The sequence below is a fragment of the Exiguobacterium sp. s152 genome, from assembly GCF_018618335.1.
In the GTDB taxonomy this organism is placed as follows: Bacteria; Bacillota; Bacilli; order Exiguobacteriales; family Exiguobacteriaceae; genus Exiguobacterium; species Exiguobacterium chiriqhucha.
The window spans coordinates 113,714-170,960 of sequence record NZ_JACSLX010000002.1; the positions used below are offsets into that span (position 1 = coordinate 113,714).

Sequence of the window (57,247 nt, forward strand, 5' to 3'; positions counted from 1 at the left end):
AGTGCGGACAGGTAAGCCCTTCCCCACAGTCACGACACATGACGAACGTCGTGAAACCACGACGGTTGAGCAAAATAACGCACTGTTCTTTTTTCGCGATGCGGTCGTTGATAGCGACAAATAAATCTTCTGAAAACATCGTCGTGTTGCCTTTGGCGAGCTCACGCCGCATGTCAATAATATGGACCGGCGGCATGTCGCCGCCATACCGTTCGCTGAGTTGTAAATAGCGATAGACCCCTTTTTGGGCGCGGGCGTAAGACTCGAGTGACGGGGTCGCACTACCAAGGACGACCGGGCACTCGTGGTACTCGGCCCGCCAAATCGCGACGTCACGCGCGTGATAGCGCGGATTCTCTTCTTGCTTGTACGTCGTCTCATGCTCTTCGTCCAAGATGATGAGACCGATGTTTTCGAGCGGTGCGAAAATCGCCGAGCGTGCCCCGACGACGACATCAACTTCACGTCGTTTGATTTTGCGCCACTCGTCATATTTCTCTCCTTGTGACAAGGCGCTATGGAGCACGGCGACCCGGTCTCCGAAGCGACGTTTGAATCGTTTGACCATCATCGGCGTGAGCGAGATTTCCGGAACGAGCAAAATCGCCTGCTTGCCGTCATCGACGACTTGACCGATCGCTTCTAAATAGACCTCGGTCTTCCCACTGCCGGTGACACCGTGCAAGAGTAACGTCTCCCCGGCTTCCGCATCGCGGATGGCATGGACGGCCGTGGCTTGACTTTCATTCAGTTCGACCGTCTCGATGACCTGTTCAATCGTGGCGTACGGGTCGCGGTTCAGTTCGACCTCGGTCACTTTGACGGCACGGAGCGACTCCATCTTTTGCAGTTGTGCGCGCGATAACCCGATTTGACGTAACGAGGACCAGTACATCCGCGGGACTTCCTTTAGCAACTGAATCGCTTCTTGTTGTTTCTTCGCCCGGGCCGGGATGAGCGTCGCATCGATGAGCTCGATGACGAGGTCCGTCTTCACCGTCCGTTTCTCTTTTAACACCGGCGCGAGCAAGATGTCCCCTTTTTTGGCGAGCGCCAAGATGATGGACTGCGTCTCTTTCGGATACTCCGAAAGATGGGTACCGGCTCGAACGCCGTCCGGGAGCGTCTCGCCTTTAATCTCTTTGTCGTAACTCACTTTCAGCGCTGCCGGCAACATGGCGAGGAGTGCCGACGACCGGAAACAGAGCGTCGTCTCTTTCACATGGGTCGATAAGTCGAGCAACTCGTCCGTCAGTGATGATTCTTCATCTAATAGGGCTTCGAGCGGTTTCAACCCTTCGCGCGTCCCTTCTGAGACACCGGTGACGATTCCAAGCAGGCGTCGTGAGCCGAACGGGACCGAGACACGCATGCCCGGTTCGATTAACGTCTCGAACTGGGGCGGCACTTCATAATCGAACGGACGGTCGATTGTGATGACGGGCGCATCGACATGGACGTGGGCGATCATCGCAAATCTTCCTTAAAATGTGTGAGCAATTCGACAGCGAGTTCACGTTTGCTCTGTCGCGGTAAGCGGACGTGAGCCCCGTCCGCCCGAAACAACGTGACTTCGTTGTCATCGGCGCGGAAGCCGATATCTGGCTGGGACACATCGTTGGCGACAAGATAATCAACCCGTTTACGGGCGATTTTATCGCGGGCGTGTTGCTCGAGATTCTCCGTCTCTGCCGCAAAACCGACGAGGAGCTGATGCGTCTTCTTCTCCCCGAGCGTCTTCAAGATATCGGTCGTCTCTTCGAGTTCGATCGTCAACGGGCCGTGCACTTTTTTATGTTTCTCGCTATGGACCGTCTTCGGGCGATAGTCGGCGACGGCGGCCGATTTGATGACGAGGTCTTGGTCATCGAAACGCGCGAGCACCGTCTCGAGCATATCCGTGCCTGATTCGACGGCGATGGCGGTCACGCCGTCCGGTACGGGTACTTGCAGCGGTCCGTGGACGAGCGTGACGTGTGCGCCCATATCGCGGGCAGCCGCGGCGAGCGCGACGCCCATCTTGCCTGATGAGTCATTCGATAAAAAGCGGACCGGGTCGATGCGTTCGACCGTCGGACCGGCCGTGATTAGCACGCGTTTCCCGAGCAGATGTTTCGGGATGAACTGGCTCTCGACGATACGGACGAGGTCTTCCGGTTCCGGAAGGCGTCCGCCACCGATCCACCCGCACGCGAGATTGCCGACGCCCGGTTCGATGATTTGATAGCCGAACGTTTTGAGCGTCTCGATATTGCGGCGCGTGGCCGGATGTTCGAGCATATTGACGTTCATCGCCGGTGAGACGATGACGGGGCATTTGGCCGCTAAAATCGAGGTCGTGATGAAGTCATCGGCAATACCGGCTGCGAGTTTCGCAATCATGTTCGCCGTGGCGGGTGCAACGACAATCAAATCACTCGTATCGACGACGTCGATGTGGGCGATTTTGGTCGGATCGTGTTCCTCGAACACGTCGGTGTATACCGGATTTCGGCTGAGCGCCTGAAACGTCGCTTTGCCGACGAATTCTTCGGCTGACGCGGTCATCGCCACTCGAACGTTCGCACCGGCCTGGACGAGTTTCGACGTGAGCGCGCACGCCTTATACGCCGCGATACCGCCGCTCACACAAAGCAAGATATTCCGATCGTTCAACATTCACAATTCTCCCCCTTATAGACAATGAGACCCAAGTCGCATCCGACTTGGGTCACAATTCATCCGTTGTTTTTTTCGTTCGCGATGATTGTCGTGTCACCCGAATACAATTCTTCTAGCGCTTGACCGACCGGCTTATACGATTTTGGCGCGGCGATTTTTGTTGCTTTTCCGTCCTGAATTTGGCGGGCCCGCTTCGCGGCCACCGTGACGATTGTGTATTTCGACGGGATGATACGTTGTAAGGCATCAATCGAAGGGTATAACATTAAATGACCTCCATCATGGCTTTTTTATAGAGAGACGCGACACGTTCACGTTTACAATGTTCGGCCGTCACGATCGCTTTGATACGATCGATCGCTTTATCCACTTCATCATTCGTAACGACGTAATCGTATGCATCCATCAATTCAATTTCTTCCCGGGCGACGAGCAAGCGTTGCTTGATCACGTCTTCCGATTCCGTGCCTCGACCGACTAAGCGGTTACGTAGTTCTTGCAGGCTTGGCGGAGCCAAGAATAAAAAGACCGCTTCCGGGAAACGCTCTTTCACTTGGAAAGCGCCCTGGACTTCAATCTCGAGGATGACGTCCTTCCCGCTTTCGAGTGTCTCACGAACCCATTCAACCGGTGTCCCATAATAGTTGCCGACAAATTCAGCGTGCTCGAGCAATTGTTTATGCTCGATCATGTGTTCAAATTGTTCTCTCGTCTTAAAGAAGTAGTGTACGCCTTCCACTTCTCCTTCGCGCGGTTTGCGGGTCGTCGCCGAGACCGAATATTGAAGGTTGTTGTCCTTCTCTTCACGGAGTACTCGACAAACGGTACCTTTCCCGACGCCGCTCGGGCCAGACAAGACGATTAATAATCCTCGTTCTTTAAAATTCACTGCAAGACCTCCATCTTCTAACATCACATTTAATTATAATAGCAGTCAATCAATTGTTCCGGCAAGAAGAAGTTCGGATTTCCTACTTCATCGTACCATATTTTCCGTGAATCTGATAACGTAGAGACAGAAAAAGAACAAAGGTGATGAGACTAGTGGCATATGATGGATTAATGACATATCGTGTTGTAACAGAATTACAAGCGCTCGTCGGTGGGCGCATCAATCGCGTGCACCAACCGTATTCGCTCGATTTGATGATTCAAGTCCGCTCGAACCGCCAAAGCGTCCAATTGCTCGTTTCGGCGAATGCGATGTACGCGCGGCTCCAACTGACTGATAACCCGACCAAGAACCCGCAAGAACCGCCAATGTTTTGTATGATGCTCCGAAAACACATCGAAGGTGGCTTCATCACGGCAATCGAACAAGTCGGACGTGACCGTGTCATCGTCCTGTCAATCCGTTCACGAAACGAGCTCGGCGACGAAGAGAATAAGAAAGTGTATATCGAACTGATGGGACGCCACTCGAACGTCGTCTTGACGAACGAGGATGGCAAGATTTTAGACGCCATCAAACATCTCCCGCCGTCACAGAACACGTACCGGACGATCATGCCGGGCAGCGAGTACTTATTGCCACCGGCCCAAGACAAGTGTGATCCGTTGACGGAGCGTGAAGCCGGCTTGAAACGAATCGACTGGAATGCCGGCTCGCTCGACAAGCAGCTCGTGGCCAGTTTCGCTGGGCTCAGCCCGCAAATCGCCCAAGAAATCGTCCACCGAGCCAAACTCCCGAACCGGGCCAGCATCGAGGAGTCGTTCGTCAGCGTGATGAGCGACCTCGAAGGCCCTTACGTCTTCCAACAGCTCGCGTCGGGCAAAGAGCGCTTTAGTCCGATCGTGCTTACGTCCGGTGAGATTGCCTCTGAAGAGCGCTATGAGACGAGCAAAGACGTGCTCGACCGTTTCTTCTATGAGAAAGCGAACCGCGACCGCGTCAAACAACAAGCCCACGACGTCGAGCGTCTGCTCAAGTCCGAGCTTGAGAAAAACCTGTTGAAGCGCAAGCGACTGCTTGACGATTTGAAGGCGACGGAACGGTCCGACGAGCTTCAAAAATACGGGGAGCTGTTGACGACGTACTTGTTCCAGCTCGAGAAAGGCATGACCGTCGCCCACGTCGTCGATTATTATGACGAGGAAGGCGGCATGATCGACATCCCGCTCAACAAGCTGAAAACACCGAACGAGAACGCACAAGCGTACTACAAGAAATACAACAAGTTGAAAGTCGCCAAAGTCGAAGTGCAGAAACAAATCGAATTGAACGACGCCGAGATTGAGTATTTAGAGACGCTCGTCGCCCAGCTCGACGTCGCCTCACCGGCCGATATCGTCGAGATTCGAGAAGAGTTGGCCGAAGGCGGCTACATGAAACAACGGAATCAAAAGAAGAAACAGACGAAGAAAATTTCGCTCGAAGCGTATACGTCGTCGACGGGGACAGAGTTCTTCGTCGGGAAGAACAATACGCAAAACGATCATTTGACGTTCAAGTTCGCCCGTCGCGACGAGATTTGGCTCCATGTGAAAGACATACCCGGATCCCACGTCATCATCCGTTCGAGCGAACCCGATGAGACGACGTTGCTCGAGGCGGCGACGGTCGCCGCTTATTTCTCGAAGGCCCGTGCCTCGAGCGGTGTGCCGGTCGATTACACGAAAGCACGTTACGTGAAAAAGCCGAGCGGTGCCAAGCCTGGATTCGTCATCTATACGGATCAACAGACGGTGTACGTCACGCCGGATGAGCGGCTCGTCAAATCACTCCAGCAATGAGTTCTGGCCACGTCACATGACGTGGCTTTTTCTTGTTAGCCCATGGTCACTCGTCCTCTCGGCGCCTACGCTTTCCGCAGGCAACCCCGGAGCCGCATCGCGACTCAATGTCGTTGCTAGGTCTCCGTTGGGTTGCTTTCCTGCAGGAGTCGGGACGCCGGCGGACGAACGAAAGGATTGGTACACGTCTGATCGATAGGCGAGCAGACACATGCCAAGGCCGGCACCCGAACTCCTTGGGGATAGCGATGCAAGGATGACCCCGTAAAGTGCGGCACGCACTGCGGAGATATCCGCATCGCCCCAGAAACGGAGGGTGTCGCCAAAGGCATGTGTAAATATGACATCTCCACTTACATTGACAACAAATAAAGGCCCCGTCGCTAAAACGAGGCCTTCGTTTATTTCGGATTATGTTTGAACGCTTCGAGCTGTTCATGATAGTCGAGCAAATGCCCGTGTAAGATTTCAGAAACGGATAAATCCTCATGCGGCAACGTGAACAGCGCATGCGGCTTGTCACACGTATAAAGGATATCGTGGTGATGCGCGAGCAGGTATAAAAACTCGGATTCGAACGCCCGGCGCTCTTCCTCGTCCATAATCAACAGCGCCTCCCGGTGTTCAGCGAGACTCTCGAGCAACAAGACGAGCTTATCCTCGAGATGAATCAACAACCGGTATTGCTTCATCGTCAAATGCTTCAATTTCACGTTCGTCACTTTCATATCCTCTTGTAGCATCATGTGCAGCTCCTGATGGCCGAGGATGCGGGCCCGCGTCTCGAGCAACTCGGACGGCGAGCCGATGAGCTCGCGCCAGTGCTGGAACATGTACGCCGACGTCTTCCGAATCTCACTGAGCAACCGCTCCTCGTAACGAGGCGGCATGAACGCATAGTTGACACCGAGCGAGACGAAGACCCCGACGGCCGTCAATAATGAACGGGTCCACGCATAGTGGAAGAAGTCGGTCGTCGGATTCTCGAGCATGAGCACGATTGCGAACGCGGCATACGTCGACATGTGTGTCTTATCGAACGTCGTGTTGAGCGTGAGCGCGACGATGACGGCGAGTCCGATTGAAATCGGGTTGACCCCGAACGCATAGACGATCAAGAGACCGCACATGAGCCCGACCATCGTTCCGAAGATGCGGCTGAAGACGATTTTCGATGACCGCTTCACGGTCGGTTGCATCGCGACGACGGCCGCGATGGCCCCCATGCCAGAATAGATGCCGAATACGTACCAGGACAAAGCGATGGTGATGGCGACGGCGATGCCGGTCTTCAAAGTTCGAAGTCCGACTTTTGGGATGTAACGTTTGTTCATCATTTAAGCTCGACCTTTCCTGTCTCGGAAATGAGTTCGATGTTTGGTCGGTTCGAGTTCGACAGATGGTATACGCCGCCCCCGATTTCATTGAACCGTTCCGACGCCGTCACGTTGCCTGTGGTCGTGACGTTCACTTGTCCGGTCGCATTACGCGGCGCGTACGCGAGCGTCCCCGCCTCCGTCTGAATCGTCATGCTTTGATTGACGACGATGTCGCTCACGGTCGCGTTCCGATACGAACGGATATCTCCCGTGACGACACGGACGGTTTCGAGTGTCATATCACTCCGTGTTTCGACACGAAGCCGATCACTTTCGAGTTTTTTTACATTAACGGCGTTCGCCTCCAAGACGATTGTCTTGGCAATCAATCCTTGGCCGGTCACTTGCTCGGCCTCGACTTCGATCGATGTCATCGAGCTCGGCAAGGCGACTCGGATTTTATAACGAGACGGTTCATCGCTCGCTCGACTGCCAAATTGACTGAATTGTCCGTATCGTTCGACGACCGAAATCGTATCGCCAACCGATTTGACTTTGATGCGACGCTCTTTCGAGTTCGTCTGTAACACATCAATGTGGACCTTCTCATTCGTACTTCGAACGAACTCGACATTTCCGTGCGCCGTCTCGAGCCGAAGTTTCTTCATTTGATAGCGGTCCTCGTACGTGTCCCCAAGTGCCAACACGTGACTGAATATGAATAAATTCAAGAAGAAAATGAGGGGCAAAACGGTGAGGACGAGTCCGAACGCAAGTTTACGATGTTTCGGGATCTCTTGAAAACGGACTTTCAAGGATTTTCCCTTCATTCTAGAATACGCCATACACATCTCCTTTGTTGACTGCTTTCCCTATTCTAACATGTTCAGTATGCCATGTACCGAATAGAAAAAGAATCCGCCCGGAGGTGGATTCTCGTTACAGATTATGAAGATAAGACACGTTCGCTCCAACCTGTCGGATCGTTTCGCCAGTCACGTAAGGAAGCATATTCTTCTTTACTGATGATTCGCTTCTTGACGGCAACGTCGAGCAAATCCGAAAGTGTAATCAGTGCATGCGCCGTGAAGCCGGAGTCTAACAGATTGATGGCGAGGCGGCTCAGACTGTAGGAGAAAATCGCTTGAATCTTGACGACTTCCCCGCCGGCTTCCTGAATCGCTTTGGCGGCCTCGATGCTCGACGAGCCGGTCGACAACAAGTCTTCAATCACGACGACACGAGCCCCCGGTTCAAACCGGCCCTCGATTTGATTCCCTTTCCCATGTCCTTTCGCACTCGAACGGACGTAGACGAGCGGCAACCCGAGCCGGTCGGCGACAAGCGTCGCATGGGGAATTCCCGCTGTCGCTGTCCCGGCGATGACGTCGACATCGAGCGGACGGATCACCTCAACGAGCGCGTCGATGATGAGGTTGCGGACGTCAGGATAGCTGAGCGTCAAGCGATTGTCACAATAAATCGGACTCTTCATCCCGCTCGACCACGTATACGGATTTTCTGGTGATAGGGTCACGGCCTCGATTTGTAATAAAGCTTCAGCGATTTGTCTCATAAGTTCGACTCCATTCTTGTAAGTAGTATGCATAGGCAGCGTTCGGGTCTTCAGCCCGGGTGATGGGTCGGCCGACGACGATGGCCGACACACCGGCGTCACGAGCCGCTTTCGGCGTGGCGATCCGGACTTGGTCGTCCGCTGTCTCGTTCATGCGGATACCGGGCGTCACGGTCAAAAATGACGAGCCGAGCGCTTGGCGAATCGAGTGGGCCTCATGCACGGACGCGACGACTCCGTCGAGCCCGGCCCGGCCGGCCATGGAAGCCTGGCGAAGGACGGCCTGTTCCAATCCTCCTTCGATGTGTAGCTCTTCGGCGAGCATTTGTTCATCGGTCGACGTCAACTGGGTGACCCCAATCAATTTCGTCGTATCAGTCACCTCACGTAAGCCGTCCAAGGCGTAACGCATCATCGTCTCGCCGCCGAACGTATGGACGTTCGTCAACTCGACGCCGAGGCGGCCGATTTGACGGAGCGTCCGCCGTGCCGTCTCCGGGATGTCATGAACTTTGACGTCTAAGAAGACCGGGTACCCGCTGTCGACGAGTTGCTCGACAAAGCGGCCCCCTTCCCGATAGAACAGTTCCATCCCGACTTTGACGGCCGGTTTTTGTTCGATTCGTTCCAATAATCGGAACGCGTCGGCGCCCGTTTCGACATCAAGCGCGAGATACAGTCTGTTCATAAGCTTTCCCCCTGATGTCTAAAATATGATCAATCCCAAGTTCGTCGAGTCGTCCTGGTAACGCTTCGATGATTTCCTGACAGACGTAAGGATTTTCAAAATTGGCCGTTCCGACCGCGACTGCCGAAGCACCCGCATAAATGAACTCCAAGACGTCGTCGACCGTCCGCACGCCGCCCATCCCGATAATCGGGATATCGACGGCCTGGGCGACCTCATAGACCATCCGAATGGCGACCGGTTTGATGGCCGGTCCAGACAAACCACCGATGCGATTGGCGAGAATCGGCTGCCCGGTCGTGACGTCGATGCGCATCCCGACGAGCGTGTTAATCATCGTGATGCCATCGGCCCCGGCCGCTTCGACCGCTTTCGCCATCGCTGTGATTGACGTGACGTTCGGTGACAGTTTGACGTATACCGGTTTTGTTGACGCCGCTTTGACGAGTCGGGTCAATTCCGCCGCCATGTCGGGATCGGTCCCAAATTGCATCCCGCCGCACTTCACGTTCGGGCACGAGATGTTCAGTTCGAGCGCCTTGATGGTCGGGTCGGCACTGAGCTCTCGCGCGACACGAATGTACTCTTCGGGCGTCGAGCCGGCCACATTGGCGATAATCTCGGTATCGAACGCGGACAAGAACGGTAGTTTGTGTTCGATGATGGCGTCGACACCCGGGTTTTGAAGGCCGATGGCGTTCAACATGCCTTGTGCCGTCTCGGCGACCCGCGGCGTCCCGTTGCCGAATCGCGACTCGCCTGTCGCCGCCTTAATCATGATTCCGCCTAACATCGATAAGTCATAGAGTTTGGCGAACTCTTCCCCGAATCCGAAACAGCCTGATGCTGGCATAATCGGATTCTTTAACTGTAAGCCTGGCAAATCGACGTGAAGTCTCATAGCGTCACCTCTTCTGCCCGAAATACCGGTCCGTCACTGCACACTTTGACGTAACCGCTTGGCGCTTCGCACACGCAAGCGAAACAAGCGCCGATGCCACACCCCATCCGATTCTCAATCGAGATATAGCGCTCTTCGATGTGTGACGCGGCGACCGCTTTCAGCATCGGTTCCGGCCCGCAGCTGAATAAGACATCGGCGTCGACCCGCGCAAGCGGACCTGTCACAAATCCCATTTCTCCATACGTTCCATCGACCGTCGTGATGATCGTCTCCCCAAGTTCACGGAACGCGTCTTCATAAAAAATGCTCGTTTTCGTATCAAACCCGAGAATTGCTACCGTCTCGATGCCACGGGCGGCGAGCAGGCGCCGCGTGTAGTAGAGCGGCGGCACCCCGATGCCCCCACCGACGAGCACGACCCGTTTACCCGTCTGTTCGAGCGGGAAACCGTTGCCGAGCGGTCCGAGGACGTCTAAGACGTCTCCCGTCCGACGCGCGGCCAAATCTGCCGTCCCACTGCCGATCACTTTATACAGGAACGTGACGACGTTGTCTTCGACGTTCGCGACCGAGAGCGGCCGGCGCAACAGCTCTGACGTCTTCATATGGAAGAACGTGCCCGGCGCAACGGCCTGCGGTGCGATCTCGATTTTCATCTCCATCGTCGCCGTCGCAATCAATCGGTTCGATAAAATGGTCGCGAGTTGTCTCATACGGTCACCCCGAATGTCGTGAAGGCCGGTAAACTCGTCGTTTGGAACGACAGGCTCTCGATGACTTGGAGCAGCGCCTCGACCGTGTCGAGCGACGTCAGGCAGAGCACCCCTTGCTCGGCCGCGGCCCGACGGATGATGAACCCGTCTTTCGTCGCAAGGGCGTCACGCGTCGTCGTGTTCAAGACGATATCGACTTCCCCTCGTTCGATGACGCTCAGCATCGTCTCTCCGGCCTCATTGATTTTCCCGACCGGGTGGACCGGCAAGCCATTTGTCGAGAGCGCATGCGCCGTGCCAGACGTGGCCATCAGGCGGAATCCGAGTCGGTTGAAACGGCGGGCGATGTCGAGCGCCTCTTCCTTGTCTTGGTCGGCGACCGTCAACAGGACGTTCCCTTTCAAGGCGATCGTCATGCCGGCGGCGACGAGTCCTTTATATAACGCCTTTTCGAGCGTGCGGTCTGTCGCCATGACTTCACCGGTCGATTTCATCTCCGGCCCAAGTGATGGGTCGACTTCTTTCAGTTTCGCGAAACTGAATACAGGGACTTTGACCGAAATCGCGTCCGCTTCCGGATGCAAGCCGGTCCCTAACCCGAGGTCTTTCAAACTCGTTCCGAGAATCGTCTGCGTGGCGATGCGTGCAACCGGAAGGCCCGTCACTTTCGAGATGAACGGGACGGTCCGGCTCGCCCGCGGGTTGACCTCGATGACGTATAAGTCGTCCGCGTAGACGAACTGGATATTGAGCAATCCTTTGATCCGGAACGCTTTGGCGAGTTTAATCGTGTAATCGACGACTTTCTGTTTTAACGCTTCGCTCAACCGCTGCGGCGGGTACACGGCAATCGAGTCGCCCGAGTGGACCCCGGCCCGTTCGATATGTTCCATGATGCCCGGGATGTAGACGTCCGTCCCGTCACAAATGGCGTCGACTTCAATCTCGATGCCCGTCAAGTAGCGGTCGATCAGGACGGGACGGTCTTTCGAGGCGACGACGGCGTGGCGCATATACCGCTCGAGCTCCGAGCGCTCATAAACGATTTCCATCGCCCGGCCGCCGAGGACGTATGATGGGCGGACGAGTACCGGATAGCCAAGCATGTCGGCACACGCGACGGCCTCTTCTACCGTGACCGCCGTCTTGCCTGGAGGCTGGGCGAGCTTTTCGGCCGAGAGCGTCGCTTCGAACGCTTTCCGGTCTTCGGCGCGGTCGATGTCTTCAAGCGATGTCCCTAAAATCTGGACCCCTTCTGCTTCGAGCGAGGCTGCCAAGTTGATGGCCGTCTGGCCACCGAACTGGACGATGACGCCGAGTGGCTGTTCGTTGCGGATGACCTCGAGTACGTCCTCGGTCGTAAGCGGTTCGAAGTAGAGTCGGTCCGAGATTGAGAAGTCGGTCGACACCGTCTCCGGGTTGTTGTTAATGATGATCGCTTCATAACCTGCGTCACGAATCGTCTGAATCGAGTGGACGGTCGCGTAGTCGAACTCGACACCTTGACCGATGCGGATCGGGCCCGAACCGAGGACGAGAATCGACGGCTTGTCCGTCTTCACGGCCTCGTTCTCAACTTCGTACGTCCCGTAAAAGTATGGTGTCTCCGAGGCGAACTCAGCCGCACACGTGTCGACCATCTTGTACACCGGACGGATGCCCCAGTCGTTCCGAAGCGTCGTCACCGTCTCCACATTCTCGTTTACGATGCGGGCGATCATCTTATCGCTGAACCCGAGACGCTTCGTTTCGACGAGCCGTTCTTTCGTGAGCGGCTCAAGCCGGAGCGTCTCTTCATGTTGCCAAATCCGTGCGAGTTTCGATAAGAAGAAACGGTCGATTTTGGTCAGCTCATGCAACTGTTCCGTCGAATAACCGCGACGGAGTGCCTCATAAAGCATCCAGAGTCGCTCATCCGTCGGCGTCGTCAACTCGCGATTGAGCTCATCCGTCGTCAATTGTGCGAGCCGCGGTACGGCCAAGTCTTCTGTCCCGAGTTCAAGCGAACGGACAGCCTTAAGGAGCGCTTCCTCCAAGTTGCGGCCGATCGCCATCACTTCCCCGGTCGCTTTCATCTGGGTGCCGAGCCGGCGGTCAGCCGTCTCGAACTTATCGAAGGCGAAGCGCGGAATCTTAGCGACGACATAGTCGAGCGCCGGTTCGAACGAGGCGTAACTCGTCTCCGTCACCGGGTTCTTCAATTCTGACAACTTGTATCCGACCGCTACTTTCGCAGCCAACTTGGCGATCGGGTATCCCGTCGCTTTCGAGGCGAGCGCCGAACTGCGGGAGACACGTGGGTTGACCTCGATGACGTAGTACGTGAAGCTGTCCGGGTCAAGGGCGAACTGGATGTTGCATCCCCCTTCGATGCCGAGAGCGCGGATGATATCGAGTGAGACGCTGCGGAGCATCTGATAGTCGCGGTCCGACAGTGTCTGCGTCGGAGCGAAGACGATCGAGTCGCCCGTATGGACCCCGACCGGATCAAAGTTTTCCATCGCACAGACGATGATGGCCTGGTCGCTCGAATCGCGCATCACTTCATACTCGACTTCTTTCATGCCGGCAATCGATTTCTCGAGCAACACTTGTGTCACTGGACTCGCTTTCAGTCCTGATTCGACGAACTGTTCGAATTCATTCCGGTCATGGGCAATCCCGCCACCGGTTCCTCCGAGCGTGTACGCCGGACGGATGATAATCGGATAGCCGATCCGGTCGGCAAAGCCCCAAGCCGACTCGAGCGACTGCACGATTTCGCTTTCCGGGACCCCGTGGCCGAGCTTATACATGAGGTCGCGGAACTGTTCCCGGTCCTCAGCTTGTTCGATGGCCGATAATTTTGTCCCGAGCAATTCGACGCCGCAATCTTCAAGCACACCGCGACGATCGAGTTCCATCGCCAAGTTGAGGCCGGTCTGGCCGCCGAGTGTGGCCAGGAGCGCGTCCGGTCGCTCTTGACGGATAATCCGTTCGACGAACTCCGGTTCGAGCGGTTCGATATAGACACGGTCCGCCGTCGTCGGGTCCGTCATGATTGTCGCCGGGTTCGAGTTGACGAGGATGACTTCATATCCTTCTTCTTTCAAGGCAAGACACGCCTGGGTACCAGCATAGTCAAATTCTGCCGCCTGTCCGATGACGATTGGGCCGGATCCGATTACAAGGATTTTCTGAATATCTGGTCGTTTTGGCATGTCACATTCCTACTTTCTGTTTGTTTTCTTGAACGAGTTGCATGAAACGGTCAAATAAATCGTTGGCGTCGTATGGACCCGGTGCCGCCTCGGGATGATATTGGACCGAAAACGTCGGATGATGCAGATGCTTCACACCTTCGACCGTGCCATCGTTGACGGCGCGATGCGTGACGACGAGTCCTGTCGTCGCGAGTGACGCTTCATCGACTGCGTAGCCGTGGTTTTGGGACGTGATTGTCACCGCTCCGGTCTCTAGTTCGACCACGGGATGGTTGGCACCGCGATGACCGAACGGGAGTTTGAACGTATTGGCACCGCTCGCGAGTGCGATCAACTGATGGCCGAGACAGATTCCGAAAATCGGGAGTGTCGGCATGAGGCGCTCGATGAGCGGTAACGCCGTCGGGACGTCTTTCGGGTCCCCCGGTCCGTTCGACAGCATGACGCCGTCCGGCTCATAGCGCATCACTTCTTCTGCCGTCACGTCGTGCGGCAAGACGACGACTTCACAGTCACGTTTCACGAGTTCACGCATGATGCCGAGCTTCGCGCCGAAATCGATGAGGGCAATCCGTGGGCCGCTGCCGGTGCTGACATACGCCCGCTTCGTCGAGACACGCTCGACTTGATTGGTCGGCAGGAGAACATCGAAGCGGTGTTTGACCGTCTCCCACGTCGAGTCGCCGTCGACCATGACACCGCGCATGACGCCGAGTGAGCGCAAGTGACGCGTCAACATGCGTGTGTCGACTCCTGCTAGACCCGGGATGTTGAAGCGTTTGAGCGTATCATGAAGCGTCGCGGTCGAGCGGAAGTTCGACGGTGTGTCGCACACTTCTTTGACGATGAGCCCTTTCGCCATCGGAACGGTCGTCTCAAAATCTTCGCGGTTGACGCCATAGTTCCCGATCAACGGATTCGTCAACACAATGAGCTGGTCGCAGTACGATGGGTCAGACAACATCTCTTGATACCCGGTCATTCCGGTCTGGAAGACGACTTCCCCGATCGTCTCCACACTTGCACCAAACGCTGTTCCTACAAATGAAGTACCGTCCTCAAGCCATAATGTTCGTTTCATCGAATCTCCCCTTATATACGATTTTTCCAGCCACGATGGTCATGACCGGCCAGCCAACTAGTTTCTTCCCAGCGAACGGTGTGTTCTTCCCTTTCGAGCGGAACGTCGTCGGATTGACGACCCGCTCCGTCTCAGGGTCGATGAGGGCGAGGTCCGCCGCTCGGCCGACTTCAATCACACCGTACGGCAACCCGAACACGTCGCTCGGTCGTTTCGTCATCCACTCGATGAGCGCCGCCTCTTCCATCTGTCCCGTTTTAACGAACGTCGTGTACAAGAGCGGGAACGCCGTTTCGAAACCGGTGATCCCGAACGGGGCCCGTTCCATGCCGGCCGCCTTCTCCTCGGCCGTGTGCGGGGCGTGGTCGGTCGCGATCATATCGATCGTGCCATCGAACAAGCCCTCGAGTAGCGCCTCCCGGTCGTCCGCGCTCCGGAGCGGTGGATTCATTTTAAAGTTCGGGTCGAGGCCCGGGATATCGTCTTCACAGAGGACGAGGTGATGCGGGGTCACTTCGGCCGTGACCCGGATACCGGCTCGTTTGGCGTCGCGGATGACGCGCACCGACTGTCGTGACGAGACGTGGCAGACGTGATAGTGACAGCCTGTCTCTTCGGCGATCAAGACGTCCCGGGCGATATGGATGCTCTCGGCGAGGCTCGGGATGCCTTGGATGCCATATTCTTCACTGAACCGGCCTTCGTGGACCGAACCGGCCTTGAGCGTATTGTCCTCGCAGTGGGCGACGATCGCCTTGTCGAGTCGTTTCGCTTCCTGCATCGCCGCACGCATCATTGCTGCCGATTGGACGCCGACCCCGTCGTCGGTGAAGGCGAACGAATCGGCGAGCGAGGCCATGTCGACTTGCTCGGTGCCGAGCTGTCGTTTCGTGATGGCGGCGTATGGCAGGACACGCACGATGGCGTCTTGCTCGATTTTTGCCAACAGCTGGTCCATCGTGGCGCGGTCGTCTGGGACCGGACGCGTGTTCGGCATCGCACAGATTGTGGTGAATCCGCCGGCCGCAGCCGCCTCTGTCCCGGTCTTGATTGTCTCTTTCTTCTCCCCACCCGGTTCGCGCAAGTGGACGTGGACATCGACGAGTCCCGGGATGAGTAGCATCCCTGTCGCATCGATCACTTCGTGTCCTTCAGTCGTGCCGTTATAGTCGACCGAGCGGATTTCGCCGTCCTCAATCAATAGCGTCGTCGTCCGTTTCGTGTTCCCGTCATACCAAGTTGCGTGTTGAAGTATCATAATTGTCCCCCTAATGCTCGATTTAAGATGGCCATCCGGGCGTAAACGCCGTTCGTCATCTGTGGAAAGATACGCGACTGCGGATGTTCGATTAAACTGCCGGCAATCTCGACGTCCCGATTGACCGGGGCCGGATGCATGATGATGGCTTGCGGTTTCATCCGCTCGACGCGTTCCGGCGTCAAGCCGTAGCGTACATGGTAATCTTCTTTCGAGAAGATATCGCCCATGATGTGGCGTTCGTGCTGGACGCGCAACAACATGATGACGTCACAGTTGGCCAACACGTCGTCGAGGTCACGATGCTCGAGCCCCATCGACTCGTCCCACCAGGAGGCGGGGCTGCAGCCGACGACGTTCGCACCGAGCCGTTTGAGCACCGAGGCGTTCGAGCGGGCGACACGGCTATGGACGAGGTCGCCGCAGATGGCGATATTCAATCCCTCGAACGTCTTGAACTCTTCAAAGATCGTGACGAGGTCGAGGAGTGACTGGGAAGGATGTTCCCCGCTCCCGTCACCGCCGTTCAACACCGGGATATTCAATGTTTCGACGAGTTCATGATAGTATCCCGACTCCGGATGGCGGATGACGAGGGCATCGACCCCAATCGCCTCGAGCGTCTTGCACGTGTCGTAGAGCGTCTCACCTTTCGTCACCGAAGACGTCGCCACGTCGAACGGGATTTCCTGGACCTTCAAATGCCGTTCGGCCATTTGAAACGAACTTTTCGTTCGCGTCGAGTTTTCAAAGAATAAATTCGCGACCGTCTTCCCATCGAACAATGGGGGCATGTTCCCTTGTTTATAACGGAGCGACTCCTCGATCAAACCCATAATCTCGTCGAGGGATAGCGTGTCCAAGCTGACAAAATGCTTCGGTTGTTGTTTGATGATGTTCATGTTCGTCTCCTCCTTTTATGTGAAGGCAAAGAGAAAAGGCGTCTCTTCACCTACGTGAAGGGACGCCTTTATCTGGGCAGAACACACCCAAATAAACGAGCCTTCACTTTGCCGACCTCACGGGATCGAATTAAAAGTTACTTGCTTGTCGTGTGTCTTCAGTTGTTTCAGCAGCAGGTTCTTCCACGCTTTCCGCTTTTGGCAAGAAGGCGTTCAAGAGAATCCCGACGACCGTTGCGAGCGCCATCCCTTGGACCGGGAAGCTGCCGAGTTGTACCATCGCCCCACCAAGTCCGATGACGAGGATGACCGAGGCGATGATGAGGTTGCGTTTCTCGGCGAGATCGACGTTGCTCTCGACCATCGTCCGGAGACCATTCGAGGCGATGACCCCGAACAAGAGAATCGAGATGCCGCCTTTGACCGGGTTCGGAATCGTCGAGATGAACGCTTCGACGTGTCCGAGGAATCCGAAACTGATGGCCATGAGTGCCGCTCCGGCGATGACGTAGACGCTATACACTTTCGTGATAGCCATGACCCCGTTGTTCTCACCGTAAGTCGTACACGGTGGACCACCGAGTGCCGAGGCGACCGCTTTCCCGACCCCATCGCCGAGGAGGGTCCGATGGAGACCTGGGTCTTTCATCGTCTCGCGGCCGATGATTTTCGACGTGACCATCTGGTCGCCGATATGTTCCGTCATCGTGACGAGTGCGACGGGGACGATGGCGAGGAGTGCCCCGACTTGCCACATCGGCATGTAGTCGACGAACACCATCGTGAAGTCAGGCAGTTGGAACAAGCTCGCTTGTCCGAGCGCCGAGTAGTCGATGATTCCGAACAGTGCGGCGATGAGGTAACCACCGATGATGCCGAACAAGATCGGGACAGCGCCCCATACTCCTTTGAGCGTCGTCATGGCGAGAATCGTAATGCCAAGCGTGAGCAACGCGACGATGATGAACGTTCCGTTATACGCCCCGTCTTTATTCATCGACATGTCGATGGCGACCGGTGCGAGCGATAAGCCGATGACCATGATGACCGGACCGACGACGACCGGCGGCAGCAAGCGTAGCAACCAGTTCACGCCGGTCTTATAGATGATGAGCGAGACGACGCCGTAAACGGAACCGGCGATGATGCCTCCGAACAAGGCGGCTTCGACACCCCATTGTTGGCTGACGGCGATAATCGGCGCGATGTACGCGAAGCTCGATCCGAGATAAGTTGGGACTTTGAATCGTGTGATGGCTAGGAATGAGAGCGTGGCCACACCGGAAGCGACGAGGGCGACGGACGTGTTCAACCCCGTCAAAATCGGGACTAAAATCGTCGCTCCGAACATGGCGAAGACGTGTTGCAGGCTGAAGAGCAGCCATTGCGGTAAGTGAGCGGGACGCTCGTGGATGTTGAGGATGGGTTTCATATGTGGTTCTCCTTCCTGGCCTCTCTGGACCACCTTAAAGGTTTTTTGATTATTGCTGTTTGATGAATACTTCGTCGGTCGCATCGACTTCACTGAGTCTGACGACGACTTGTTCCGACTTCGACGTCGGGACGTTCTTGCCGACAAAGTCGGGGCGAATCGGTAACTCGCGGTGCCCGCGGTCAATCAAGACGGCGAGCTGGATATAATCCGGACGTCCGTGGTCGACGAGTGCGTCCATGGCAGCCCGCACTGTCCGGCCTGTGTAGAGGACGTCGTCAATCAAGACGACCGTCTTGCCGTTGATATCATGCGGTAACTCGGTCGCTTTCACTTCCGGGTCGAGTGATTTCTTTGATAAGTCATCCCGGTAGAGCGTGATGTCTAAGTTGCCGAGGGCAATCGGTTTGCCTTCGATTTCTTCGATTCGGCGGGCGAGCCGGTCGGCGAGCGTCTCGCCTCTGGTTTTAATCCCGACGAGTACGACGTTGTCCGTCCCTTTGTTTCGCTCGATAATCTCATGGGCGATTCGGGTAAGTGCGCGGCGGATGGCCGCTTCGTCTAAAATGGTGGAACGTTTCAACTAGTTCTCCCCTCTCACAAATTATATAAAAAAAGAAGACTTCCTGATCCGGCTGGAAAAGGAAGTCTTCATATGTGAGGGCAGACCTCTGCCTCAAATAATCGACGTGTCGTGGCCGCGGCCACAATCCTTTCACAGCCTCTCTGGACTGGGTTTAAAGGTGTTATGCTTCCTAGACTATAAATCGGAATCGGTTGAAAGTCAACGCGTTTTCTCGATTTTGTCTAATTTGGCAAGCTCCGCCTCGAAGTCGGCTGGGAGTTTCGCCTCGAATTCAAGCCATTCGTTCGTACGCGGATGGAAGAAACCGAGCGTCGCCGCGTGGAGCGCCTGACCGTTCAATTGAATCGTACGGCGTGGACCGTATTTCGGGTCACCAGCAAGCGGATGGCCAATATAACGCATGTGAACGCGGATTTGGTGCGTCCGTCCCGTCTCCAATTTACACTCGACGAGCGTGAAATCTTTATACCGCTCGAGCAGACGGAAGTGCGTGATTGCTTCTTTCGCGTTCTTGTCGGTCACCGTCATCCGTTGACGGTCGTTCGTGTCACGCCCGATTGGCGCTTCGATTGTCCCGAGTTCATGGGCGACTTCGCCGTGGACGAGGGCGATATATTCACGCTTGATTTTACGATCCTTCAACTGGCTCGCGAGCGATTCGTGGGCCACATCGTTTTTCGCGACCATGAGGAGACCGGTCGTGTCTTTGTCGATGCGATGGACGATGCCTGGACGTTTGACGCCATTGATGCCTGACAAATCGTCACAGTGGTAGAGGAGCGCGTTAACGAGCGTCCCTGACGTATGGCCGGCCGCCGGATGGACGACCATGCCGCGTGCCTTATTGACGACGATGACATCCTCGTCCTCATAGACGACGTCGAGCGGGATATTCTCAGCTAACACTTCGAGTTCGACGGCATCTGGGACCGTCACGACGATTTCGTCGCCTTCTTGCAATTTATAGTTCGGCTTGACGATCTGTCCATTGACGAGCAGGTCTCCCGCCTTGATCCAGTCTTGGATTTGCGAACGTGACCAATCACTTTGTTCGCTCATCCATTTATCGATACGAGCCTTTTCTTCGGCGACAAATGTGTAAGTTTCCATTACGATTGTCCCCTTTCTTTGTTTAATTTTTCTTCGAACAAGACGCCGATGATCATAAAGATGACCCCGAACGTGAGCGCCATATCGGCGACATTAAAAATGGGAAAGTTGTATCCGAACGGGTACGTGTCGACAAAGTCGACGACTTCTCCGCGGAAGAGACGGTCGATAAAGTTCCCGATGGCACCGGCGAGTAGTAACCCGACGCTATAACCGAGCAAATCGAACCCGTTCACTTCTTTATGCAAGAAGTAAATCAAACCGACGACGACGATGGCCGTGACGATAAAGAAGAACACCATCTGCCCTTCGAGCATGCCCCAAGCCGCACCTTTATTACGGTAAGACGTCAAATAAAGCAACCCAGGGATGAGTTCAATCGACTGTCCGATTGTCATCGTCTGGACGACGATCCATTTGGTCACTTGGTCGAGCAAAATGAGGAAAAGTGCTAATCCGTAGTAACGTTTCATCAGATTCTCCTTTCAAGTCATAAGAAACCGGAGTGGACGATCGCCACTCCGGTCCGGCTTATGCGATGACTTCTGTACAACGCGGGCAAAGCTCTGGGTGCTGTTCGTCTTGACCAAGCTCGGTCGAGTACGTCCAGCAGCGGGCACAAGCGGCACCATCAGCTTTCAAGACGCTGATTTCGGCTGTCGCATAATCGACATCAGCCGAGTCGACGTAATCAAGCTGTGACACTTGTAGCAATTGGCGCACGTTGTCGATCGTCTCGAGCAACTGTTTCGTCTCACCTTTCGGCGCGACGAGCAACTTCGCTTCGAGCGGTTTCCCGATCAATTTCTCACCACGTGCAATCTCGATCGCTTTCAAGACGTCGTCACGGAACGTGAGGAACTTCGACCATTTCGCAAGCAACGCCTTCTCGTCTTCCGACAATGCCGCCACTTCGTCAAGGTCCGTCAAGAAGACGCTATCCGCTTGTTTCGCCGGCACTTCTTGCCATACCTCATCCGCCGTGTGCGGAAGGATTGGGGCGAGCAATTTCGTGAGCGTGACGACCGTGTCATACATGACCGTTTGAACGGCACGACGACGCGCGTCATCTTCGCGCTCGATATACAGGATATCTTTCGTGAAGTCGAGATAGAATGACGACAACTCGTTGACACAGAAGTTATGGCTCAAGTGATAGACGGCCATGAAGTCGAACGTGTCGTATGCTTTGACGACTTTCGCTTGAAGCTGTTTGAGTTTTGTCGCCATGAAGCGGTCCGCTTCCGGCATGTCTTCGAACGCGACACGCATCGACGGGTCGAATCCGTTCAAGTTACCGAGCAAGAAGCGCAACGTGTTGCGGATTTTCCGGTATACTTCCGACACTTGTTTAAAGTTATCGTGTGACGCGCGGACATCTGACTGATAGTCGACCGACGACACCCAAAGACGGACGATTTCTGCTCCGTACTGTTTGACGAGGTCGTTCGGTGCAATCGTGTTACCGAGTGACTTCGACATCTTGCGTCCGTCTCCGTCGAGAACGAAACCGTGGCTGAGCACGTTGCGATACGGCGCTTTGCCAGTCGTCGCGACAGCCGTCGAGAGTGACGAGTTGAACCAGCCGCGGTATTGGTCCGATCCTTCAAGGTACAAGTCGGCCGGGCGGCGCAAGTTGTCGCGCTGTTCGAGTACGCCCGCATGTGACGAACCTGAGTCGAACCAAACGTCCATGATGTCGAGCTCTTTACGGAACTCGCCGTTCGGGCTGTTCGGGTGTGTGAAGCCTGCTGGCAACAAGTCTTTCGCTTCGCGCTCATACCAGACGTTCGATCCGTGTTCATGGAACAAGTTGGCGATATGTTCGATCGTCTCGTTCGTGATGATTTCCGTTCCGTCTTCGGCATAGAAGATCGGGATTGGAACACCCCAGGCGCGTTGACGGCTGATGACCCAGTCCCCACGGTCACGGACCATGTTGTAAAGACGTGTCATGCCCCATTCCGGCACCCAGTTCACTTCTTCGATTTCACGGAGCATATCGGCCCGGAAGTCTTTGATTGAGGCGAACCATTGCGGAGTCGCGCGGAAGATGACCGGTTTTTTCGTACGCCAGTCGTGCGGGTACGAGTGTTTGATGAATTTCAAGTTGAGCAAGTAGCCGTTCTCTTCGAGCTTCATCCCGATTTGTTTGTTCGCGTCTTCATAGAACAAGCCTTCGAAACCTGGCGCCTCATCCGTCATATAACCACGGTCGTCGACCGGGCACAAGACGTCGAGTCCGTACGCTTGTCCGACACGATAGTCGTCTTCCCCGTGTCCAGGTGCCGTATGGACGAGACCTGTCGCGTCAGCCGTGACGTGATCGCCGATCATGACGAGCGAGGTCCGGTCGTAGAGCGGGTGTTGCGCCGTCATGTACTCGAACTCACGTCCGTTCCAAGAACCGCTCACCGTGTAATCCGTCCACTTGAGTGCCGTCGTCACTTCTTCCACGAGCGATTCGGCGACGATATACCCTTTGCCGTCATGCTCGATACGCGTGTACGCCAACTCGTCGCTGACCGCGATCCCGAGGTTGGCTGGAATTGTCCACGGTGTCGTCGTCCAGATAACGAAATGATCGGTCGTCTGAAGAACGTCTTTCCCGTCGACGACTTGGAACGCCACGTAAATGGCCGGTGACTTCTTGTCGTAATATTCGATTTCTGCTTCAGCGAGCGCCGATTCAGAAGAAGGTGACCAATAGACCGGTTTCTTCCCTTTATAGATGTAGCCCTTTTCGGCCATCGTCCCGAAGAGACGGATTTGAGCCGCTTCGTATTCTGGGAGGAGCGTGATGTACGGGTTGTCAAAATCAGCGAGCAATCCGAGGCGTTTGAACTGTTCACGTTGCGAGTTTACTTGTTCCATCGCATACGCTGCACACTTCTCACGGAACTCGGCGACCGTCATTTCTTTGCGGTTGACACCCGCTTTTTGTAGCGCGTTCTCGATTGGGAGACCGTGTGTGTCCCAGCCCGGAATCATCGGTGACTGGTAGCCGTTCAATGATTTGAAACGGACGATGATGTCTTTCAATACTTTGTTGAGCGCGTGGCCCATATGGATGTCACCGTTCGCGTACGGAGGTCCGTCGTGAAGGATGTATTGCGGTTTCCCGGCGTTTTTCTCTTGGACGCGGTTGTATAGGTCCATTTGTTCCCAAGCCTCATGCATCGCTGGCTCACGTTTCGGCAGATTTCCGCGCATCGCGAATTCTGTGTCAGGCATCAATAGTGTGTCTTTGTAGTTCATTGAAACTCCTCCTGCATCTTTTTTTGACAACAAAAAAACCCGCCCCTAATAGGGACGAGTTGGTCGACTCGCGGTACCACCCTACTAATCTCAGGGAAAACCCCGAGACCGCTCTTGGTAACCGATAACGAGGTCAGGCGGTCGCGCTTACTAACTTCAGCCCGACACTCATAGGGGATACCGATAAAGTCTTTCTCTTAGGCTTGCACCTTCCCTAAGTCGCTTCGTAGGTATGACTTTATCGACGTGTCCTAATCGACGTATTGTGTATTATCCGTGATGTTTTGTTGGTATGACTTCGTCGTCATTATACGCAAGTTCGGTCGTATCGTCAAGAACCGTCTGGACCGGCGGCTCCCCGACAATCGTGTCCCATTCAGTGCTGTTCAAGAGCTCCATCTGAGCATCGACGAGGACGCGGAACCGGGTCCGGTACAATTCGACTTTCTTGAGCATTTGAATGACTTCACGTTCGGCGAGTTGCTCTTTGCGTGACGCTTCTTCCTCACGGGCGAGCGCCTCGCGTTCGGCTTGCTTCAAAATGAGACTCGCTTCCTTGGCCGCGTTCGTCTTCACTTCTTCAGCTGCCTCTTGGGCGACGATAATCGATTTGTTCAACGTGTCTTCCATCGAGGAGAAGTAGTCGATACGGGCTTGCATATCGTTGACGAGCTCTTCGTACCTTCTATTCTCACGAATCAATAGTTCAAATTCTTTAATGATTTGATCTAAAAATTCATTGACCTCATCGATATCGTACCCGCGAAAACGAGTCGAGAACTCTTTATTATGAATATCAATCGGTGTCAACGCCATTCGACTTTCCTCCTAAGTTCAACGTATGATGCCATACTGGATTTTTATTTTCTCACGCTTTGTCGAGCCGAGAATCGCCGTCAGTTTGACACGGCCATACCCTCGGATCGAGACCAAATCGTCTGGTTCAAGGATGAAGCTCGGATCATCAATCGGTTTATGATTCACTTTACAGTCTCCATGTTTGACGAGCGCCTGCGCTTTTTGCCGAGATAAACCGAGCACTTCGCTGACGACCGTGTCAAACCGGAGTGATGTGACGATACCGAACTCCTCGCTCCATTTGACTTCAGGTACGACGAGCACAGCCTCAGGCGCCACTTCGGAGATGCGAATCCGAGCCTTGCCGACCCGATCAACGTTCATCTCGATGAAACTAGCCGCGTCACGCGTCGTGGCGAACTGGGCGATACCATCATCAAGGACGACGTCGCCAAACTTCTGCCGCTTCAACCCGGCGTTCAAGAGCGTTCCCGTCACTTGACGGTGCGTCAATTCGACGAACTTGGTCGGATAGTCGATTTGACGAATCGCAATCTCGAAATCGTTCGGATCGAGCTCGTAATAATCCGGAGCCAGGATCAGACGACGCCGTTCCGCGCCGACAAATCCGCCATCCTCGTAAATCGCGAGCTGCTTTCCGACGAGTTGCCGGACGATTTGTTGCTCGCGTGGATCTAAAAAGTCCGTCACTTTCAACATATAGTTGTCCTCGACTTGTTGAACCCAATCGAGCACTTGCTCGATAAATGCCCGTTCGTTCGGTCGATAATGATCGAAGACGCTCATTTAAATACCGAAAATCGCACGCACTCCAAATTGCGCCATCCGTAGCACAAATAAAGCGACGATTGGGGAGATGTCGAGCATCCCGCCGATTGGTGGGATGATGCGACGAAACGGATTCAAAAACGGTTCGCAAAGATACGACAAGATTTGACCAAACTTTGATTCACGCGCATTTGGGAACCACGATAATAAAATATAGGCAATCAAGACCCAACTATAATATCCAAGTAATGTAACGATCGTGTTGCCTAACGCAGGTATAGCATTTTCCATTCAGTTACCACCCTTTACTATTGAGTTCGTCCTCCGAAATCAAGTTCGAGATCGACCCCGTCAACTCGATGTTGTTCGGAGTACATAGAATCGTGTTATGTCCAATCGACGTCATCGTCCCTTCTAACGCATAGACGACACCTGACAAGAAGTTGACGACTTGACGAGACTGCTCTTTCGACATCCGTTGAAGGTTGACGATGACGGCCCGGTTTTCTTTCAACTGGTCGCTGATATCTTGGGCTTCGGCGAATACACGCGGCTCGGCCAAGACGACTTTTGAACGTTCTTTCTTCTTCGTGTTCAACGCGACGATATTGTTCGATGTTTTCGGACGGTCCTCAGTTTTGACGATTGCCTCCGTCATCGGTTGTGTCTTCGTTTCGGCGACAGCATACTCGTCTCCTTCGAACTGGTTGTTCGGATCTTCCTCGAGTCCAAAGAAGTCCTTCATTTTGTTTTTGATTGACATAACGGATTCCTCCTTAAAATATATTATTGCACAAGTACGGTTCCAATACGAACAAACGATGCGCCTTCTTCAATCGCCAACGTGTAGTCATTCGACATACCCATCGACAGTTCGGTACACGGTGCATGCGGATAAGCATGACGCGCGACGTCATCGCGCAATTGTCTCAAGTTTCGGAACGTCTCCCGAATCACCGTCTCGTCCTCTGTGAACGGGGCCATCGTCATCAAGCCGATGATCCGCACGTGAGGATACTGTTTACAGTTCTCGATGAACGGGATGACTTCCTCTTTTTCAAGACCATGTTTTGATGCTTCGCCCGATACGTTCACTTGCACGAAACAATCGATCACGCCTTGGGCACGTTTATTGATCTCTTCAGCGAGCGAAAGGCGGTCGAGCGAATGAATCGCTGCCACATGGTCGATAATTTGTCTCACTTTACGTGTCTGCAGGCTGCCGATGAAATGAAACTTGGCATCAGGCGGCAATTGCTCGACTTTTTCAAGCAATCCTTCAGGACGATTTTCGCCGAAGTCGCGGATGCCTTCTGCATAGAGGGCGTTCGCCACGTCGGGACCGACCGATTTCGTGACCGCGATGAGCGTCACCGCTTGATCGGTCCGATGCGCGTCGATCGTCTGTCTGACTTGATTCACATTATTGGCTATACTCACGATTTCTTCTCCTTGACGAGGACGGCCGCAAAGCGACGCTTGGCGTCTCCGTTCCGATACGAGAAAAAGGTTTGATCAGAAACGGTCGACAAGTTCGATTGGGTAACCTCGATATTTCGTTCCACAGCGAGCGTCTCATTCACTCGTTGCAGTGATAGATGGGCGTGGTCTGCTCGTTCGTCCATGACCGATGACGCATACGCAGCCGGTGAGACCGCTTCGACCGCATCCAGGACGCGACGGTCAACCTCATAATGCTCGGCTGTGATGGCTGGCCCGACGAACATGTCGATCGCTTCGGCCGGAACACCGAGCGTGGCGAACGCATCCGTCATCGCAGCGACGATATTCCCGACCGTCCCTTTCCAACCGGCATGCGCCACACCTATAACGCCATGGTGCTCGGCACAGAAGAAGAGCGGGACGCAGTCAGCGAAGACGAGAGCGAGTGGCAACGCATCGGCCGTCGTAATGAGACCGTCCGTCGCCGGAATCGTCTCGTCATAGCGATAGGCGCCTTTGCCGCGGTCGACGTCGCCGACGACTTCGACGTTCGTCTGATGGACTTGGTCGGCCCAGACCGAATCCGCGAGGGCAATACCCGCCGCGTCAAAGAAGTACTCCCGATTGGCGACGACCTGTTCAGCGTCATCACCGACGTGGAGTCCGACGTTGCCTTGATTATGTCCGTCCGTCCGGGTCGTCACATAAGCCTGATAGCGATACGTCTCGGTTTCCCATGTATGTAACAGTCGCATATGATTCTCCTTTTTTAGAAAAAGGGGATGCCGAGAACCGGCACCCCCTGTTGTTTAGTTACGGCGTTGTCTTACGAACGCTGGGATGTTGATCGTCTCGTCTGGGACGTCCCCACCATAGACCGGTCTATGGAAGTTCCCTTCATCTTGTGGCGCAGCTTCTTGCGCTTTCGGTTGAGCCTCACGGTTCACTTCAGCTTCCGGTTGTTTCTTCGGTTGCTGAAGGAACGGGTTCGTCCCTTGCGCTTCTTCTGCGAATTCAGTTGCAATCACAGTAACGATAATCTCGTCGTTCAAGTTTTCGTTGATGACGGAACCGAAAATCAAGTTCACTTCTTCATCAGCGGCACTTTGAACGATTTGAGCAGCTTCCGTGACTTCGTACAAGCTGAGACTAAGTCCGCCCGTGATGTTCATCAAGACACCTTTCGCGCCTTCGATTGAAGACTCGAGAAGTGGAGATGAGATGGCTTTCTTCGCTGCTTCAACGGCACGGTTCTCGCCAGTGGCGACACCGACACCCATGAGCGCCGAACCTTTTTCAGTCATGATCGTCTTGACGTCAGCGAAGTCAAGGTTGATGAGACCAGGAATGGCAATCAAGTCCGTGATCCCTTGGACACCTTGGCGAAGGACGTTATCCGCTTCACGGAACGCTTCGATCATCGGCGTGTTGCGCTCGACGATTTCAAGCAACTTGTCGTTTGGAATGACGATGAGTGTATCAACTTTTTCTTTGAACGCTTGAATCCCGTGTTGGGCGTGTTGCATACGTTTGCGTCCTTCAAACATGAACGGTTTCGTGACGACACCAACTGTGAGCGCTCCGATTTCTTTTGAAATCTCGGCGATGACAGGTGCTGCTCCCGTTCCGGTTCCTCCGCCCATTCCAGCTGTGACGAAGACCATATCCGCGCCATCGAGCGCTTCAATCAACTGCTCACGGCTCTCTTCTGCCGCTTTTTTACCGATATCCGGATTAGCGCCGGCACCGAGGCCACGCGTCAATTTCGCTCCGAGTTGAAGCTTCACGTCCGCTTTCGACATGTTGAGTGCTTGCGCGTCCGTGTTGACGGCGATGAACTCGACACCTTGTACTCCGTGCTCGATCATGCGGTTGACAGCGTTTGAACCGCCGCCCCCGACTCCAATTACTTTAATTTTTGCTACGGCGTCAATCGCCTCATCAAAGTACATCATTTCAGGTATCCCCCTACGTAATTTCCAATTGTTAACACAACGTCAAATTTACACGCCAAATAATTTTTCCATTAATCGACCGAAACCGTTTTTCGTCTCACGGTCGTCCTGAACCACATTATCGTCGTGGTCATGGTCGTTCCCGGATTGAGACGCGCCGTCTGGTTTTGCGACGGCTACACGGTCATCCGACTTTTCAAGTCGTGACTTCGAGACGTGGTGATCGCTCATAAGCACGTACTTGAGGACGCCGACCGCGGTCGCGTATTTCGGATGTCTGACGCCAATCGACGATGGCTGATACAGTCTCGTCTTTTGACCCATGACACGAGTCGCTAGTTCTTGGATGCCAGGTAAAGCAGCGGCCCCACCACAGAGGAGATAGCCTCCGCTGAGCGTTGGAACGCCTACCTTTTGCACTCTATTCAACACGAGTGTGAACATTTCCTCTATTCTTGCCTCTAAAACGTAACTAATTTCTGATTGCGGTTCGAACGTGACTTCCCCGTTGATGTTCGTGAACGAGAATCCTTCTGAGACGTCTGCCATCTCTTCAAGGGCAAGTCCGTATTCTTCTTTCGCCACTTTGGCGTCTTGGTATTTGCAATTGAGCTTATACACCAAGTCGCGCGTCATATGATCGCCTCCGACCGGAAGGATATATGAGTAGACGAGGTCGCCTCGATAGAAGACCGAGACGGTCGTTTTTTCATGTCCGATATCGACCAAACCGATGCCAAGATCGATTTCATCGACCGATGCCGCACTCATGCCGAGCGCCAAGTTGCCGAGGACGAAACCTTCTAGTTTCAATCCTGCCCGTTCGATGGAACGACGAATACTATGTAAAATCGTCTTCGAACCGGTCACCATCTTACCGTGCATCTCTAAACGGTAACCGAGCATTCCGCGGGGATCGACGACACCTGTCTGTTGATCGACCGTGAAAGAAGAAGGAATAACATCGATGACGCTCATCTCATCCGGCAAGCGCATAACTTGCGCCGAATTGATGACTTCGATGACGTCTGTATCCGTAATTTCTTGGTCTTCTCGTTTGACTGATGCAATTCCATGACATGGGGCGATTTGGATATGTTCCCCTTCGATGGCAACGTATACCGACCGAATTTGATCACCTAGCGCCGCTTCGGCATGTTCGACGGCTTGCTTGATGGCTTGAACCGTCTTATCGATGTCGACGACGGCGCCACGTTTTACTCCTGCAGACGGGGCACACCCCTCCGCCAAAATGTTAAGCGTTCCCCCGAGTAATTCACCCACGACGAGCTTAATTTCTGACGTTCCTATATCCAATGCGGCCACATAACCATTCGCTTCCAAAAGGGAAACACCTCCGCGCTTTAATTTCTGTGATTGAATTCCGTTACATTGTTACAGATATCCAAAAATATTGTTAGGTCCGGCAAGATATCTCACGTCTAAGTTTACAACAAATAAGATAGTGAGAAAAGGTAGAATCCTACAAATTACGCAGTTTTGGGGTGTCAATTCGATTACAATCGATAAAAAAACAGCCCTTATGTGTCTAAGGGCTGTAAAAATTCAGATTATTCTTTCGGTTTTTCGTACGGGACGAAATAATATCCACCATCCATAACGACGGTTCCGCGTTGTCCTTTTGGAATGTTCTCATAGATTTCGCCGTATTTCGATACCGTTTGACTGAGCTTGAACGTCGGCGTCTGAATCGTGTTACCGTCGTTCATATAAATCTCATATCGCGTCGGTTCGCCTTTCTGTTTCGAGAAGACGATTTCTGACATTCGGGCCCGCATCGCGTCATCGACTTGCTCGAGTTCACTCGCGATTTTCTCGAGTTCCGCCGAATCCGTGAATTCACGCAACAACGGACCATCTTTTAGTTTCGCTGGATCCGTGATGGACCCGGTCGGATGCAACGAACCATCAGCAAGGACGACGACTTCCTCTTCGTCCGTTCGAGAGTAAGCAATCATTTTCTCTTCTTCAACGTCAATCGTCACGACGTTATACCAAGAACGGTCGACGTTGACATCTTTCACGCCAGGCACTTTACGAAGTTCCTGTTCAATCCCGTTCGGCGAGACTTGAACAATTTTCGTGGACGTGTCGATGTCCGTTTCGGCGAGCACATACGCTTCTGTCAACCAAGACAGGCCGTTCACGTTCACCGCTTTCACATCAGACACCGATGTCTGCATATATACGACGAGCGCAATCAACACCGCGAACAACAACAGGATGGTCGACAACCGTCGGTTCGCTTTCTTACGGCGTTGATCTTTCATATACGGGATCCGGTCTTCCAAACTACGAACGGTATTCTGACGTGTCTCCATGGCTACTCTCCTTTTATCCGCGGACTTCTTCGACGAGGTCGGCGAGCGACTCCGCGGCGTGCGGGAATCCTAACCGTTTCGAGGCTGCGGCCATCTCATCGTGATGGGCCAATACATGCCGGATTGAGCGGACGAGCGATTCGCCCGTCAAATCCCCTTCTTTAATCAGTTCGGCCGCACCGCTCTCGACGAGCGCCGAGGCGTTTTTCGTCTGATGGTCAGCCGTCACGTACGGGCTCGGAATCAAGATGCTCGGTAAACCGAGCGCCGTCAATTCCGAGATGGTCGAGGCACCGGCCCGTGACACGACAAGACTTGCACAAGCGAGCAGTTCGGGCATGTCGTAAACGTACGGCAACACGTGGACGTTATCGGCTTTCGGCGCCTTCGCCACGACGTTGTCATAATGGACGTTCCCGGTCACGTAGAGCACGTTCACCGGTTCGCTCGCAAGCTCCGGGATGGCCTCGATGACGGCCCGGTTGATGGCCTCGGCTCCACGGCTACCGCCATAAATCAAGACGATTGGACGTTCATCGATACCGTACTCGGCCCGGACGGCGGCTTCATTCACCGTCGTCTTCAACACTTCGCTCCCGCGCGGGTTACCGATGACACGGACGTTTGCATCGGGGAACTGTGATTCCGAACCTGCGAACGACAAGGCGACCCGGTCGGCTTTCTTCGATAAGAATTTGTTCGTCAAGCCCGGGATGCTGTTCTGTTCATGCAGAATCGTCGGGATGCCGAGTTGTTGTGCGGTGAAGACGACCGGACCTGAGACGAATCCGCCCGTGCCGATGACGACGTCCGGACGGAACGTCTTCATCTCTTTACGCAACATCAGGACGGATTGGACAAACCAATAGGCCGTCTTGACGTTGTCTAGCGACAACGACCGTTTGAGCCCGGCGATTCGAATCGATTTGAACGGCACACCAGCGCGTGGGACGAGATCGGCCTCGAGACCGTTCTCAGTGCCGATGTAGAGCACCTCGAGGTTCGGATGGCGCTGTTTGAGCGTATCAAGGAGAGCGAGTGCCGGGTAGATATGGCCACCCGTTCCTCCACCAGAAATCATGATTTTCATCGATTGGCCTCCTCATATGCATGGACGAGGCGGACAAAATGTTCGCCGCGCTCTTCAAACGTCTTATATTGGTCCCAGCTCGCACAGGCCGGTGACAATAAAATCACGTCGTCTGGGGCTGACTGTTCAAATGCGAGCGGTACGGCTGCGTCGAGCGTATCGACCGCGAACGATGGAATCTGCTCGGCTTCACCGAGTGCTTGGAAACGCCCTGCCGTCTCACCGTACGAGATGATGGCTTTGACGCGTCCGAGCGCCGGAATGAGTGAATCCAATTCGGCTCCACGTTCAAGTCCCCCACACACCCAAATGATTGGGGCATCGAATCCGCTCAATGCCGCTTCGGCCGCCACGTTGTTCGTCGCTTTCGAGTCGTTATAAACCCGGCGTCCGAGCACTTGGCCAAGACTTTCCGTTCGGTGGGCTACGCCACCGAACGTGCGCAACACACGATCGATATGTTCGGCCGGGATATCGAACGGTTCGACGAGCAACAAGGCCGCCAACACGTTCTCCACGTTATGGGCCCCGCCGAGGGCGAGATCCTCGACCCGGATGACCCGCTTGCCGTGCAACGTAATCCAGCCGTCGGTGACATGCGCATCCCCGCTGTCGTAACCGAACGTCGAAGCATCGAGATCGGCCGGGACGCGTTTCATCACTTCGGTGTCACTGCCCTTGACGACGACACGGTCTGATGCCGTCATGTTCCGGAACAAGTTCCCTTTGGCGTCGGCATACGATTCGAAGTCACCATGATAATCCAAATGCGCCGGTGACAAGTTCAACAGTGCCGCCGCTTGCGGATGGAACTGTTCGACGCCCATCAGTTGGAAGCTCGATAGTTCGATGACGATGATGTCGCCCTGCTTCGCTTTCGATGCGACTTCGATTGCCGGGAAACCGATATTCCCTGCCACATGGACAGGACGACTTCCTCCTTTGAGCAATTCATGGACGAGCGTGGTCGTCGTCGTCTTGCCGTTCGAGCCGGTGATGGCGACAAACTTGGCATCGGTCGCCAAGTAGGCGAGTTCGACTTCGGTATAAATCGGGATCTTCCGCTCAAGCGCTGTTTGAAGGAGCGGGATGTGATACGGGATACCCGGGTTTTTGACGATCACGTCCGTCGTGTCGAGCAATTCGAGCGGATGGGCACCGAAAACACCGTTGATGCCGAGCGCTTCGATTTTCATCCGTTCTTCCGTTGACGGTTCGCTCCCGGTGTTGATGGTCACGTTCGCGCCGACATTTCTTAAGTAAGCGGCCGCGGCGATGCCGCTCCGTGCCGCGCCGAGTACGAGAACTCGTTTATCGTTCCACTGTTGTTGCATGTCTTCCACCATCCATTACATGAGTAGTAACGACAAGACTGCCGTGATTAAGCTAATTCCACCGAACGTCAAGACGATGCGCCATTCTGACCAACCGACCATTTCGAAATGGTGATGAATCGGGCTCATCTTAAAGATTCGTTTGCCCGTCGTTTTAAACGAGAGCACTTGCAAGATGACGCTGAGCGTTTCGATGACAAAGATGATTCCGACGAAGACGAGCAACAGCTCGAGCTTGAGCATAAGGGCGAGGCCGGCGACCGCACCACCAAGGGCGAGCGATCCCGTGTCTCCCATAAAGATTTTCGCCGGGTATTTATTGAAGACGAGGAAACCGAGCAAGGCGCCGACCGCACTGAAGGCGAACCAAGCGATGCCCGCTTCGTCTTGTCCGAGCGCATAGATGCCGAAGAAGGCGAACGTCGGGATGGCCGAGAACGAGACGAGACCGTCGAGGCCGTCTGTCAAGTTGACCGCGTTCGAGAAGCCGACGAGCCAGAAGATGACGATGGCGACATACAACCAGCCCGTATCAAACGCGATCGAAGTGAACGGGATTTGAATCGTCGTATCGAGCGCCCCACCGAGTGAGAGGAACCAAACGAACAAGACTGAGACGACGATTTGACCGATCAATTTCTGAAGCGACGTCAAACCGAGGTTGCGTTTATTGACGACTTTAATGTAGTCGTCGAGGAAACCGATCACCCCGAAGGCGAGGGTCACGAACAAGAGCGTACCGAACCCGGCGACGGCTTCACCGAAGACGACCGAGACGAGAAAACCGATGACGAGGGCGAGCAAGATGACGATGCCGCCCATCGTCGGCGTGCCTGATTTCTTTTGGTGCCAACCCGGACCTTCGTCACGGATTTCTTGGCCAAACTTTAAGTTACGAAGTGCCGGGATGGCCCGCGGCATGACGACCAATACGGTCAATAATGAACTGATTAAGACGATTAAACTGATTAACATGTTCGTACCTCACTACTCTGTTTATTGAACTAGACGCTCGAGCGCCAGTCCTCGCGATGCTTTTAACAATATCACAGTCTGGGGGCGTTGATAACTGCCGAGGAGGACTTTCGCTTCCTCGACCGTCGGCACCATTGTCACGTTCACACGCGGGTCGGTGATGCCTGCCGCGATCCATTTCGCTTTTTCTCCGATGAGGATGCAATCCGTGACCGGGGCCGTGATGCAATGACCGACTTGTTCGTGCTGAGCAATCTCGTCCGTCCCGAGTTCATACATGTCCCCGAGAACGAGGACGCGGCGTGAGAACCCTTCTAGCGTTTTAATCGTCTCGACGGCGGCGATCATCGACGTCGGGCTCGCGTTATAGGCGTCATTGACCAAGTGGGCATCGCCGAACATCCGTTTCTCCATCCGCATCGACGTCAACTGGACGCGGTCAAGACCACGTTGAATCGTGTCATGCCCTAACCCGAACTTGAGACCGCAGGCAATCGCATAGGCGGCGTTGCGGATTTGATGGGCCCCGAGCACTTTCAACTCATACAGCTCGTTATTGTAGCGGAAAATCGAGGCGTCAAACGTCGCCTCCACGACCTCGAGCTTACCGTCCGCAGTCGAATCGTATCCGACGCGGTACCCGCCTGCCTCATTGAGGAGCGGCTCATCGGCATCAACGATTAAGACACCGTCCGGTTTCAACCCGGCTTTAATCTCGAGCTTGGCCTTGGCGATCCCCTCACGCCCCCCGACTTGTTCGCCGTGTGACTCGCCGATATTCGTGACGAAAGCGATGTCCGGTTTGGCGAGCTTCGAAAGCAACTCGATTTGCCCGAACCCGTTCATGCCCATCTCGAGAACAGCGACTTCGGTGTCGCGTGGCATTCGGAGCACGGTGAGCGGCAATCCGACGTCCGAGTTAAAGTTTCCGGCCGTCTTATGCGTCTTGAACGTCTCGCCGAGCACGACGGCAATCATGTCTTTCGTTGACGTCTTCCCGTTCGACCCGGTGATGGCGACGACTTTCGGATTAATTTCCGCCAAGTAGCGGGCAGCTGCTTCTTGAAGTGCTGTTAACGGTGAGGCGACCGGGATGGCGATAATCCCTTCCGGCAACGGACGGTCTTGTTCCCAAAACGTCACGATCGCCCCTTGCTTGATGGCAGCCTCGATGTAATCATGTCCATCGACGCGCGCCCCGATAATCGGGACGAACAAGCCGTCGGCATTGTCGTCTCGCGAGTCGGTCGCGACGTGGCGGACCTCGCGCGAATCATGTATTTCCACCCCAAACCAAGATGCGAGTGTTTGAATCGTCAACTGTTCCATAACCATTTCCTCCTGTGACAAAGGAAAAGAGAGCCGAGGCCCTCTTCATCCCTTTGCGTTAGTTCGACGGTGACGCGAGCTTCACTTTCAGCGTCGCTCCCGTCTTGACAGGCTTGCCTTTCCCAATCGATTGAGATGTGACAAAGCCGGTGCCGTCTATTTCTAAATTCAATTGATAAAGCGTTGCTAACCGCTTCACGTCACGAAGTGACCAGCCCTTGAGCGTCGGCATCGCGAACGAGTCCGCCGTCTTTAACAGCAATCGCTCACCGACGACGTACGGTTGCCCCTCGACCGGACTTTGCGCCGTGACCGTCTCACCGTTGCCGAGTGCCACCGGTGTGAATGCGGCCGCTTTGGCTTCCTTCACAGCGTCATCACGACCTTGGTCGACAAACGATGCTGTCGTTTTCGTCGAGGCGTCAATCGATTTCGCTTGCTTGTCCGGCTCGACGCTCCGATAGCGGAGCGCGACGTCCATCACATCTTTGAACAACGGTGCCATGATGCGTGGTCCCGTCGTCGATGAGTCACCGTTCGGACGATCGACGGCGATATACATGACGAGTTCCGGGTCGTCCTCAGGCGCCATGCCGACGAACGAGTGAATGTATTGTCCACTCAAGTACTTCCCGTTCTCGGCGATTTGCGCCGTTCCGGTCTTCCCGATGACACGATAGTTGTCGAGGGCATACAATTGCCCCGTCCCGACGTCGCTGTTGACGACGCCATCGAGCGCTTCCCGCGTCTGTTTGGCCGCCTCGGCCGTAATCGGTTGTCCGACGATTTTCGGATTCGTCGTCCGAATCGTCTCACCGGTCTCACGGTTGACGACTTTCTTGATGACGTGCGGTTGCTTCATCGTCCCATCGGTCGCGATGGCCGACGTCGCTTGTAAAATCTGCATCGGCGTGACGGCCGTCGATTGGCCCCATGCCGTGATCAAGACGTTCAACGGGCTCTCGAAGTCGAATTGGCTATTGACCTCGCCCGGTAAGTCGACGCCTGTGCGTTGATCAAACTTGAAGGCGTTGAAATAATCCTCATAGCGGCTTAGGCCGAGACGCTCGTTCGCAAGAATCGAGAACGCGACGTTCGACGAATGCCAGACGCCTTCTACCATAGGAATCGTACCCCATCCGGTAATGTTGTAATCATTGAATACGGTCTTGCCATACTTATATGAACCCGATTTATACAGTTCATTCGGATTATAGACGCCTTCGTTAATGGCGGCGGCCAACGTGAAGATTTTCATTGTCGACCCCGGCTCGAAACGAGACGACACCGAGAAGTTGCTATACGAGCTGATTTCGCGCGTGTTCGGGTCAAACGAAGGACGGTCCGACAAGGCGATGATTTCGCCGGTCTTCGGGTCCATGATAATCGCCGTCGCATTCTTCGGTTTGTATTCTTGATACAGTTCTTCCATTTTCGTATCGAGCAGCTGTTGAATCCGGTGGTCGAGCGTGAGTTGCACGTCGGCCCCGTCTTCCGGGTCGATCTTCAATTGTTCGTCGCTCGAGACGATTTGGCGTCCGGCCAAGTCTTTCTCGAAACGGTACAGCCCATACGACTCACTCAAGACATCGTTGAGTGATTTTTCGATACCAAGCTCACCGACGAGTTCGATCCGACCGTTCTGATCGATTTTCTGGGCATAGCCGACGACACTCGAAGCGAACACTTTGTTCGGATAGTAACGTTTCGGCTCTTCGACGAACGTGACCCCTGGAATCTCGAACGCCTCAATCTCTTCTTTTTGATCGACCGTCAAATCGCGGCCCGGTACGCCGAACTCGATTTGACCGCGATCTTTGTTCTGCTCGAGCCGCTTCAAAATATCGGCCTCAGTCATCGGAATGACGGTCGCGAGTTGCTTGGCGGCCTCGGCGAACTCATCGGGCATGAGCGTCTTGTTCTCGACCCGTTCGCCACCGAGTTTCAATACGGCCACGATGCGGTAAGACGGGATGTTGATGGCGATCGGTTGTCCGAACCGGTCATATATCTCGCCCCGCTCCGCTTTTAGCGTACTGACCGCTTTCCAACGCTCTTCCTCAGCGAACGCGAGCATGTTCTCGCCTTTGTACGTCTGGAAGACGGACAAATAGAAGAACCAACCGACAAAAAATAAAAAGAGCGGTGTGAAGCAAACAATCGCCACCCACGCCACTCTTTTTTTACTCTGTTGTAGAGAATTCATCAGTCAATCACCTTGACGTTGTTCTCATTGAATTGCATTCCGAGCTTTTCAGCAATCGCATAGATTCTCTCAGGTGAGCTTAGTTGGGCGATCTCATACTTCAATTCTTCATTCTCTTTGGCGATCGTGTTCGTCTCTTGTGTGATTAAAGCCGTATCGCGCATGATGTTGTACGCTTCGTTATGTTTCGATACCGTGATGCCACCGAACAGGACAACTGAACCAATCATGGTCGGGTACAGGATGGATTCGAACAAAGTCAACGTACGTCGTTTTGGAGCTGGTATTGGTCGTTCTTGCGGAATCGGATTTCGATTCGGCGTAACTTGAGGCTGCAGAGCCTTACGAGCAGCTTCTGGCATCAGGTATCCCTCCTACGTACAGTCTATTTTTGTTTTTCTGCGACCCGGAGTTTGGCAGAACGGGCCCGGCGGTTGCCTTCGAGCTCGTCGTCCCCGGCTGTGATCGGCTTGCGCGTGATCAATTTCAGTTCGGGTTCAAACTCTTTCGGGATGACCGGCAATCCGGGCGGTAACGGCGGATGCTGGCTTTTCTCTTTGAACACTTGCTTACAAATTCGATCTTCTAACGAATGGAACGTGATGACGCAAATGCGTCCGTTGATGGCGAGCATGTCGATCGCGTCTTGGACGGCACGGTCGAACACGTTCAACTCATCGTTGACGGCGATGCGGATGGCTTGGAACGTCCGCTTCGCAGGATGACCGCCTTTTCGTCGAGCTGGCGCCGGAATTGCGTCTTTAATCAATTCGACGAGTTCGAACGTCGTCTCGATCGGTTTGACGGCACGGGCCTGCTCAATCTTACGCGCAATCTGTTTGGAGAATTTTTCTTCCCCGTATGTAAAGAAGATGCGGGCAAGATCTCCGAACGGCCATTCGTTGACGACGTGATACGCGGACAGCTCGCGTGAACGGTCCATACGCATATCGAGCGGTGCGTCGTAATTGTAGCTAAAGCCACGTTCGGCCTCATCGAGCTGCGGCGACGATACGCCAAGGTCGAACAATACCCCATCGACCTGAGTGATTCCCCGCGCCAACAGTTCGTCTTTCAAATGGACGAAGTTGCTTTTAATGAACGTAACCCGGTCCTCATATGGAGCCAGCCGCTCACTCGCGTGCTTGAGCGCGACGTCGTCTTGGTCGAAGGCGTATAGATGGCCTGTCGTCAAACGCTTGACGATTTCTTCGCTGTGACCGGCTCCTCCTAACGTACAATCGACATAAATCCCGTCTGGCTTAATATTTAATCCCTCAATGGACTCCATTTTTAATACCGTTTCATGCTCAAACATACAAAAACCCTCTCAACCTACATTTTTCAACTATTTTATTACGTTTACTTTATCATAAAAATGTCAAGCGCCGCATAGCTTTTTAGCGAAAAGAGGAAACAAAAAGGTAACAAACAAAAAATGGTTCCCACAAATTTCTGGGAACCATCTCCATCGAGCACATTTCGGTTACAATTTGACCAAACATCGCTCGAAATCAGCTTGTTCATAAGTCCGGCGTAAACGCTCGAACAAATCGAGACCGTGACGGTTCAACAACGGGACCATTGACCAAATCCGTTCTTGCGGGGCATCCATCGGCAAGAGCCGTGTCGATAGATGGATCCGTCGACTGTTCAAGCGGTATTGGTCGCGTTTCGCTTCGGCTCGCATCTCGTCGCCGAGACGCTCGAGCACATGGCGGGCCTTCGCATCAAACCGGTGTCCGTGCTTGCCTGCCTCGCGTCCGATCGCTTCCGTGAGCGTCCGGTACGTGTACAGGTTTTGGTCGAACGCTTCGTCGTCGAACGTGTGGTCCGGTAACGGGTCCGCCAAATAGTCGACGAGCGTCACGCCTTCTTGGGCGAGCTTCTTCTCATCGTTCGCCGAGACGAGCACGGCCCCGAGCCGTGGAATCAACAGCGGCATCTTCCAATCGAGGACATGGAACAAGGGACGAAGTTGAAGCCAATAGGCGATTTCACCAGGACCTGCGATATAGGCGAGTGTCGGGAACAAGTGGTCCTGCATGAGCGGACGGGACACGACGTTGTTCGAGAACCGCTCCGGGTGCGTTTCCACTTGTTGAATCAGCTCGGCCTCCGTGAAGCGGTGGCCCCGCTTCGTCGTGAAGAGCCCGTCCTGTTTCGTCAACAGTTCGCGCGTCCCATCGTGATAGAACAGGTGGGCCGCTTCCCGATTCAACTCGACAATCGGCATCCCGTCCTCGAACGAATCGTGCAGCGCCGCCTGCAAGCGATCGTGTTCCGTGATCAACCGTTTGAACGCGTCGCGCTCGAGGGCCCGAACTTCCGGCTGGTGCGGGTCGAACAGGATGAAGTCCGTGCCGACAAACCGACGCATCATTTGACCGAAAAATTGGGCGAACGAATGGCTCGCTTGAATCACATCGACGAGCTCATGATAGAGCGTCGTCGTATAACGCGTCTCCGTCTCGGATAACAAGAGGCGTTGCAACATTTGCACGAGTTCGATTTTAAGGCGATCGAATTCCAATTCTCCGACCGACGCCTTCCCGGCGAGCGGGACGGTCGACAACGCCTCTTTGCGCAGTTGACGCGACAGCGGTTGGCTCACGAAGACATGGTTGATTTCGGCATAATCATGATCCTCCGTCGCCATCCAAAAGATCGGGAGGACCGGTTTGTTCAATTTCGCTTCCGCCTGTTTGGCCTTCTTCAGCACGGTCAACAGTTTATACACCGCGAACAACGGACCACCGAACACCCCGACTTGTTGCCCGGTCACCATCGTGAACGCCTCACCGGCGGCCAACGCTTCGAGTTTTGATTCGAGCGCCGGAGAAATCGGACCGTGGACGGCTTGTTGGTCTCGCAAAATGTCGACGAGCGCGGGCAAATGCTTGAAGGAACGGTTCATCAGTTCGTCCGCCCTCACCTCGAGCTCATCCATCCCTGTATAGTCCAGCCATTTCGAATATCCCGTCTCCACTTGCATCATCGGAGACGATGGGGCGTACATGGCGTCTAGCGACTCTATCCTCACGTATAACGACTTCCTTTCAAACGATTAATACATCATCTCTCGTGCGATGCCGATCGTAAACAAGACGATGTGGGCCGGGACGAGCACCAAAAACAATAAGCGCCACCCGTGCACGAACATCTTCGAATAGACGACATCCTCATGGCGAATCCGTTGCCAAATCGCGTTGGCCGGGAAGATGGCGGCACAGACCGCAAGCAACAGCCAGATCAAATCGATCCCGACAATCGCTTCGAGCAGAACCGCACATGCATAAAACCAAAGGATCACGCCGGCGTCACAGGCGAGTTTGAACGTATTAACCGATTTCGGCATAATTTTTCTAAGTATCATATACACCATAAACCAAATGACGAGTGGAAATGAAACGATATACACTAGCACGATACGCTCGCTCCTAAAATTAATTTTTGCATGACCGGAATGACGGTCAATGTGACGCCTCGTTCGTCGGCACGTTTCAAGAGCGGCGTCAAGATGGCGTCGACCTCGGTCTGGCGCCCCGCCTCGATGTCACGTAGCATCGAAGAACGATTGTGTGCCGTCTTGTCGATAATCGTGTCGATATATGTATACGGGACGTGACGGTCGAACAACATCGTCAGTTCTTCGTAAAGCGCCGTCGCGATATCGCGGCAAGGCGGTACGGCGACCGCACCGTTCTCGACACGGCAGAGCGCCGTAATCGGATTGATGATTGCGTTGGCGAATAGTTTCTCGGTGACGACTTGTTCGATATCCGTCTCCCACACGACAGTGAGCGGTGACGCGTTGAACGACATCTCTTCGAGCGAGCCGAGGCTGCCGATGCGGATGCGCCCGAGCCCGGTATGCTGAAGCCGATGGCCATCGCGGCTCACACCATGTTCGACCACACCGAGGTGGAATCCTTTCGTACGTGCATAGTCGAGATGCGCGATTCCGTTCGAACAGATGAATACGGGTACGTCGCCGGACAATCGTTCCGTCGCCGCCTCGACCTGATGCGCTTTCGTCGTCACAAAGAACACGTCCTGCTCCGTCTCAATGATTTTCGTCACCGGACAGAGGCGAACCTGAACCGTTCCCTGCGTGACGCCGGTACGTTCGATCGTCACAGTCGATGCCTCGTCGACACGGCCATAGAGGGTCACCGTATAGTCCGGTTCGAACAGCGAAGCCATCAACATGCCGACGGCGCCGTTCCCGATAATCCCAATTCGTTTAATCGGCTTCATTGGCCATCCCTCCACGTCTAGTCTGCACTGAAAAGTTTACCACAATCTGTTTCCACGACCCAAAAATAAAAAAAGAAGCGGCCTCCGAGGAGACCGCTTCTTTTCGCATTATTTGCTTGTTACTTCTTTACCGTTGTAGTGTCCGCAAGATTTGCATACACGGTGAGAAAGCTTCATTTCGCCACAGTTCGGGCACTCGTTCATACCAGGTACGTTGAGTTTGAAGTGAGTACGACGAAGACGTTTGCGAGTTTTCGACGTTCTACGGAATGGTACTGCCATCGTTGTCCACCTCCTTGAAAAGTTAGCCGTTCTCGTCCTCTTTTTTAGAGAACAAGTCAGCGAGCCCCGCGAGGCGCGGGTCAATTTTTGGTTGGTCGTCCGGCTGCTCGTCAATGACGGACCAGCCTTCCCCTTCAACCTGAGTTTTGTCTGTTTCGTTCCCAAAGATTTGCATTGGGACGTCTAACATGATGAGCTCTTTTACGATCGGTCGCAGATCAATCGTATTTCCTTCTGGCAAATTGACATCATCGAATTGCTCCGTATAACGCCCATTCTCCAAAAAGAAAGGCTCGAGCGATTCAATATCGAATTCATAAATGACATCATCCAACGTACGCGCATCTGGCAACGTCAGGTCACCTTGAATCTTCAGATTGAATGTAACTTGATTAGATGTGAACGACGCATTCCCGTGCACATGCACCGGACGAATCGAACGGATATCCGGATGGAGCTGAGTAAGCTCTGGTAGTTCGACCATCTCATCGATGGTAAAACTGTCACCCTGGTTTCGTAGCTTAAGTAGCTGTGCAATAGACCACTTCATCCGAATCACCTCAATTGCAACAATATGAATTATAGATAGGCCAACTTGTTTTGTCAATGTTTTTTCTTTACACTAAAATCAGTTGACGACGGCGCTTTGCCAAAGCGTACTTATCCATCTTACACCAATCCAATCGACAATGCAAAGGAGTAATTTTATGCGAAAAACGGCCATCATTGCCGAGTACAATCCGTTCCATAACGGGCACCTCCATCAGGCGGAACGAGCCCGGATCGAAACAGACGCTGACGCTGTCATCGCCGTCATGAGTGCCCAGTTCACCCAGCGCGGCGAGCCGGCAGCTTTCGACAAATGGAGCCGGGCCCGCGCCGCCGTCCAAACGGGCGCGATCGACCTCGTCATCGAACTCCCGACTCGTTTCGGCGTGCACCGGGCCGACCGGTTCGCGAGCGCCGCGGTCGCCATCGCCGAGCGCGTACGTTGTCAAACGCTGTCCTTCGGTAGCGAGAGCGGCGACATCAGCGACGTTACCCAGGCGGCGGCGGCCAACATCGAAGCGACTCCAGCCTATCAGACGGCGTTCAAAGAAGCGTTGGACAATGGACGTTCTTCCGCCAAGGCGTCGAGCGAGGCGTTCGGGTCACTCTATCCCGACTTTGATTTGACGCTCCCGAACAACATTCTCGCCTATCACTACGCGAAAGCGGCGACGTCCATCGAACTGCACACGATTCGCCGTCTCGGGGCCGGATACCATGACCCGAGCGTCTCAGACGTCATGTCGGCCACGGGCGTGCGCGCCCACTACTTAGAGTCAGGTCTGGTCCGGGCCGTCCCTGACGCCACGAGAACGCTGTTTCAGGACAATCCGATGGCGCATTGGTCACTTTATTGGCCCGTCCTTCAATATAAGCTGCGGACGACCCCGAAAGACGTACTTGAGCAACTCGTCGGTATCGACAGCTCGCTGTCGCCCCGCTTGATTCAAGCCGGGCTCGAGCCGACGTTCGAACAGGCGCTCGCCCGCTTATTGACGAGACGTTATACCCGGACGTCCATCCAACGAGCGCTCGTCGCCATCCTCATCCATTGGCGACAGGACGAGTTGCCGGAACGGTTCGACGACGTACCGTATATCCGTCCGCTCGCGTTCAACACAATCGGGCGCACTGTGTTAAAGGACATAAAAAAAGACGTACCGCTCCTCAGCAAGTACCATCCCGATCTTGCGTTCGAGGCTCGAGTGACCGAGGCGTATCGCCTTCCGCTCGGAAATCGGTCACTCGTCGAACATATGCAAACTCCTCAATTCATCGATTCTAAATAATCGATGGCTTCCTCGACCGTCTTGACGGGAACGACTTCAATGTCGCTCTCGAGTCGGTCGAGCGACTCCATCGCCTCGTCGTAGTTCGACCCGGCCGGCACGAAGAACACGGATGCCCCAGCCTCGTCCGCAGCTACGATTTTTTGCCATGCCCCGCCAATCGGCCCGACGTTCCCTAACTCATCGACCGTTCCCGTTCCGGCAATGACGGCACCGCCCGTCAAATCGCCCGGCGTCAACTGATCAAAAATCTCGAGCGTGAACATGAGGCCGGCCGACGGTCCGCCGACGTTCGTCAGTTCGAACGAGACGTCCGGGTCCGTGCGCACGTCCTGGACGGGCAGCGGCTCATAAATCCCAAGCCCGACCCGGTCCCCGCTCCGGTCAATCGGTTGAATCAGCGTATCGACCTCACGTTCGCGACCGTCACGTTCAAGCGTGACAGAGACTTCATCGCCGGCTTCAAATGAGGCGACGCGTTCGATAAAGTCAAGGCGCGATGCGAACGATTGGCCATCGAGCGCCGTGATGATGTCACCCGGCTTCAAGACGTTCGCGGCGAGCGACCCCGTGATTGGGGCCGAGACGTACATGCCGTCAAACGTCACCGTCACATCGGCGTCCGCCAACTCATAGGCGTATTGAATCGCCGCTTGTTGCGACGACGACATCAACAACTCTTGTCTGCGTTCGTAGTCCGCCTCGCTTTCCCCGTCATACAGATAGCGGCTGGCCGGACTCGCCTCCGTGAACGGGGTGAACCAGCTGCCGACGAGCCAGAGCGGTGTCGCCCGGCGTTGCGAGATGGTCACCATCTTCAGTTCGCCCGGTTCTTTGTCCCCGCCCTCGACCGTCATGAACTCTTCGATCGTCGTCGCCTCGCCCGGATACGTGATGTAATACGGGAGTGGCACGAACAAGAAAATCAGGACAGCCACGAGCAGACCGAAACCGATTTTGAGCGACTTCATTGTCCGGGACTCACTTCATATTTTTGCCGCAACGCGAGTTCGACTTGCTCCGGGACGAGCTCGGCGACGGACGCCCCGTATTTGGCGACTTCTTTCACAATCGAAGAGCTGAGGAACGAGTACTGGCTGTTCGTCATCATGAACAACGTCTCCACGTTCTCATTCAACTTTTTATTGATCGATGCGATTTGAAGCTCATACTCGAAGTCCGAGACGGCCCGCAGGCCACGGACGATGGTCGCCGCCTCACGCTTGGCGGCATATTCGACGAGCAGACCGCCAAACGCGTCGGCGGTGACGTTCGGTAAATGTGTGGTCACCTCACGAATGAGCGACAGACGCTCTTCCACGTTAAAGAGAGGTGCCTTACTCGAGTTTTCGAGCACGGCGACTATAACTTCGTCGAAGATAGCCGCCGCCCGCTCGATGATATCTAAATGGCCGTTCGTAATCGGGTCAAAGCTCCCCGGGCAAATCGCGATACGTTTTGACATGTTCTCACTCCTCGGTCGCTGCATACTCGTAAAAGCTGATCGTAATCACGTCCGAGTAGCGTTGCACCTTGATTTTTTCCAACTGCCCGACTCGGTCCGGCAACGTCACGTCGCTGCCGTGCTCGCAGACGACGACACCGTTGTCCGTCAACAGCCGGTTCGTTTCAATGGTTTGTAAAAACAGCACATGTTCTTCCGCATGGTACGGCGGGTCCATGAATATCAGTAAAAACGGCTGACCTTTGAGGACGAGTTGGTCGAGAACAGAGCGAGCGTCTTGTTGGAGCACCGTCGCTTTCGACTCGTAACGTGTCGTCTGCAAATTGTCTGTGACCGTCTGAATCGCCTTTCGTTGCTTGTCGACGAACACGGCATGGTCACACCCCCGTGACAACGCCTCGATTCCTAGACCGCCGCTCCCGGCGTATAGGTCAAGCGCATCGCCCCCGGCGAAATAAGGACCGATGATGTTGAATAACGATTCTTTTACTTTATCTGTCGTTGGTCGTGTGGCCGACCCCGGGACCGCCTTGAGTCGGGTCCCTTTTCTTTCTCCTGAAATCACTCGCATATTCGTTCTCCTTCACCACAAAAGATGAAGGCGGTGCCGCCTTCATCTCTGTGTTATTTCTGCTTCGATTCGTACGTTTCCGCGACGAACGGCCGCTCACTGCGGACGACCGCTTCGACGAACGGCAACGCGCTCACTTGTTCGAGAATCGCCTCATGTCCATCAAGGTCGGTATACAAGAAGGCGTACTTCTCCCGCTTTGACACGTAATACAGGTTCGCATAGCGACGCAACGCCTTCACTTGTTTCAACGATTGGACGTAAACGACGAACCCGATTCGACCATTCAACTCAAACGTCTTAGATGGTACATCCACAGCTTCCGCCTCCACAACTTCCTCCGCCTGAACATCCGCCTTCGTCGAAGAACGGGTTTCCGGTCGGGACTTTGATTTTTGGAGAAACCGAGAAGGCCAACAGCTCACTCACTTCCCCGAGCAGCTTATCTAAACTGCGTTCCGCTTTTTTAAATGCGGCCACTTCTGGCTGGACATCGAGACGCCGTTTGACGAGATGCATCTCTTTTTTAATGCGATCGTGGTCCGGGTGATGTTTCCCGAACCGCTGTACGTACTCGTAATCTTCTTTCATCCGCAAGAACTCACGTTCCACGAGACGCGCTTCCTCTGATTGGGCTCGCGCTTGTTTCGTGGCAATATATGTTTGGAACGACTCGCTCGCTTCAATCAAATCGGCTAACGATTCCGTTTGATCGAGCAGGGCGATCGTCTGTTCAGTAATAATCATGGCTTTCACCCTTTCTGCCATGATTTTAACACATTTGATTCCCTCTGTAAGCAATCGGCTTTATAATTGAATGTGACTGTCAAGCGTCCAACCAGAAAGGAAGTGAACAGGTGCGCACCTGCACCTCGCTATGAAAAAAGTCTCATTCAATATGATTCGCTCGGCCGGCATTAAGACCGACTATGCGAAACCTGAATATTATTACGACCAGCTCGATAAAGTAAGAGCAGCCGACCTCGTCTTGTTCCCTGAATATTGGATGGTTAACTCGATCATCTACGGACTCAATAAACCGATTTTCCCGTCTCCAGCCACGTATCACCTCGGGCACGATAAGATTGAGATGACGCGCGCCTTCAAGGCGACGTTCCCGCACCGAATCCCGAAGACGCTCATCTACGGGAAAAACCCTTATACGATTGAGCGTGTTTTGGAAGAGTTCGAGTATCCGTTCGTCGCCAAGACGGCCAAGTCGTCGATGGGACAAGGCGTCTGGCTCATCAAGCATGAACAGGATTGGCTCAAGTACGTCGACAAGCACGAGACGTTTTACGTCCAGCAATACATCCCGAACGACCGTGACCTGCGAATCATCGTCATCGGTGAAGAAGTCGTCGGTTCGTATTGGCGTGTCAGCGAGGCGTTCTTGAACAACGTCGCCCAAGGCGCCCAGTTCTCATATGATGATATCCCGGAAGACGTCGTCGCGGAAGTGCTCGACATCGCCAAGACGCTCCACATCAATCACGCGGCCTTCGACGTCATCGTCGCCGACGGTGAATTTTACATTTTAGAGTTCAACGTCTTCTTCGGCTCAGAGGGACTCATGCCGCTCGGTGTGAGGCTTACAGACAAAATCAACCATTACCTCGACACCCGCGCTTGAGGCGTTCATCTTTTTTTCACAATTTGAACACACGTTATTCCAAGAACGTTTTCGAATATGATATGATGACATATGAGGTTTATTAGGGAAAAGGGGGATTATGATGAAATTTGAGCAGTTCCACATCGAGGGAAAAGAGATCCGCTTCGGTTTGCTCGAGACGATCATGGATCATCATCATTTCATCCGTGAAGGCGCTTGGGACTATGAGCGTGCAACGTATGACATGAAGTACGAGAAACAATCGACAGGCGAGACGTTCTACCTTCGCTTACCGGTATATGCAATCGAAGGCCAAATCGAGGACCGTCATGCGGTCGTCAAAATGTTGACACCAATTCTCGGAAAACATTACTACCCGCACGGCGTCGAGTACGACGAAGAGTTCCCAGAAGAAATCGTCCGTGATTGCGAGCGTCGTCTAGCCGCACTCGCTGAGACACTCGAAGTAAAACCCCTTGCATAAGCGAAGGGGTTTTTCTTATGGACACATATAACGAACCGAGGTAAGCATCGGCAGAGCAAGTTACGCCGACAAGTCCTCTGATTGGATGATGGTGCAGCCCTTACCCTCGTAATACGCAATCATGTCGTCGATTTTCTTCAAGTCATAGCTCGTGATGCAATCCGACAGGACGCTAACCGTATAGTCGGATTTCCGCAGATTGTAACACGTCGACTTCACACAGGCGGTCGCATCGCCCCCGGTGATATAGAACGTGTCGATGCCGTGCTGTTCAATGAACGTCGCGAACGCCTCGCTCGTCAAGGCGTTGCCCTTGTATTTGGTGAACACGTGATCAGACACAATCTTCAAATCTGGGACTAATTCCGCCCCGCGCGTCCCGGTTTTGAACGTTCTCGTCCCCGCAGATAAGTTCTCATGCCGAATATAGACGACATGAAGTCCCTTGGCGACCGCCCAATCGATTGATGTGTTGATGTTGTCGATGATCGCTTTGTAATTTTTCGTGATGTCATTCTGAATGTCGATGACGACCAACGCTTGCTGTTGCATCTGATTTCCCCCTCGATGAGTCGTGTACCGTAACTACTCTTTTCATCTTACCAGAGTTGAATCTTGGAAAATATAGACAAAATAAATCATCAGCATACAAAAAAGGGAGGACCCGCCGAGGGTCTCCCTTTTGTCATGTCGCGATGACGTTGAGCGTCACATCGACTTGTCCGAGCAACAAGTCGAACTGGTCGCGCACGTACCGATATAAGCGTTCAGCCTCAACGAGTGAGACGGGTGCAACGATTTGATAATCGTATCGCTCTTTCGAGACGGACACGACCTTCACTTCGCGCAATCCGAATTCGATTGCACTGCAAGCAATCAAATCCTCAATCGCCCGCTCGGCGATCGTCACATCTCCATAGGAATAATCATTTCCGATGACAGCCATCGTATCATTCATCTTCTTCACTCCTTTTCTGCCGCGAGTACTAACACGTCCTCCATAATGGTTTCGATATCGACGGGTTTTTCTCCTGCCGTGGCCATTTGGGCGACCGCACGGACGTCGTGCTGACGGTCGATGATATACATCGTCGTCGCATGCGTGACGAGTCCGCTGTTCGCTTTCGAATAATAGAATTGAAGCTGACGCGTGATGCGGTCGATATCGGCCTGGTCCCCGGTCAACATCTTCCAGCCCGTCGGTTCGGCTTGGAACGCCTCCCCATAATTCTCGAGGACCGGCACCGTATCGACTTCAGGGTCGACAGTGATGGCGACGAGCTCGACGTCCGTCCCGTACAGGTCGTTCGCTTTCAACTCTTGCTCTAGCTTCATGAAGTCACGCAACGTGAGCGGGCAGATGTCCGGACAGTTCGTATAGAAGAACGTGACGATTTTGACTTTGCCATTATCCGAATTGTACGACTGACCGTCGAGCGCGTTCGTCAACGTGAACGGGGTCGGCTCTTGGATGACGGGCAGGTCCTCTTCTTTAAAGAAAAAGAAGTACGAGGCCACACCGATTGCCACCAGAATGGCGACCGTCAAGCCGACCGTCATATAGCTGTTCCGTTTCATCCTCATCCCCCTCTCTCGATTCACCCGCCGATAATGGCACGGAAGACGTTCGTCGTCTCACCCGGGTCATAGGCGACATAAAGGAGGACGTATACCGTCACGCCTGTAATCGCTGTGAAAAACCAGACGACCGAGGCTTTCGGTCCGATTTTACGGTGTTTCTCGACTTTATTTTTATAGCCGAGGTAAAGCGTGATCAATCCGAGGACCCCACCCGTCGTCGCGAGCAGGATATGGAAAATCATGAACGCCAAATAGTAAGGCTTCACAGAATCCGGTCCTCCGAAAGCGGTATTGCCGACAAAAATCGTCCGTGAGACGTAAAGAATGAAGAATGTCGTCGCGGCGATTGCGGCGGCCGTCATGACTTTCTTATGCTTGTCGACGTTGCGGCGATCGCGCGCAATGATCGTCCATCCAATCGCTACTAAAATAGCACTGATGACAATGAATGTCACACTGATCAAGGCAAGATAGTTCATCGTAGTTTCCCCTTTGACTTAGTTCATTTTTTCTCTTTTGGTTCTTGCGGTGTGAACGACATGCCTTCGTCAATCGCAAGCGATTTCGTCCGGCGCACCCAACCGAAGAACGTCCAGCCGAAGAAGAAACCGTAGACGACTTCTTGACCGAGCTTCATCAATACCCCGCCGAAACGTTGGTCTTCGAGAGCGCTGTTCGTCGCTCCCATGAGCGCATTCAAATCGAGACCCGACACATCGCCGTTCGGCATACAGTAGCCGAGCACCGTTGCGAACGTCTCCGCGTCCGTATAGGCGTCATACAAGATACCTTGGCTGAAGATGATGAACGCACAGGCCGGTGTCAAGAGCACACCGTTCGCGATGATGTATACCATCCGCTTCAAATCTGACATCCCTTCCTCTTCTTCTGAGAGGAACGGTGCGATGACCGGATACCACATCGTCAAACTGAAGACGACGAGGGCGCCGTGGAAGATACGGTGCACACCATAGTTTGTCAAGACGTAGTCAAAGATGAATGGCATGTGGTAAAACGTGAATAATGCATTGAACAAAACGAGTGCGATCAAAGGTTTTGTCATAAACTTAAGCGTCGGCCCAATCACCTTATAGCTAAATAATTTCTCGAACACCCAATACGGCATCCCGTACACGACGAGCGCCGGTGCGAGAACATAGACGAGCACCATCTGCAACATGTGTACCGAGAAGATGATGTGTGCGAGAACATCGACCGGACTTCCGAAACCGATGTAATACAATAAAATGGCGGATAACATACTGAACTTTTGTAGTAACGTGGTCGACTCGTACCCTCGCTTCGCCATTTTCTCTGTGACGACCGCATAGAGGACGTACAACCCTACCATCAACAATCCGAACCATGGACTCCAAAGTGTCATCCAATCGAACTGTTTGAGTAGCTCTGATGTATTCCAGAGCATCCCTTCACCCCTTTTCTTTCTCTCCCAAACCAATGAAACCGTTCACTTCAAGATTACTATTCCTTTATTTTTGAAGTAAAGCAAAAAGGACTGAATCATCTATGTTTCCACAGATGTTCAATCCTTTGTCACATTTACCAAATGAGCAAGCGAAGTGCAGCGACTGTAATGATGGCGACAAAGATGCCAAGCCACATCATTCCGACGATCCACGTGTTGCCACGGTTGTTCATATGCATGAAGATATACAGCTGCAAGAACACTTGGATGATGGCGAGGATGATTAAGAAACCACCTGCCGCCCACACCGGCATGAGTTCAGCGTATACGGCGCCGAACGCGACGAATGTGAGCAAAATCATCATCGCGAAGCTGATCAACTGGAGTTGATACTCGCGGCGTGACTCGGCTTTTACTTCAAGCTCTAACTGTTTGTGTGATTCGTTGATTGGTTGTTTTTCCATGTTAGCTCACCATCCCTAAGAGGTAGACGATTGAGAAGATGAAAACCCAGACGACGTCGATAAAGTGCCAGTACAGGCTCGACACGTAAAACTTCGGTGCGTTGTACACATCGATTGGACGGTTCCAGTTGCGAATCAACAGCGTCGTGATCCAAAGTAGACCGAACGTGACGTGCGCGCCGTGGAAACCGACGAGCGTGTAGAACGCAGATCCGAACGCGCTCGACGTGAACGTGTGACCGATATGGTAGTAGTGGATGAACTCGTAAATCTCAGCTCCAAGGAAACCTGCCCCGAGGAGAAGCGTAATCACCAACCAAAACTTCATGCGGCCTGGATTGTTCGCTTTCATGTTCATCATGGCGAGAACACTTGTGAGCGAACTTGTGAGGAGGAGCATCGTCATTAAGAAGACGAGCCCCATCTCAAAGATATTGTAAGAACGAAGTTCCTCTGGCGCACCAGAGTTGAGTAGACCGACATACGTTCCGAAGAGCGAGGCGAAGAGAACGGTCTCTCCACCGAGGAAGAACCAGAAGGCTACATATTTATTTTTCCCTTCCAGCGTGGCTTTCTCTGGATTGGCCGGAATTCCGGTCACCGGGTGTTTTTCGACTGCATGTGCCATTTATTGGTCTCCTTTCTCACGAATCGCTTTCAAATCCGCTTCGATCTTCGATTTTGGAATGTAGAAGCCATGGTCGTCAATCCATGAACGGAGGAACATCGACACGAATGTGATGAGCAATCCGATCACGATGAGTGACCAACCGACAACTGCGTTATCCATTTGGAAAATCGCTCCGAGTCCGGCGATGAACAAGCCGAGTGACATGAAGAACGGGATAATCGAGTTGTTCGGCATGTGGATGTCTGCTACTGGTTCAGCGACAGATACCCGTTTGTTGCCCGCCATCTTCTCGAGCCAGAACGTATCGAGACCTTTGACAAGCGGTGTTTGTGCAAAGTTGTACTCTGGAGTCGGTACAGGAAGCGTCCACTCCAATGTACGTCCATCTTCCCAATGGTCCGGCTTGACGCGTTGTTTCGACAAGAATGCTTTCACAACAGCGACGAGCAAGACGATCGTCGACACACCCATGAAGAAGGCTCCGATTGTCGACAGCAAGTTCATCGTCTCAAACCCTTGGTTCGGAAGGTATGTGAAGACGCGGCGTGGCATCCCGAACAATCCGAGGAAATGTTGCGGGAAGAACGTCAAGTGGAACCCGATGAAGAACAACCAGAACTGCCAGTAGCCAAGCTTCTCAGAGAGCGCTTTGCCGAACATGAGCGGGAACCAGTAGTAAAGTCCTGCAAATAGACCGTAAACGACCCCACCTACGATTACGTAGTGGAAGTGAGCGACAACGAAGTAACTATCGTGGTACTGATAGTCGGCCGGTGCGACCGAAAGCATGACCCCTGTCATTCCCCCGACGAGGAATGATGGAATGAATGCGACCGAGTAGAGCATCGCGACGTTGAACTTGATTTGTCCGCCCCATAGTGTGAACAACCAGTTGAAGATTTTGACCCCTGTCGGAACGGCGATGGCCATTGTTGCGACAGCGAAAATCGAGTTGGCGACCGGTCCAAGACCGACCGTGAACATGTGGTGGACCCAAACCATGAATCCGAGGAAACCGATGAGCATCGTTGCGAAGACCATCGTTGTATAACCGAATAGGCGTTTACGAGCGAATGTCGGAATAATTTCCGAGAAAATACCGAACGCCGGTAAAATCAAGATGTATACTTCCGGGTGTCCGAAGATCCAGAAGAGGTGTTCCCAGATGACTACGTTACCGCCGGCTGCCGGGTCGAAGTAAACGGCTCCGAACAAGCGTTCGAACATCAACATGAACAATCCGACTGTGAGCGGTGGGAACGCGAAGACGATCAACGCCGAAGCGACGAACGTCGTCCACGTGAAGAGCGGCATCCGCATGAGTTTCATACCTGGAGCACGCATGTTCAAAATCGTGACGAGGAAGTTAATCCCGGCCATGAGTGAACCGAAACCTGAAATTTGAAGACCAAGGGCGTAGAAGTCGACCCCTGATGCTTCCGGTTGTGTCGAGAGCGGCGCGTACGCCGTCCAGCCTGCGTTCGGAGCTGCGCCGAAGAACCAGCTAAGGTTCAACATGACACCACCGAAGAAGAACAACCAGAATCCGAGTGAGTTAATGAACGGGAACGCAACATCGCGTGCCCCGATTTGAAGTGGTACGACGGCGTTCATGAATCCGAATAACATCGGCATGGCCGCTAGGAAGATCATCGTCGTCCCGTGCATCGTAATCAATTGGTTAAACGTTTCGCCGCTGACGAAGTCGTTCATCGGACGAACGAGTTGCCACCGAATAAGTAATGCTTCAATTCCACCGAGAAGGAGGAAGAAGATTCCTGAGAACAAATACAAAATACCGATTTTTTTGTGGTCAACCGTCGTAACCCAATCCATGATGCCATTGTATTTACGCGGTTGCTGCAATGCAGTGGTCTGTGCCACGTGAAATCCCCCTTTTCCCGTTAGTCAATCTTCTGATCGTACAAGAAGTCAACGAGTGCATCTAACTCTTCATCACTGATTTGGCCTTCACCGAAGCCAGGCATTAGCGCGCCTTGTTTCAATTCTTGAGGATCACGAATCCATTCTTTCAATTTCTCTTCGTTGTTTTCAAGATAACCAGCTAACTTTTCGCGATCGCCGAAGTTTGTCAGACTAGGCGCGACTTTCCCGCCGCCGTGACAGCTCAAGCAGCTCTGGACGTAAACGGCCTCACCTGTCGTCAAGTTTTGGTTATCGGCAACAAGTTTTTCTGTGTTCGCGTCTTGCTGTGCTTTCATGTCTTCGAGCCATTTGTCGTAATCTTCTTGTTCGAGTGCGATGACTTTGAAGTCCATGAGCGCGTGTGACGGTCCGCAAAGCTCGGCACATTTCCCGAAGAACGTACCTGGTTCATTTGCATGCAACCACATTTCGTTATCAAGGCCTGGGTTCGTGTCCGTTTTACCAGATAAAGCCGGTACCCAGAACGAGTGGATGACGTCTTTCGATGTCAAGTTGATGCCGACACGTTTGCCGACCGGGATGACAAGTTCTTGTCCCGTGACGACGCCTGCGTTCGGATATTCAAACTCCCACCAGTACAAGTTAGCCGTAACATTGATTTCTTCTTCTTTTTTCGCTTCTTTCGCTTTCGCGAGTTCGACAGTCGTCGTGATTGTCGGTACAGCGAGAATGATGAGCAAGATGATTGGCACGACTGTCCAAATCATCTCGAGCGTGCTGCTTCCTTCGACTTGCTTCGGAATCGAATCGTCTTTACGACGGAACTTCATGAGCACGTAAACGTAAATGATCGATACGATGACGAGTACGAAGAGCATAATTACCAAACTGATGATAATGATCCGGAGCTGAATTTCAGCGCCTTCTCCCATCGGCTTCAATGCAGACAATCCCTCAACGCCGCACCCTGATAATAGCAGTGCGAACATCATCATCGGGACGATGCCAAACAGAAGCTTTTTAAATGATTTCACAACAATCCCCACTTTCTCCCAAAATGATGTGTAATGGTTTCTATATAGTGAGTGTGATTACGCTAGTGCTGCCGTCAAAATCAGCGCGACAATCCACACGACTAAATAAATTAATGAATAAAAGAACATTTTGTTTGCCCACTTGATTTCATCCTCGGCTTTAAAACCTTTCAACCCGAGATATAACCAGTAGCCCCCAAGACCGGCTGCAATGATTACGTAGACTAACCCGTAATGCATGAACAAGAGCGATGCTGGAATCAGCGTCGCAATCCACCAGATGATTTGACGCTTTGTAATCGCAAAGCCGTTGACGACCGGTAGCATCGGAATGCCGGCCGCTCGATACTCCTCGACACGCCGCATGGCGAGCGCGAGGAAGTGTGGCGGTTGCCACAAGAACATGACGAGGAACATGAGCCACGCGTCGATATGAAGCGAGGGATCGATGGCTGCCCAACCGATGAGCGGCGGTACCGCTCCGGAGATGCTGCCGACGACCGTGTTCAACGTGTGCGTCCGTTTAAGCCACATCGTATAAATGACGACATAAAAAAATGCCCCGATTAAACCGAAGACTGCTGCCACATACGAGACGATCAATAAGAGCAATGTCCCGATCGCAAGCTGCGTTAATCCAAGGAGCAAAATCCGTTCTCCTGAAATTTTACCGGTGACACTCGGCCGATTGTCTGTACGTCCCATCAAGTAATCGATATCACGGTCCACGAAGTTGTTTAGGTAACAACTCCCGGAGATGACGAGTGCGCTTCCTAACATCGTTAATAAGAGCTGCGGCCAAACCTCAAATAAATAAAAGACTGGCGTATCACTCTGATATGTTGCTGCTACAAAGAAACCGGCGAATACCAACAACAAGTTGGCGCGAACGATTCCCATTTTTGCCAGAGCAACATAGTCGCGGAACGAGGCGGATTCTGTATATTCTACTTCTGCCATTGTTCCTGGGTTGACTTTTGTCATACTGACCCCCCTACTAATCACGAAATCCACGTATTCTTTTCACAGAAAAAACACAATATGAACAAAGTTCACCTAACTCATAACAAAGATACCATATTTTCAAAAAGAATACGTCGTTTATGCTTGTAAAATAGCTAGTTTTTTGTGACAAACGTGTGATAATTGTCACAGTAAAAACGCCATGTTAATACTAGAATAACGATTTTGATAGCGATTGCAAGCTTTTCCGTTTCGTTTTTACGACGTAAAGCCGTATAATAAGTATGGCGAAAAAAATATAAACTTACAAGGCACAATTCTAGTGATTTTTCTCAAAAGCAGGTGGAAACGAATGCATAAAAAACTCGCACTATTTTCAGCGCTCGTCACGCTCGGGATGATGCTCGTCCTGATCATGGGTGGAACCGTGACAAAGACGGACTCCGGCGACGGGTGCGGAACGGATTGGCCGCTCTGCCACGGGAAACTGATCCCGACCAATCCGAGCGTCGAAACGATGATCGAGTACAGTCATCGTGTCGTCTCTGGCATCGAGGGACTGCTCATCATCGCCTTGACGATTTGGACGTTTGCGGTCGTCAAGAACCGGTATGATGTCAAAGTGTTCGCGTTCCTCGCGTTCATTTTCATGCTCATCCAATCGATTATCGGTGCCGGGGCCGTCATTTGGCAACAATCGGACGCGATTCTCGCGCTCCACTTCGGCATCTCGCTCGTCTCGTTCGCATCGCTGCTCATCTTGACGATTCTCTTATTCGAAGGGGAACGCGTGCATCGGGCCGTCTCCGAACGGTTGAAGGTTCATCTTTACGGCTTGACGATTTATACGATGGTCGTCGTCTATACGGGCGCTTACGTCCGTCACCTCGGCGCGACATACGCCTGTGTCGGCTGGCCGATTTGTGACCAGAACGTGTGGACGTTCGAGTCGTACGTCCAAATGGGGCACCGCATCATGGCCGGATTGCTCGTCTTCTATACATTATACGTCCTCTACTTGGCACGTCGGGAGACGAACCGCCTCGTCGAGACCGGCATGT

General features: G+C 53.5%; 60 protein-coding genes (2 of these 60 cut by a window edge). 5 read left to right on the forward strand and 55 right to left on the reverse strand.

What is annotated here, in order from left to right:
* The 4 genes in view from priA to gmk are tightly spaced (at most 59 nt apart) and all read right to left on the reverse strand, a layout consistent with a single transcriptional unit that may run on beyond the window.
* Positions 1-1,471, reverse strand: partial view of a primosomal protein N' gene (priA, locus tag KNP72_RS04605; RefSeq protein ID WP_214832337.1) — the 5' portion only. Its footprint begins 854 nt before the window's first position; 1,471 of the gene's 2,325 nt are visible here — the first part of the coding sequence; its start codon is at positions 1,469-1,471; its stop codon lies beyond the left edge, outside the window.
* Positions 1,468-2,658, reverse strand: coding sequence for a bifunctional phosphopantothenoylcysteine decarboxylase/phosphopantothenate--cysteine ligase CoaBC (coaBC, locus tag KNP72_RS04610; RefSeq protein ID WP_214832338.1), 1,191 nt, complete (start codon positions 2,656-2,658; stop codon positions 1,468-1,470). The genes priA and coaBC overlap by 4 nt, the downstream gene beginning before the upstream one ends.
* 59 nt (positions 2,659-2,717) lie before the next feature.
* On the reverse strand, positions 2,718-2,927 hold the full coding sequence (gene rpoZ, locus KNP72_RS04615; protein ID WP_214719464.1) for a DNA-directed RNA polymerase subunit omega: 210 nt from the start codon (positions 2,925-2,927) through the stop codon (positions 2,718-2,720).
* Complete coding sequence (gene gmk, locus KNP72_RS04620) at positions 2,927-3,574, reverse strand: guanylate kinase (RefSeq protein WP_029595720.1); 648 nt, start codon at positions 3,572-3,574, stop codon at positions 2,927-2,929. Before gmk ends, rpoZ begins: the two co-directional genes overlap by 1 nt.
* A 131-nt stretch (positions 3,575-3,705) precedes the next feature.
* On the opposite strand from gmk, the gene KNP72_RS04625 reads away from it, so the two are divergent.
* Positions 3,706-5,394, forward strand: coding sequence for an Rqc2 family fibronectin-binding protein (locus tag KNP72_RS04625; RefSeq protein WP_214719465.1), 1,689 nt, complete (start codon positions 3,706-3,708; stop codon positions 5,392-5,394).
* Positions 5,395-5,795: 401 nt separating this feature from the next.
* Here the strand turns inward: KNP72_RS04625 and KNP72_RS04630 are convergent, their stop codons facing one another.
* From KNP72_RS04630 to KNP72_RS04805, 36 genes are all read right to left on the reverse strand, one after another.
* Positions 5,796-6,728, reverse strand: coding sequence for an FUSC family protein (locus tag KNP72_RS04630; protein WP_251128881.1), 933 nt, complete (start codon positions 6,726-6,728; stop codon positions 5,796-5,798).
* On the reverse strand, positions 6,728-7,543 hold the full coding sequence (locus KNP72_RS04635; RefSeq protein WP_251128882.1) for a hypothetical protein: 816 nt from the start codon (positions 7,541-7,543) through the stop codon (positions 6,728-6,730). Before KNP72_RS04635 ends, KNP72_RS04630 begins: the two co-directional genes overlap by 1 nt.
* Positions 7,544-7,659: 116 nt before the next feature.
* A complete protein-coding gene (gene pyrE / locus KNP72_RS04640; RefSeq protein ID WP_131471147.1) occupies positions 7,660-8,289 on the reverse strand; it encodes an orotate phosphoribosyltransferase in 630 nt (209 codons plus the stop codon).
* A complete protein-coding gene (gene pyrF / locus KNP72_RS04645; protein ID WP_214832340.1) occupies positions 8,273-8,977 on the reverse strand; it encodes an orotidine-5'-phosphate decarboxylase in 705 nt (234 codons plus the stop codon). Before pyrF ends, pyrE begins: the two co-directional genes overlap by 17 nt.
* Positions 8,952-9,878 (reverse strand): dihydroorotate dehydrogenase, encoded by a 927-nt coding sequence (locus tag KNP72_RS04650; RefSeq protein WP_214719470.1) that lies wholly within the window; start codon positions 9,876-9,878, stop codon positions 8,952-8,954. Before KNP72_RS04650 ends, pyrF begins: the two co-directional genes overlap by 26 nt.
* Positions 9,875-10,594 (reverse strand): dihydroorotate dehydrogenase electron transfer subunit, encoded by a 720-nt coding sequence (locus tag KNP72_RS04655; RefSeq protein WP_214832341.1) that lies wholly within the window; start codon positions 10,592-10,594, stop codon positions 9,875-9,877. The genes KNP72_RS04650 and KNP72_RS04655 overlap by 4 nt, the downstream gene beginning before the upstream one ends.
* Positions 10,591-13,794 carry a carbamoyl-phosphate synthase large subunit gene (gene carB, locus KNP72_RS04660; RefSeq protein WP_214832343.1) on the reverse strand — a complete coding sequence of 1,068 codons (3,204 nt, stop codon included), beginning with the start codon at positions 13,792-13,794 and terminating at the stop codon, positions 10,591-10,593. The genes KNP72_RS04655 and carB overlap by 4 nt, the downstream gene beginning before the upstream one ends.
* A gap of 1 nt (position 13,795) precedes the next feature.
* Positions 13,796-14,878 (reverse strand): carbamoyl phosphate synthase small subunit, encoded by a 1,083-nt coding sequence (locus KNP72_RS04665; protein WP_214832344.1) that lies wholly within the window; start codon positions 14,876-14,878, stop codon positions 13,796-13,798.
* On the reverse strand, positions 14,856-16,136 hold the full coding sequence (locus KNP72_RS04670; RefSeq protein WP_214832345.1) for a dihydroorotase: 1,281 nt from the start codon (positions 16,134-16,136) through the stop codon (positions 14,856-14,858). The genes KNP72_RS04665 and KNP72_RS04670 overlap by 23 nt, the downstream gene beginning before the upstream one ends.
* Positions 16,133-17,038: an aspartate carbamoyltransferase catalytic subunit gene (locus KNP72_RS04675; protein ID WP_214832346.1), complete on the reverse strand. Its 906-nt coding sequence runs from the start codon at positions 17,036-17,038 to the stop codon at positions 16,133-16,135. Before KNP72_RS04675 ends, KNP72_RS04670 begins: the two co-directional genes overlap by 4 nt.
* A gap of 130 nt (positions 17,039-17,168) precedes the next feature.
* A complete protein-coding gene (locus tag KNP72_RS04680; protein ID WP_214832347.1) occupies positions 17,169-18,470 on the reverse strand; it encodes a uracil-xanthine permease family protein in 1,302 nt (433 codons plus the stop codon).
* 49 nt (positions 18,471-18,519) lie between these two features.
* A complete protein-coding gene (gene pyrR, locus KNP72_RS04685; RefSeq protein ID WP_021067057.1) occupies positions 18,520-19,053 on the reverse strand; it encodes a bifunctional pyr operon transcriptional regulator/uracil phosphoribosyltransferase PyrR in 534 nt (177 codons plus the stop codon).
* 201 nt (positions 19,054-19,254) lie between these two features.
* Positions 19,255-20,166, reverse strand: a complete 912-nt coding sequence (locus tag KNP72_RS04690; protein WP_214719477.1) for an RluA family pseudouridine synthase — start codon at positions 20,164-20,166, stop codon at positions 19,255-19,257.
* Positions 20,166-20,639, reverse strand: a complete 474-nt coding sequence (lspA, locus tag KNP72_RS04695; RefSeq protein ID WP_021067055.1) for a signal peptidase II — start codon at positions 20,637-20,639, stop codon at positions 20,166-20,168. The genes KNP72_RS04690 and lspA overlap by 1 nt, the downstream gene beginning before the upstream one ends.
* Positions 20,640-20,697: 58 nt before the next feature.
* Entirely contained in the window at positions 20,698-23,424 is a 2,727-nt protein-coding gene (ileS, locus tag KNP72_RS04700) for an isoleucine--tRNA ligase (protein ID WP_214832348.1), read from the reverse strand.
* Positions 23,425-23,694: 270 nt separating this feature from the next.
* Positions 23,695-24,240: a DivIVA domain-containing protein gene (locus KNP72_RS04705; protein WP_021067053.1), complete on the reverse strand. Its 546-nt coding sequence runs from the start codon at positions 24,238-24,240 to the stop codon at positions 23,695-23,697.
* 18 nt (positions 24,241-24,258) lie between these two features.
* Positions 24,259-25,029, reverse strand: coding sequence for a YlmH family RNA-binding protein (locus tag KNP72_RS04710; RefSeq protein ID WP_214832349.1), 771 nt, complete (start codon positions 25,027-25,029; stop codon positions 24,259-24,261).
* Complete coding sequence (locus tag KNP72_RS04715) at positions 25,030-25,302, reverse strand: YggT family protein (protein WP_021067051.1); 273 nt, start codon at positions 25,300-25,302, stop codon at positions 25,030-25,032.
* 4 nt (positions 25,303-25,306) lie between these two features.
* Complete coding sequence (locus KNP72_RS04720; RefSeq protein ID WP_029595732.1) at positions 25,307-25,774, reverse strand: cell division protein SepF; 468 nt, start codon at positions 25,772-25,774, stop codon at positions 25,307-25,309.
* A gap of 23 nt (positions 25,775-25,797) precedes the next feature.
* A complete protein-coding gene (locus KNP72_RS04725) occupies positions 25,798-26,451 on the reverse strand; it encodes a YggS family pyridoxal phosphate-dependent enzyme (protein ID WP_214719479.1) in 654 nt (217 codons plus the stop codon).
* A complete protein-coding gene (pgeF, locus tag KNP72_RS04730; protein ID WP_214832351.1) occupies positions 26,448-27,209 on the reverse strand; it encodes a peptidoglycan editing factor PgeF in 762 nt (253 codons plus the stop codon). The genes KNP72_RS04725 and pgeF overlap by 4 nt, the downstream gene beginning before the upstream one ends.
* Positions 27,210-27,263: 54 nt before the next feature.
* On the reverse strand, positions 27,264-28,409 hold the full coding sequence (gene ftsZ / locus KNP72_RS04735; protein ID WP_021067047.1) for a cell division protein FtsZ: 1,146 nt from the start codon (positions 28,407-28,409) through the stop codon (positions 27,264-27,266).
* 48 nt (positions 28,410-28,457) lie between these two features.
* Complete coding sequence (gene ftsA / locus KNP72_RS04740) at positions 28,458-29,753, reverse strand: cell division protein FtsA (protein ID WP_214832352.1); 1,296 nt, start codon at positions 29,751-29,753, stop codon at positions 28,458-28,460.
* A gap of 227 nt (positions 29,754-29,980) precedes the next feature.
* Complete coding sequence (locus KNP72_RS04745; RefSeq protein WP_214719482.1) at positions 29,981-30,751, reverse strand: cell division protein FtsQ/DivIB; 771 nt, start codon at positions 30,749-30,751, stop codon at positions 29,981-29,983.
* A gap of 13 nt (positions 30,752-30,764) precedes the next feature.
* Complete coding sequence (murG, locus tag KNP72_RS04750; protein ID WP_214719483.1) at positions 30,765-31,841, reverse strand: undecaprenyldiphospho-muramoylpentapeptide beta-N-acetylglucosaminyltransferase; 1,077 nt, start codon at positions 31,839-31,841, stop codon at positions 30,765-30,767.
* On the reverse strand, positions 31,838-33,175 hold the full coding sequence (gene murD, locus KNP72_RS04755; RefSeq protein WP_251128883.1) for a UDP-N-acetylmuramoyl-L-alanine--D-glutamate ligase: 1,338 nt from the start codon (positions 33,173-33,175) through the stop codon (positions 31,838-31,840). Before murD ends, murG begins: the two co-directional genes overlap by 4 nt.
* A 15-nt stretch (positions 33,176-33,190) precedes the next feature.
* Positions 33,191-34,150: a phospho-N-acetylmuramoyl-pentapeptide-transferase gene (mraY, locus tag KNP72_RS04760; RefSeq protein WP_214832354.1), complete on the reverse strand. Its 960-nt coding sequence runs from the start codon at positions 34,148-34,150 to the stop codon at positions 33,191-33,193.
* A gap of 21 nt (positions 34,151-34,171) precedes the next feature.
* Positions 34,172-35,479 carry a UDP-N-acetylmuramoyl-tripeptide--D-alanyl-D-alanine ligase gene (locus KNP72_RS04765; protein ID WP_214832355.1) on the reverse strand — a complete coding sequence of 436 codons (1,308 nt, stop codon included), beginning with the start codon at positions 35,477-35,479 and terminating at the stop codon, positions 34,172-34,174.
* Positions 35,480-35,537: 58 nt separating this feature from the next.
* The gene (locus KNP72_RS04770) at positions 35,538-37,646 is read right to left on the reverse strand and encodes a penicillin-binding protein (protein WP_353047961.1); all 2,109 of its coding nucleotides are present in this window, start codon (positions 37,644-37,646) and stop codon (positions 35,538-35,540) included.
* A gap of 38 nt (positions 37,647-37,684) precedes the next feature.
* Positions 37,685-38,047, reverse strand: coding sequence for a cell division protein FtsL (gene ftsL / locus KNP72_RS04775; RefSeq protein ID WP_021067039.1), 363 nt, complete (start codon positions 38,045-38,047; stop codon positions 37,685-37,687).
* A gap of 23 nt (positions 38,048-38,070) precedes the next feature.
* Positions 38,071-39,003, reverse strand: coding sequence for a 16S rRNA (cytosine(1402)-N(4))-methyltransferase RsmH (rsmH, locus tag KNP72_RS04780; RefSeq protein WP_021067038.1), 933 nt, complete (start codon positions 39,001-39,003; stop codon positions 38,071-38,073).
* Between the two features lie 168 nt (positions 39,004-39,171).
* Positions 39,172-40,728 carry a bacillithiol biosynthesis cysteine-adding enzyme BshC gene (gene bshC, locus KNP72_RS04785; protein ID WP_353048441.1) on the reverse strand — a complete coding sequence of 519 codons (1,557 nt, stop codon included), beginning with the start codon at positions 40,726-40,728 and terminating at the stop codon, positions 39,172-39,174.
* Positions 40,729-40,752: 24 nt separating this feature from the next.
* Positions 40,753-41,112, reverse strand: a complete 360-nt coding sequence (locus KNP72_RS04790) for a DUF3397 domain-containing protein (RefSeq protein WP_021067036.1) — start codon at positions 41,110-41,112, stop codon at positions 40,753-40,755.
* Entirely contained in the window at positions 41,106-41,945 is an 840-nt protein-coding gene (locus KNP72_RS04795) for a ketopantoate reductase C-terminal domain-containing protein (protein WP_214832357.1), read from the reverse strand. The genes KNP72_RS04790 and KNP72_RS04795 overlap by 7 nt, the downstream gene beginning before the upstream one ends.
* Positions 41,946-42,053: 108 nt before the next feature.
* The gene (gene rpmF / locus KNP72_RS04800) at positions 42,054-42,227 is read right to left on the reverse strand and encodes a 50S ribosomal protein L32 (RefSeq protein WP_015881300.1); all 174 of its coding nucleotides are present in this window, start codon (positions 42,225-42,227) and stop codon (positions 42,054-42,056) included.
* A gap of 22 nt (positions 42,228-42,249) precedes the next feature.
* Entirely contained in the window at positions 42,250-42,777 is a 528-nt protein-coding gene (locus KNP72_RS04805; RefSeq protein WP_029595742.1) for a YceD family protein, read from the reverse strand.
* 157 nt (positions 42,778-42,934) lie between these two features.
* On the opposite strand from KNP72_RS04805, the gene KNP72_RS04810 reads away from it, so the two are divergent.
* A complete protein-coding gene (locus KNP72_RS04810; protein WP_214719488.1) occupies positions 42,935-44,065 on the forward strand; it encodes a tRNA(Met) cytidine acetate ligase in 1,131 nt (376 codons plus the stop codon).
* On the opposite strand, the gene KNP72_RS04815 is transcribed toward KNP72_RS04810, so the two are convergent.
* The 5 genes from KNP72_RS04815 to KNP72_RS04835 are packed head-to-tail and all read right to left on the reverse strand — an operon-like array spanning position 44,044 to position 46,848.
* The gene (locus KNP72_RS04815; RefSeq protein WP_021067032.1) at positions 44,044-45,036 is read right to left on the reverse strand and encodes a SepM family pheromone-processing serine protease; all 993 of its coding nucleotides are present in this window, start codon (positions 45,034-45,036) and stop codon (positions 44,044-44,046) included. The two genes, KNP72_RS04810 and KNP72_RS04815, sit on opposite strands and share 22 nt — an antisense overlap.
* The gene (gene coaD / locus KNP72_RS04820) at positions 45,033-45,530 is read right to left on the reverse strand and encodes a pantetheine-phosphate adenylyltransferase (protein ID WP_214719489.1); all 498 of its coding nucleotides are present in this window, start codon (positions 45,528-45,530) and stop codon (positions 45,033-45,035) included. The genes KNP72_RS04815 and coaD overlap by 4 nt, the downstream gene beginning before the upstream one ends.
* A 4-nt stretch (positions 45,531-45,534) precedes the next feature.
* The gene (gene rsmD / locus KNP72_RS04825) at positions 45,535-46,101 is read right to left on the reverse strand and encodes a 16S rRNA (guanine(966)-N(2))-methyltransferase RsmD (RefSeq protein WP_214832358.1); all 567 of its coding nucleotides are present in this window, start codon (positions 46,099-46,101) and stop codon (positions 45,535-45,537) included.
* A gap of 53 nt (positions 46,102-46,154) precedes the next feature.
* Positions 46,155-46,418 carry a DUF2129 domain-containing protein gene (locus tag KNP72_RS04830; RefSeq protein WP_286038161.1) on the reverse strand — a complete coding sequence of 88 codons (264 nt, stop codon included), beginning with the start codon at positions 46,416-46,418 and terminating at the stop codon, positions 46,155-46,157.
* Positions 46,402-46,848: a YlbF/YmcA family competence regulator gene (locus KNP72_RS04835; RefSeq protein WP_214832360.1), complete on the reverse strand. Its 447-nt coding sequence runs from the start codon at positions 46,846-46,848 to the stop codon at positions 46,402-46,404. The genes KNP72_RS04830 and KNP72_RS04835 overlap by 17 nt, the downstream gene beginning before the upstream one ends.
* Before the next feature lie 130 nt (positions 46,849-46,978).
* Here KNP72_RS04835 and KNP72_RS04840 point away from each other — a divergent pair, with 130 nt between their 5' ends.
* Positions 46,979-47,734, forward strand: coding sequence for an ATP-grasp domain-containing protein (locus KNP72_RS04840; RefSeq protein ID WP_214719491.1), 756 nt, complete (start codon positions 46,979-46,981; stop codon positions 47,732-47,734).
* Between the two features lie 103 nt (positions 47,735-47,837).
* Positions 47,838-48,200 carry a YugN family protein gene (locus KNP72_RS04845; protein ID WP_021067026.1) on the forward strand — a complete coding sequence of 121 codons (363 nt, stop codon included), beginning with the start codon at positions 47,838-47,840 and terminating at the stop codon, positions 48,198-48,200.
* Between the two features lie 60 nt (positions 48,201-48,260).
* On the opposite strand, the gene KNP72_RS04850 is transcribed toward KNP72_RS04845, so the two are convergent.
* From KNP72_RS04850 to cyoE, 10 genes are all read right to left on the reverse strand, one after another.
* Positions 48,261-48,752, reverse strand: a complete 492-nt coding sequence (locus KNP72_RS04850; RefSeq protein WP_214719492.1) for a cysteine hydrolase family protein — start codon at positions 48,750-48,752, stop codon at positions 48,261-48,263.
* Between the two features lie 133 nt (positions 48,753-48,885).
* On the reverse strand, positions 48,886-49,158 hold the full coding sequence (locus tag KNP72_RS04855; RefSeq protein WP_021067024.1) for a hypothetical protein: 273 nt from the start codon (positions 49,156-49,158) through the stop codon (positions 48,886-48,888).
* A gap of 5 nt (positions 49,159-49,163) precedes the next feature.
* On the reverse strand, positions 49,164-49,778 hold the full coding sequence (locus tag KNP72_RS04860; protein WP_214719493.1) for an SCO family protein: 615 nt from the start codon (positions 49,776-49,778) through the stop codon (positions 49,164-49,166).
* A gap of 20 nt (positions 49,779-49,798) precedes the next feature.
* The gene (locus KNP72_RS04865; RefSeq protein ID WP_034777049.1) at positions 49,799-50,260 is read right to left on the reverse strand and encodes a DUF420 domain-containing protein; all 462 of its coding nucleotides are present in this window, start codon (positions 50,258-50,260) and stop codon (positions 49,799-49,801) included.
* 23 nt (positions 50,261-50,283) lie between these two features.
* The gene (locus KNP72_RS04870) at positions 50,284-51,207 is read right to left on the reverse strand and encodes a cytochrome c oxidase assembly protein (RefSeq protein ID WP_214719494.1); all 924 of its coding nucleotides are present in this window, start codon (positions 51,205-51,207) and stop codon (positions 50,284-50,286) included.
* A gap of 134 nt (positions 51,208-51,341) precedes the next feature.
* A complete protein-coding gene (locus KNP72_RS04875; RefSeq protein WP_021067020.1) occupies positions 51,342-51,671 on the reverse strand; it encodes a cytochrome C oxidase subunit IV family protein in 330 nt (109 codons plus the stop codon).
* Position 51,672: 1 nt separating this feature from the next.
* Positions 51,673-52,299, reverse strand: a complete 627-nt coding sequence (locus tag KNP72_RS04880; RefSeq protein ID WP_021067019.1) for a cytochrome (ubi)quinol oxidase subunit III — start codon at positions 52,297-52,299, stop codon at positions 51,673-51,675.
* Positions 52,300-54,138 (reverse strand): cytochrome c oxidase subunit I, encoded by a 1,839-nt coding sequence (gene ctaD, locus KNP72_RS04885; RefSeq protein ID WP_051627797.1) that lies wholly within the window; start codon positions 54,136-54,138, stop codon positions 52,300-52,302. It abuts the gene before it with no gap.
* Positions 54,139-54,206: 68 nt separating this feature from the next.
* The gene (gene coxB / locus KNP72_RS04890; protein WP_214832600.1) at positions 54,207-55,184 is read right to left on the reverse strand and encodes a cytochrome c oxidase subunit II; all 978 of its coding nucleotides are present in this window, start codon (positions 55,182-55,184) and stop codon (positions 54,207-54,209) included.
* Between the two features lie 96 nt (positions 55,185-55,280).
* Positions 55,281-56,207 carry a heme o synthase gene (cyoE, locus tag KNP72_RS04895; protein ID WP_214832362.1) on the reverse strand — a complete coding sequence of 309 codons (927 nt, stop codon included), beginning with the start codon at positions 56,205-56,207 and terminating at the stop codon, positions 55,281-55,283.
* A 331-nt stretch (positions 56,208-56,538) separates the two neighbouring features.
* Here cyoE and KNP72_RS04900 point away from each other — a divergent pair, with 331 nt between their 5' ends.
* Positions 56,539-57,247, forward strand: the 5' portion of a protein-coding gene (locus KNP72_RS04900) for a COX15/CtaA family protein (protein ID WP_058763310.1). Its footprint extends 194 nt past the window's final position; 709 of the gene's 903 nt are visible here — the first part of the coding sequence; the start codon lies at positions 56,539-56,541; the stop codon falls past the right edge of the window.

What these genes read in the sequence shown, in the direction of transcription:
- KNP72_RS04875 (WP_021067020.1), bottom strand. Translation starts at nt 51,671, where the DNA reads ATGGAAAAACAACCAATCAACGAATCACACAAACAGTTAGAGCTTGAA.
- KNP72_RS04860 (WP_214719493.1), bottom strand. Translation starts at nt 49,778, where the DNA reads ATGAAACGGAACAGCTATATGACGGTCGGCTTGACGGTCGCCATTCTG.
- KNP72_RS04765 (WP_214832355.1), bottom strand. Translation starts at nt 35,479, where the DNA reads ATGGAACAGTTGACGATTCAAACACTCGCATCTTGGTTTGGGGTGGAA.
- KNP72_RS04855 (WP_021067024.1), bottom strand. Translation starts at nt 49,158, where the DNA reads ATGAATGATACGATGGCTGTCATCGGAAATGATTATTCCTATGGAGAT.
- KNP72_RS04675 (WP_214832346.1), bottom strand. Translation starts at nt 17,038, where the DNA reads ATGAACATCATCAAACAACAACCGAAGCATTTTGTCAGCTTGGACACG.
- ctaD (WP_051627797.1), bottom strand. Translation starts at nt 54,138, where the DNA reads ATGGATTGGGTTACGACGGTTGACCACAAAAAAATCGGTATTTTGTAT.
- KNP72_RS04810 (WP_214719488.1), top strand. Translation starts at nt 42,935, where the DNA reads ATGCGAAAAACGGCCATCATTGCCGAGTACAATCCGTTCCATAACGGG.
- KNP72_RS04815 (WP_021067032.1), bottom strand. Translation starts at nt 45,036, where the DNA reads ATGAAGTCGCTCAAAATCGGTTTCGGTCTGCTCGTGGCTGTCCTGATT.
- KNP72_RS04655 (WP_214832341.1), bottom strand. Translation starts at nt 10,594, where the DNA reads ATGAGACAACTCGCGACCATTTTATCGAACCGATTGATTGCGACGGCG.
- ileS (WP_214832348.1), bottom strand. Translation starts at nt 23,424, where the DNA reads ATGAACTACAAAGACACACTATTGATGCCTGACACAGAATTCGCGATG.
- ftsL (WP_021067039.1), bottom strand. Translation starts at nt 38,047, where the DNA reads ATGCCAGAAGCTGCTCGTAAGGCTCTGCAGCCTCAAGTTACGCCGAAT.
- KNP72_RS04715 (WP_021067051.1), bottom strand. Translation starts at nt 25,302, where the DNA reads ATGGAAAATGCTATACCTGCGTTAGGCAACACGATCGTTACATTACTT.
- KNP72_RS04880 (WP_021067019.1), bottom strand. Translation starts at nt 52,299, where the DNA reads ATGGCACATGCAGTCGAAAAACACCCGGTGACCGGAATTCCGGCCAAT.
- KNP72_RS04850 (WP_214719492.1), bottom strand. Translation starts at nt 48,752, where the DNA reads ATGCAACAGCAAGCGTTGGTCGTCATCGACATTCAGAATGACATCACG.
- pyrE (WP_131471147.1), bottom strand. Translation starts at nt 8,289, where the DNA reads ATGAGACAAATCGCTGAAGCTTTATTACAAATCGAGGCCGTGACCCTA.
- KNP72_RS04865 (WP_034777049.1), bottom strand. Translation starts at nt 50,260, where the DNA reads ATGAACTATCTTGCCTTGATCAGTGTGACATTCATTGTCATCAGTGCT.
- KNP72_RS04720 (WP_029595732.1), bottom strand. Translation starts at nt 25,774, where the DNA reads ATGTCAATCAAAAACAAAATGAAGGACTTCTTTGGACTCGAGGAAGAT.
- KNP72_RS04670 (WP_214832345.1), bottom strand. Translation starts at nt 16,136, where the DNA reads ATGATACTTCAACACGCAACTTGGTATGACGGGAACACGAAACGGACG.
- cyoE (WP_214832362.1), bottom strand. Translation starts at nt 56,207, where the DNA reads ATGACAAAAGTCAACCCAGGAACAATGGCAGAAGTAGAATATACAGAA.
- lspA (WP_021067055.1), bottom strand. Translation starts at nt 20,639, where the DNA reads ATGAAACGTTACTACGGATTAGCACTTTTCCTCATTTTGCTCGACCAA.
- KNP72_RS04630 (WP_251128881.1), bottom strand. Translation starts at nt 6,728, where the DNA reads ATGAACAAACGTTACATCCCAAAAGTCGGACTTCGAACTTTGAAGACC.
- KNP72_RS04845 (WP_021067026.1), top strand. Translation starts at nt 47,838, where the DNA reads ATGAAATTTGAGCAGTTCCACATCGAGGGAAAAGAGATCCGCTTCGGT.
- carB (WP_214832343.1), bottom strand. Translation starts at nt 13,794, where the DNA reads ATGCCAAAACGACCAGATATTCAGAAAATCCTTGTAATCGGATCCGGC.
- coaD (WP_214719489.1), bottom strand. Translation starts at nt 45,530, where the DNA reads ATGTCAAAACGTATCGCGATTTGCCCGGGGAGCTTTGACCCGATTACG.
- pgeF (WP_214832351.1), bottom strand. Translation starts at nt 27,209, where the DNA reads ATGCGACTGTTACATACATGGGAAACCGAGACGTATCGCTATCAGGCT.
- KNP72_RS04680 (WP_214832347.1), bottom strand. Translation starts at nt 18,470, where the DNA reads ATGAAACCCATCCTCAACATCCACGAGCGTCCCGCTCACTTACCGCAA.
- KNP72_RS04690 (WP_214719477.1), bottom strand. Translation starts at nt 20,166, where the DNA reads ATGGAAACTTACACATTTGTCGCCGAAGAAAAGGCTCGTATCGATAAA.
- KNP72_RS04795 (WP_214832357.1), bottom strand. Translation starts at nt 41,945, where the DNA reads ATGAAGCCGATTAAACGAATTGGGATTATCGGGAACGGCGCCGTCGGC.
- rpoZ (WP_214719464.1), bottom strand. Translation starts at nt 2,927, where the DNA reads ATGTTATACCCTTCGATTGATGCCTTACAACGTATCATCCCGTCGAAA.
- KNP72_RS04805 (WP_029595742.1), bottom strand. Translation starts at nt 42,777, where the DNA reads ATGAAGTGGTCTATTGCACAGCTACTTAAGCTACGAAACCAGGGTGAC.
- coaBC (WP_214832338.1), bottom strand. Translation starts at nt 2,658, where the DNA reads ATGTTGAACGATCGGAATATCTTGCTTTGTGTGAGCGGCGGTATCGCG.
- gmk (WP_029595720.1), bottom strand. Translation starts at nt 3,574, where the DNA reads ATGTTAGAAGATGGAGGTCTTGCAGTGAATTTTAAAGAACGAGGATTA.
- KNP72_RS04635 (WP_251128882.1), bottom strand. Translation starts at nt 7,543, where the DNA reads ATGAAGGGAAAATCCTTGAAAGTCCGTTTTCAAGAGATCCCGAAACAT.
- murD (WP_251128883.1), bottom strand. Translation starts at nt 33,175, where the DNA reads ATGCAACAACAGTGGAACGATAAACGAGTTCTCGTACTCGGCGCGGCA.
- KNP72_RS04835 (WP_214832360.1), bottom strand. Translation starts at nt 46,848, where the DNA reads ATGATTATTACTGAACAGACGATCGCCCTGCTCGATCAAACGGAATCG.
- rsmH (WP_021067038.1), bottom strand. Translation starts at nt 39,003, where the DNA reads ATGTTTGAGCATGAAACGGTATTAAAAATGGAGTCCATTGAGGGATTA.
- coxB (WP_214832600.1), bottom strand. Translation starts at nt 55,184, where the DNA reads ATGATGATGTTCGCACTGCTATTATCAGGGTGCGGCGTTGAGGGATTG.
- rsmD (WP_214832358.1), bottom strand. Translation starts at nt 46,101, where the DNA reads ATGCGAGTGATTTCAGGAGAAAGAAAAGGGACCCGACTCAAGGCGGTC.
- KNP72_RS04650 (WP_214719470.1), bottom strand. Translation starts at nt 9,878, where the DNA reads ATGAGACTTCACGTCGATTTGCCAGGCTTACAGTTAAAGAATCCGATT.
- rpmF (WP_015881300.1), bottom strand. Translation starts at nt 42,227, where the DNA reads ATGGCAGTACCATTCCGTAGAACGTCGAAAACTCGCAAACGTCTTCGT.
- murG (WP_214719483.1), bottom strand. Translation starts at nt 31,841, where the DNA reads ATGAAAATCATGATTTCTGGTGGAGGAACGGGTGGCCATATCTACCCG.
- KNP72_RS04870 (WP_214719494.1), bottom strand. Translation starts at nt 51,207, where the DNA reads ATGCTCTGGAATACATCAGAGCTACTCAAACAGTTCGATTGGATGACA.
- KNP72_RS04705 (WP_021067053.1), bottom strand. Translation starts at nt 24,240, where the DNA reads ATGGCGTTGACACCGATTGATATTCATAATAAAGAGTTCTCGACTCGT.
- mraY (WP_214832354.1), bottom strand. Translation starts at nt 34,150, where the DNA reads ATGTTAATCAGTTTAATCGTCTTAATCAGTTCATTATTGACCGTATTG.
- KNP72_RS04665 (WP_214832344.1), bottom strand. Translation starts at nt 14,878, where the DNA reads ATGAAACGAACATTATGGCTTGAGGACGGTACTTCATTTGTAGGAACA.
- KNP72_RS04840 (WP_214719491.1), top strand. Translation starts at nt 46,979, where the DNA reads ATGAAAAAAGTCTCATTCAATATGATTCGCTCGGCCGGCATTAAGACC.
- KNP72_RS04710 (WP_214832349.1), bottom strand. Translation starts at nt 25,029, where the DNA reads ATGAGCGTCTTCGATCATTATCGACCGAACGAACGGGCATTTATCGAG.
- KNP72_RS04745 (WP_214719482.1), bottom strand. Translation starts at nt 30,751, where the DNA reads ATGGAGACACGTCAGAATACCGTTCGTAGTTTGGAAGACCGGATCCCG.
- ftsZ (WP_021067047.1), bottom strand. Translation starts at nt 28,409, where the DNA reads ATGATGTACTTTGATGAGGCGATTGACGCCGTAGCAAAAATTAAAGTA.
- pyrF (WP_214832340.1), bottom strand. Translation starts at nt 8,977, where the DNA reads ATGAACAGACTGTATCTCGCGCTTGATGTCGAAACGGGCGCCGACGCG.